This is a genomic window from Hyalangium versicolor (assembly GCF_020103695.1).
GTDB lineage: Bacteria > Myxococcota > Myxococcia > Myxococcales > Myxococcaceae > Hyalangium > Hyalangium versicolor.
Window position 1 is genome coordinate 172,509 of record NZ_JAHXBF010000020.1, and the last position, 57,671, is coordinate 230,179.

Genomic DNA, 57,671 nt, shown 5'->3' on the forward strand with positions numbered 1-57,671 from the left:
GGCCTCGGAGCGGAAGTCGCCCGCGTGGCTCAGCGCCCGGGCGAACACGTCATGCATCGCGTCCTCCGCCTTCGCCGCGTCCTTCAACAGGTAGCGGCAGCGCCCCAACACGCTGCCGCCATACGTCGTGTACAGCTCTCGCAGAAAGGCTCGCCGGTCCTCGGTAGGACCTCCCTGGATGACGCTCAGGACCGGCTGGCTCTTTCCCATCGCGCGCCGCAGTCTAGTGCTTCTGGACTACAGCGAGGAGTAGACGGCCGTGCTGAAGCTGCCGCACGCGGACACCCCACCGTAGACAGGGAGCGGCACCCAGCTGGCCTCCAGGAACTGGCTGTTGAAGTTCGCGTCCCAGCACTCGCTCAGTGTGGCCGAGGCGCTCAGGTAGTCACCCTGGGTGATCTCCACGTCCGCGCGGCCCGCCCCCTGCTGCGTCCAGCGGCTCTTGATGGTGAGGTGCTCGATGGCCGAGCGGCCCGGATCGCTGTCGAAGTTCTTGTTGAGGCCGAAGTCGAACTCGCCGCCCGCGCCCGGCGTCTCCTTGTAGCGGTAGTCGGCGTTGATCTTCGTGCCGGGACGCTCGTCGTCCTTCACGTTGCGGAAGTCCGCCTCCACCGTGGCCACGGCCTCGGCGGTGGGGCGCGAGTAGCGGATGACTGCGGTGCCAATGTCATCGTCGTGCTCGGGCAGCGTCTGCGCCGCGTCCCAGTCCAGCTTCATCTCGCCCGAGCCGTAGTTGCGCAGCCGGTTGCCCTGCGCGTCCACGGCGATGTTGTGCGTGCCGGACAGGACGATCTTGAACTCCGAGTCCGCCGCCGTCTTCGCCTTGCCCTCCAGTTGGTAGCTGTAGCTGTTCTCCGCCGTCTTCGTCAGCGTGAGCTTCCACGTGGTGGGGCTCAGCTCGTCCGTGTACGGGCCCCACACCGCCACGTCCCCGCTGAGCGAGGTGGGCGGGTTCTTCGTCACCTCGTCCACCAGATTGAGCGCGAACGCGGTGCCGCCATTGACGCTCACCGTCGCCCCGCGCGTCAGCACATAGAAGTCGCTCCGGGAGCCCAGCTTCAGCTCGTAGGCGCTGACCTCGCCCTCCTCCAGGCTCTTGCCCGAGGTGGTGCCGCCCGGCTCCTTGACCGCGACCATCTCCTTGGTGGGCAGGCCCTCGCGGAAGTCGTCCTCCGCCGTCTGGCCACAACCAGCGAACAGCAGCGAGGCGGCGCACAGCATCAGGCTCTTGCGGAACATGGGGTGTTTCCTTTCAGGGATCGGCCCCCCGGCGGGGCCGTGCAGCGTGTTTGCGTCCCCATGGACACGGCACCCCCGCAAAAGAGAAAACCCGATTTCCCATCCCATTTTTCGAGGCCCAAAAGTCCAGCAATCCCAAGGGGTTGGAGGCTGCTCGCTCGCTCAGCGGGCACTCATCGGAGGGGGGCCGACCGGCGAATTCCCCCGTCCCTAGGTTATGCCCCATGGAAAAGCGACACCCGAACCATCCTGGGGAGATGGGCCTCGATGCCTCGCTAGCCGAGCGCTCTCGAGCTCCCGATGAGATCAACGCTCGGGCCCGCGCCATCGGGCTCCTGCTCGACGCGGGGGTGCCCTTCGTCGTGGGCGGGGCCTACGCCTACGCCACGTACACCGGCATCTACCGGGACACGAAGGATCTGGACCTCTTCCCTCGAAAACGGGACGCGGGCCGGGCGCTCGAGGTGCTGGAGCTGGATGGCTGGCGCACCGAACGCACCGACGAGGTGTGGCTCTACAAGGCCTTCAAGGGCGACTACTTCGTCGACTTCATCTTCTCGTCCGGCAACGGCGTGGCCGTGGTGGACGACCTGTGGTTCGACAACGCTCGGACGGCCACGGTGTTCGGCCACCGCTGCCTGGTGGCTCCCGCCGAGGAGATGATCTGGTCCAAGGCCTTCGTCAACGAGCGCGAGCGGTATGACGGCGCGGACGTGAACCACCTGCTCCTCAAGGCCGGGCGGGAGATGGATTGGGAGCGCCTGATGTGGCGCTTCGACCGGTACTGGGAGGTGCTGTTCAGCCACCTGATGATGTTCCGGTACGCCTACCCGTCCCAACGGGACATCGTTCCGGACTGGGTGATGGCGGAACTGTTGTCGCGCACGCTGGACACGGTGCGCGAGGGGAATTGGGAGGAGCCGCTGTGCCGCGGCAACCTCATCTCGCGGGTGAACTACCACGTGGACATCCACCACTGGGGTTTCCGCGATGGCCGGCAGTGGGACGAGAACGAGAGGAAGCACGGAGGAGAGCGTGGCGCGCGACCCGAGCTCGAAGATTCGACTGGCAGCAGTCGGTGATCTCCATTGTCGTGAGGATCACCATGGCCGCTTCCGGTTGCTCGTGAAGCAGGTCAACAGCTCGGCGGACCTCCTGGTGCTGTGCGGCGATCTCACGGATCGCGGCATGGTGGAGGAGGGCAAGGTGTTGGCCGAGGAGCTGTCGGCCCTGCGAGTGCCGTGTGCCGCCGTGCTGGGCAACCACGACTACGAGCACGGCCAGGTGAAGGAGATCTGCGCCGAGCTGTCGAAGGTGGGAATCCACATCCTGGATGGGGATCACTTCATCTTCGAAAAGTTGCTGGGAGTGGCTGGCGTGAAGGGCTTCGGCGGAGGCTTTGGCAACGCCACCCTGCAGGCCTTCGGTGAGGGGCAGACCAAGTCCTTCGTGCAGGAGGCCGTGTCCGAGTCCCTCAAGCTGGAGGCCGCGCTCAGCCACCTCGACACACCGAAGAAGGTGGTGATCATGCACTACTCGCCCATCCCGGAGACGCTGGAGGGGGAGAACATCGAGATTCGCCCCTTCCTCGGGACGAGCCGCCTGGCGATGCCCATCGATCATTACCGCGCGGAGGCGGTGTTCCACGGCCATGCCCACCATGGCACCCGAGAGGGAAAGACCCGGGCCGGCATCCCGGTCTACAACGTGGCGATGCCGCTCATGGCCAAGCACACGCCGGATCAGCGCTTCGCGCTGCTGGAGATCTGAAGCCGGGGAGCGGTAGGGTGCCCGCGTGCTGAGGCTCTATAAGAAGGAAGGCGACACGCTTCGCTACTGGGAGGCGTGGGTGGACGAGGCCGGGCTGTCCGTGCACTCGGGCGTCGTCGGCGAGATGGGGGAGCACCGGACGAGTCCGGTGCCTCCTGACGAGGATCCGGACATGGCCCTCGCCCAGGCGGCCGAGCCGCTCGTGGACCAGGGGTATGACGAGCCCGAGCCGGACTCCCTGCTTCCGCTCGTCGTCCAGTACCCGATCGCGGGCAAGGGATCCGGGCACGACTTCGAGAAGCGCAACGCCGTGGAGGAACTGCTCACGGACATCCTCGGCTGGACGGGCAACGGCGAGGTCGAGGGCGGCGAGAACCAGGTGGGGCGGATGAACATCTTCTGCCGCGTCATGGATTCTCAGGTCGCCGTGCGTACCCTGCTCGAAGCGCTCGAGGAAGAAGGCTACCTGGAGGGCGCCATCATCGCCCTCGTGCACGAGGGGGCGGAGCCGGAGGTTCTCTGGCCCCAGGAGGGAAGCGCGGCCTTCCGCGTCTGATAGCCTTCTCCGCACATGACGCTCCTGCTGCCGCTCACTCTCGCGACGGTGTTGGCGACCACCCCCTCGGTCGAAGGGCTCTGGGAGGGCTCGGTGTCATGCCCAGCCCCGGAAGTGCCTCCTGGACAACCTCCAGGGCAACCTCCAGAGCCGTTCGCCCTGAGTGTGCTGATCGCTCCAGGCCCCCAAGGGCTTCAAGGGTTCATGAGCTCGTCGAAAGAGGGGCTCTCCGCGGAGCTCAAATCGATCACGGTGGAGGAACAGCAGCTCCGCGTCACCGCGAATGTGCCTCGCTCCTATCAGGCCGTCCTCGCTGGCGCTGTGGACGGCTCCTCATGGACGGCGACCCTGACCCAGGGCCCACTCTCCTGTCCCGTGACGTTCCAGCGCAGCTCGGACCTGGAGCGGAAGACCTTGCCGATTGCTCCCGTGGCGCAAACCCGGCCGATCTGGTCCTGGATCACCGTCGGAGAGATGATCTTCCGCCACTATGGTGTCCTCGGGCCGAAGGACACTCCGGGCTTTTCGACCCAGTGCAACATCGTCCGCGCGCTGTTCAAGGGGAGCGAGTCGTTCCAGTGCAGCACCCAGTGTGTCCTCTGTGAGTCCATGCGCGCTGGCACTGTCCACGATGTGGCGGGGATGCTCACGGACTTCCCCAGGCGCCTCGCCGCCAGCGGGCGGCAGACTCCGAGAATCTTCGCCGCTGCCACACCGGCCCTCGAGGCACGGGAGGTGATGCGTGAGATCGACCAGGGAAATCCCATCGTCGTCGGACTCAGTTCCGGCGCTCCGGATGCTCCCTCAGAGGGACTGGAGCGCTTCTTCCCTCCGATGCATGCCGCGCTCGTCGTCGGCTATCTGAAGACGGCGAAAGCCACGTGGTACCTCGTCTTTGATCCCTTCCCGTTTTCCGATCCAGTCACGAATCCCTATATGCAGCAGGCGGCGGCTCCCGTCTTCGGGCTGCGGCAGGGAGCGTCCGTCCCCGTCGGATATTGGATTCGCGAGAGCGCATTGAAGTCGGGCATGAAGTGGACGGAGTCCTTCCTCCTTCGCTCGGAGCCGGTGCCTCCGCCGCCTGGGTCGCTCATCCAGTGATGGGAGAGACCGCGCACACTCCTCCGCCATTGAGGTGCGCCTGATCCACGATGCTCTGCGTGACGAATTCCCAGAGCGTCCGCACGTTGTAGGCCCCCGGCTCGTAGACGACGGGCTTGCCCTCGTTGTCGAGCAGCTCGCCCCCATCCATTCCCCGCAGATCCAGGAGCTGTTGGGTGGCCAGATCCTCGGAGCTGATGACCTTGTCGGCCCCCGCGACGGCGGCGAAGGGCTCGAAGCGCAGCTTCACCCCGCGGTGGGTTCCCAGCCGATCGTAGAACATGTGCTCGACGTGGATGGTGACCTCCGCCTCGGCGGTGGAGTTCTCGGGGACGATGATGCCCTGGGTTCCATCCACGCCGTTCACGCAGTCCACCATGCGCGCGTTGACCGGGAAGCCGAAGGCGAACTGGAGAACGCCTTCTCCGACCTTCACGGCTTCGCCCTCGACCCAGTAGCTGTACCCGCGCGTGCGCATGAGGGTGAGATCCTCGGGGGAGACGTTTCCGTCGGGCAGCTCGGTGTCCTCGGTGGGCGGGCGCACCGCGAAGCCCGCGTTCCACCTCCCCGCGGGCAGGTCCGCCAGCCGCGTGAGTTCCACGTCTCCCTTCTGTAGATCCACCAGCACGTGCCGCGAGGAGGCGTGCGCCTCCCCGGTGCTGGAGGTGAGGGTGAAGTCCCCCACGGCCACCAGGTACTTCGTGAAGCGGACGGACCAGTCATCCTGGAACAGGTGGCTGGGGTAGCCGTCCTGCGCGCCCTTCTCGCCGCTCATCTGTACCCGGGTCTCTCCCGTGGCCACCGGTGAACAGGCCGTGCCGGACACCAAGACGGTCCCCGCCAGCAATGCGTGCAGCGCCCCGACAACGACGTTTCTGAAGTTCATGTAGCTGTGAGGTAGATGCAACAAAGTTGCAAGTCAAGTCGAGGGTGCGGTATCTGCGTCCCGTGTGGACTTCAATCGTGTTGCTGTGGGCGCTGAGCGCGGCGCCCGTCGAGCCTCAGCCCCCTGCGGAGGCTCCTGCTCAGCCGCCGCCCCCTGCGGAGGCCCCTGTCCAGTCTCAGCCCCCTCCGGATCCTCGCGCCTTCACCACCCTGGTGCGAGGGCAGGGGGCGCGGCCTCCCCCCGTGGCGGCGGGAGACTTCCAGATCCAGGTGGGGCAGCTCGCGGACGTGCCTCGGAAGTCCGCCACGGAGCTCCTGCTGCTGGCTCCCGGCGTGATGCTGGCCAACCATGGCGGCGAGGGCCACGCGGAGACTGTCTTCCTTCGCGGCTTCGACGCGGGCGAGGGCAAGGACGTGGAGTTCCGCCTCAACGGCGTGCCTCTCAACGAGGTGTCCCATGCGCATGGCCATGGCTACGCGGACACCTACTTCATCATCCCCGAGCTGGTGGACACGCTGCGCGTCACTGAAGGGCCCTACGATCCGGCCCAGGGCGACTTCGGCGTGGCGGGCACGGTGGAATATCAGCTCGCGCTCAAGCGCCGGGGGCTCATGGTGTCCGCCAGCTACGGCAGCTTCACCTCGAGGCGGCTGGCGCTGGTGTGGGGGCCTCACGAGACGAGCGAGGCCACCTTCGTGGGGCTGCTGCTGCGTGAGGGGCACGGCTTCGGCCCCAATCGGGCCTACGCCAATGCCGGTGTCATGGCTCAGGGAGAGTTTCGCGTGGGCGACGAGGCTCGCGTCCGGGTGCTCGGCGCCAGCTATGGAGCCCGTTACTCCTCCGCGGGCGTCATCCGCGAGACGGATCAGGTGGCGGGGCGGCTGGACTGCGGCCCGAGTGAGGACGAGCAGTTCTTCTGCCTCCACGATCCGAACCAGGGAGGCGCGGGACAGCGGCACCTCGGCTCGGTGGAGCTGATGACCCGGCTCAAGAGCGGAGGGCGCTTCATCCAGCAGGGCTTCGCCGTGCTCCGACAGATGCGCAGCCGGGAGAACTTCACCGGCTTCCTCAAGGACGTGCCTCCGGAAGGCGAGTCCCAGCGCGGTGACAACACCGAGCAGTACTACACAGGTTCCACCCTGGGCCTGCGGGGGCGGTACACGCCGGGCTTCTCCGCGTGGGGACAGCCACAACCCCTCGAGCTGGGGTACGTCGGACGCTTTGATGATGTGCGCACGCGCTCTCGTCGGCTGAGGGACCGGGGCGGGGCGCCCTACCTCACGCTCTTCGACAACCAGGTGAAGGTGACGAACCTGGGCGCCTATGTATCCCTCAAGGCAGCACCCTTCTCGGGGCTGGTGCTTCGCGGGGGCGTGCGGTTGGACAGCTTCCTGTTCGCCGTGGAGGACGAGAACCGGCCCGCGCAGGACCGGCAGGGGGCGCGCATCCCCTCGGAGGCCATCGAGGCCTACGGACTCACGCTCAGCCCGCGAGTCACGGCGGAGGCTCGGTTGACGCCGCGGCTGTCCTGGCTCACCAGCGTGGGCCTGGGGGCGCGCTCCAGCGATGCCGCCGCGCTGTCGGACTCCGAGTTCGCGCCGTTCGCCCGCGTCTTCTCCGCGGAGACGGGGCTGGGCTATGCCGGCGGAGGCGAGGCACTCACGGTGGAGGCCCGGGGCTCGGTCTTCGCCACCCGCGTCTCTCAGGACTTCGTGTTCAACGAGGAGGCGGGACGCAACCAGCCGGTGGGGGCCTCGCAGCGGGTGGGGGCCTTCGCGATGGCGCGGGTCCTTCTGCTCGAACGGCTGGATGTGCAGGCGAGCGTGGCGTGGGCTCGCGCCTCGCTGCCCGCGTCAGGCGCGTCACCTTGGAAGCTCTTCGAGGGCGAGGTGCTCCCTTACATCCCTCAGCTTTTGGGCCGGCTGGATGCGTCCGTGCGCGGCGAGGTGACGTTGCTGGGAGAGCGGCTGGGCTGGAACGTGGCGTTGGGGCACAGCAGCATCGGACCCAAGCCGCTGCCCCTGGGCCGCTTCAGCGAGCCCATCTTCCTCTTCGATGCGGCGGTCCGAGGCCGGTGGAAGGCCGTGGAGCTGGGGCTCACGGTGGAGAACCTCCTGGACGCGCGGTGGCGCGAGTCCGAGTTCAATTACGTCTCCAACTTCCGGGGACCAGATGCGCCCGCCTCGCTGCTGGCCACCCGCCATTTCTCGGCCGGCGCACCGCGCACGGTGCTCGGCACGCTGACGGTGTACCTGGACTTCGAGGAGGCTCATCCATGAGGACGACGCGCAGGGCCCTCACACGGCTCTTGGGAGTGGGGCTGCTGGGCAGCCTCGCGGAGTTGCGGTGCGGGTTGGCCACGGGGGGACGCTCGGTGACGTTCCAGATGGGACTTCGCACGGGCCTGGCTCCGGGAGAGACCCGGGTTGGGTCCTTCACCACGGATACGGGCTGGCGCGTGGAGTTGACGGCCGCGCGGGTGTTGCTCGGGCCCATCTATCTCTTCGAGAACCCCTCGCCCTTGGCGGGCACGACCGCTCGCCGGCTGTGGCGCGGGCTGGGGGAGATGCTGCTCCCCACCGCTCATGCGCACGACACGTTCTTCTCGGGTGGGAGGGTGCTCGGAGAGTGGGACCGCGAGGCCGTGTTCGATCTGCTGGAGAGCGGTGAGGCCCCGCAGGTGCTCGGCTTGTCTCCAGGCATTGCCGGGGTGGTGCGCTCGTTCTCGCTGCTGCTTCAGCCGGCCAGTGGAGCTGGAGGCGAGGCGGCATCCCTGGGCGGGCACTCCGTGGTGTTGGAGGGCACGGCCTCGCAGGAGCAGCGCCAGGTGGCGTTCCGGGCGGAGTTGGACTTCCCACCCCCGGTGGAGCTGCAGCGGGTCGAGTTCGTGCCCACCGAGGTGGCGCTGGACGACGGTGGGCTGTTCATCGTGGAGCCTCGGCCTCACGCATGGTTCTCCGGGACGCTCTTCGAGCGGCTCGAGCTCCCGGAAGGCGGCGGGCGCGCCACGATGCCTCCCGAGAGCCAGGTGTACCGCGCGCTCTCCATCAACATGCGGCGGCACACCGCCTTCACGAGCGCCTGGGAGCCCGCCGCTCCCTGAGCTCAGAAGGATTCCTCGAGGATGGCCCGGAGCTTCGCGCCCGGCGGGATGAAGTGGACGCGAAGCTCGGGGCTGTCCGGCGTGGTGAAGCGCACTCGGTGCGTGATGCCCTGGCACGCTGGAGGCACGGCTTCCGAGGAGGACTCGACGGGCTCGTTGTCCGCGAAGGTGCTCAGCGACACGGGGACTTCATGGTCGAGATAGAGGATGTAGGAGGTCTCGGGCGGCAGGCGCATGCGCGTGTAGCCGGAGTAGGCCCCGCTCTCCATGGGCGCCGTCACCTCATAGTACTTGTGCGTCTGATCCATGCGCGGCACCGTGCCCGTGGGTGTCGCTGAGGCACTCACGGGCAGGATCGTATCGACGAGCGTGTGTCCGCAGGCGTGGTTGAGCAGCAGATCGTTCGGCCCCGTCGTGAAGTCGAGCCGCCCATCCCCCAGCACCGGATGCACCGCGTCGAGCCGGTTGCCGGCCACGTCTCGGAAGCCCTTCAGGTCCACGGCGTAGGAGGTGTTCTCCTCGAGCGCCGGACCGCCTTCCTCGGGTTGGAGGATCGGGAGCGTCAATTGCTGGCCGTCCGTGGACCAGGTGCCTTCCACGGTGCGGGGCTCGGCGGACGTATCCGTCAGGTTCAGGAGCGGGGCCTGGGTGAGGACCGTGTCCATCGGCTCGCTGAACTGGAGGGTGAGCACCTTGCGCTCGGACAGGCCCGCCTGCCCGCTGGTGCGGTAGTACACCTCGACGGGGTAGAGCCCCGTGGTGCCCTCGGCAGGAGTGGAGGAGAGCACCGCAGGGGCAACAGTGTCTCCCGGCCCGGCATCGGGTGCCCCTCCATCCGGGATTCCCGCGTCGGGCAGCGGATCGGTGCCGACAGGCGGCTTGGAGGGGCTCTCGTCGTCACCGCACCCCGAGGCGAGCGGCAGGGCACAGGACACGATGAGAAGGACAGCCAGGGGAAGACGGCGCATTCCGGGACCTCGATAAGGTGGGAGTCTGGGAGAAAGAGCGGGGCGCCCCCGTTTCGAGGACGCCCCGCGGACAGCACGAGGCCTGAAGGCCTCGAGTGGGCTAGCAGCCCGTGTGGATGGACGCGTTGGCGTCGTTGCAGTCGGTGTCATCCAGCACGTAGCCCGAGGGCTGTGTGCACGCGGTCAGCTGGTAGACGTTGGTGTTGCCGTACCCGTCACCATCGGCGTCCTGGAAGTAATAGACGCGGTTGTCCTCCACGCGCTCCGGGATGATCTGCACGGTGCTCGAGGCCGAGGGACCCACGGTGAGGGTGTAGGCGGCGCTCTGGGTGAGGTTGTTGTAGACGACCACCCGCGTCAGGCTGCAGCCCGCCACGCTGATGCTCTGCGGCGCGAAGGCAGGCGACACCGTTGCGCCGGAGGAGTCCTTCAGCACCAGGCTGGTGCTCGAGTTGACGAAGAAGGCCCAGGCCGAGCTGGCCCGGTTGGGCACGAACTTCACCGTCCCCGAGTAGGAGCCACTCGAGCCCGGCAGCGTCACGGTGTAGGCCGTGTGCGTGGTGCTGATGTTCTGCATGCTGGGGTCCGTGGCAGACGCGCTCGCCGTCACCGACGCGTAGGGCCCGCTGGTGATGTGCCCGCACGCGTGGGTGATGATCGTCGGGCCCAGGGCCGTGCAGCTGGCCTCCAGCACCCCTTGCTCCTGCTGTGACGGAGCCTGCGTCTCGTCCATCGACTCGGTGGGGCCACAGGCAGCCAGGACGAGTCCCAGCACGGCACCCACGAGGTTCCGCATCTTCATCTTCATGTCATGTCCCTTTTGGTGAACCGCGGGAGCACGGCGCCCGCAACGAGCGCCGCGACCCTCCGCGGGGTACTGCGGTGAGGCATCTGCGAGTGAGGCGCGAGAGCCAGGCCCTCGAGCGCGTCACGGGAAGTATTCGGTGACCATCCGCAACTGATCGAGCGAGGTGGGCCCGAGCGTGAAGGTGTAGATGACGCCCTCGGTCAGCTCCAGGCCCAGCATGTGCTGCAACCCGGTGCAGGCCGTGGTGGGCTTCTCGGCGATGATGTCGATGACGCGATCGCCCTCGCGCACGGCGAAAGGCACGTTCTGGCTCAGGTAGACGATGAAGTCTCCCGTGCCAAAGGCCTTGAACTGGAAGGTGCCGGTGTACTGGCCATCCACCGGGCGCAGATTCACGGTGTAGAGCGTGTGGAAGGCATCCACTCGCGGCGTGCGGCTCTCCGACGCGCTCACCGTGGCGTAGGGGCCGTTGTCCACGTGCCAGCAGGCGTGGACTCCGTCATCTCCGAAGTCGAAGCCGTCTCGCGGGACGTAGTCGGGATCCGTCACGCAGGCCAGTTGCTCCTCGGGAGCCATGTAGCCGCGATCACAGTGACACCAGTCCCCCGTGGGCTCACGGTGGATGTGGCCATGGGGCGCGCAGGGATCCTCCTGCTGCTGGGGAGGCTCTTCGGAGGGCGGGGGCTCGGAACCACCGCACGCCATGAGGGCGGCGCAGCACGCGGACAGCACGAGGGCATTTCGGAAAGATCGCATGGGTATGGCTCGGGGACAGCGAGGCGAGCCGCCGCCGGTGGGCCCACGTGCCTTGGAGGAACGCGTGGGCCCACCTGGCGGCGCTCAGTGAGCGCTACTCGGCCTCGTGGTCGTGCTCTCCCGCCTCCTCGACGACGAGCGTGAAGGTGGCGTTGCTCTGGCGCACGGCCTCGAACTCGAGGCGGTAGACCTTGCCCTCCTCCAGATCGGCCGTAACCATCCTCCGGAGGCTGCCGCAGGCCGCCTCGTCGATGAGGTACGAGCACTCCTTCGAGACGAGCGTCGTCCCGTCGTAGATCTTCAGGCCCCGCTTGCGGGACAGGAAGAACGCAAACTCACCCGACTCGGCGGGCCGGTACGTCACGGAGCCGGCGTAGGAGTGGCAGGGGCTGGTTGCCGGCAGGGTGATGTTGAAGGCCGTGTGCGGCAGGTTGACGTTGGGGATGGTGGTGCTTCCGGGCGCAGCGGCCGTCACGGCGGTGTAGGGGCCGTTATCGCCGTGGAAGCATGCGTGCTCGACGAGCTCCTCGTCCGGGCCCTCGCAAGTGGCCATTGTCGAGACGAGCAACTCCTCTTGCTCCGCGGGGGCCGACAGCTCCTCGGGAGCCTCCAGGGCCTGGCCGCACCCCACGAGCAGGAACGGCAGGCTGGCGGAGAGCAGGATCTTCTTGAACAGCGACTCCTTCTTCATTGTGACACTCCTTGGGTACTACGGGGGAAGGGTGAGCAGGCCGGTGGTGGGTGCTCAGAGGGGCTCGGGACGCAGCACTGCCCAGGACACGATCACTTCGCCCGAGGGCAGGTACTCGGGGGGCAGCTGCATGTGCGGCCCCACGTCTCCGAGCTGGAGCTGTGGCACGCGCCGATGGGCCTCCGCGTAGGACTCGGGATCCGGGAACGTCACCCGCTCCAAGCAGCCCGCCGCGAAGCAGACCGAGGGCTCCGCGCGCACGGGCAGGACGTCGGCGCCGATCAGCTCGCGCCAGCGATCCAGGCCCGCTCGGGCCTGCAGGGTCCAGGGTTCCTGGCTCTCTCCCGAGGCGAGGAACTCAGCGAGGATCGCGTCCCGGCGCTCCAGCGGTGTCGGGTACTGGCCTCGCAGGGCCAGGACGATGCGGTGGCGCAGTTGGGTCGCCAGCGTGGGCGCGTCCGAGGTGGATGGCTCCTCCCGTGGCGCGGAAGAGGGCGGGGCCGTGCCGGTGGACGGGCTCGGAGCCAAGGGCGCTTCGGAAGAGGGGAGGGCGGGCGGTGCCCTGCGCGCGGGTACAGCGCTGGCCGCGTCGCGTGGGGGCGTCTCTTGGTGTTGGGGAGCGGCGAGGAGGGGCTCGGCAAGAACCTCCACCGGCTCCGGTTGCACGGGCTGATGCAGCCAGACCGCCAGGACACTGGCCGCGAGCACACTGATGCCTCCTGCACTCCAGACGATTCTGTTCATGAGGACCTCGACCCTCTGGGCGCACTTCGGGCGTGAGGTGGCCGAGCCCAGGCGCGGAGGGTGGTCCCGCAAATGCCATAGTGATACACATGCAATCAAGTTGCATTTGAGCGATATGGATCTTCCGGGAGGTGAGCCCTCTCTCTGGCTGCGCACTCGAGGGGGCCCTCTTTGGGCGCGGTCCTGAAGGGGAGTAGACTCTCGGGCTGTGAGCCTCCCGTTCATCCGATTGCGGAATTCGGTCCTTCTGGCGCTCCTGTTGGCTGGGGGCGCGATGCCTGCTGCCGCGGCAGAGCCCATCCCGAAGAGTTCTTCTGCCTCCGATGCTGGAGTGGCCCCTGGCGAGAAGCCGGCCGCGGCGGAGACCGGACGGCCAAACTCGCCTCCCGACTGGTCCGGGGCTCACGCGGGGGACTTCATCGAGTACTCCTTCTCCGCTTCCGACATGAACATCCCCTCGGGATCAGCGCACTTCAGGGTGCGCCTCCAGGTCCTCTCGGCCGATGCCAAGGAGGTTCGCGTGGCCGTGGACGTGGCCCCGTCTCTTCCCATGTTCGAACGGGGGCTCCTGGTCGTCATGAAGCGTGCCCCGGCCGGTACGGAGGAGGACGAGGCCCTGGCCACCTTCTATGGTCAGGCGCTCCAGGAGGAGCGCGAGCGGGTCGTCATTGGCGACACCTCCATCGTCTGTCAGGCCATGGGGGAGGGCATCACCTCGCCCCACGGGCCCAGCTTCTCGGGATGCACGGCGCTCAAGGAGCCCTCGCTCTACCTGGGCGGTGGCCTCGTGAGCTTCTCCATGGGCCTGATGACCATCCAGGGGAGCGGTTATACGTACCAACTCGAGCTCCAGGCCATGGGGCGCGAGCCCGTGCCTCCCCGAGAGGTTCCGCCGCTCGCGTTCCGAGAAGGCAGCGGTTACGAGCGTGTCTCACAAGGGCCCTTGGATCTCTCGCTGGAGAAGCACACCTTCCACACCCGCAGCGGTCTGGTGCTGGAGGATGAGATCCTCTGGACCTACGAGGAGGGAGCCAAGCCGCAACGCGGCGATCGCGTGTACCAGGGCAAGCGCCTGACGCGCATGGAGCTTCCTCGGGAGAAGTTACTGCTCGAGTACGTGTGGGATCTGATCTGGCTCTCCCTGCACGCTCCCTATCCCGACAAGGGCCGCCCCGCCGCGTCCAAGGCCATGAGCGTGGCAGGCCACCGGGTCCAGACGTGGAAGTTTCAGGAGAAGTGGGATGAGCCCCAGAGCGCGGGAGAACGCGAGGCCGTCTATCTCTGGGATCCATGGGCCCCGGCGGATGCTCCGGTCGAGGTGCGCTTCCAGCCTTTGAGCTCCAAGGTCACTTCCTGGGACCCGGGCCGCCGCAAGGAGGCCGACACGGAGGCGGAGCGCACGCTGAGCTGGCACTGATGGAGTGCCGTACCCGGGCGCTCAAGGCTGAGACAGCGGGGCTCCTCCATCCGTGGCGCCGGTGCCGCCATCCGCGGCTGCGGTGGGGGCGGCTTCCAGGAGATCCTCGGGGCGCTCGGGCAGCGTGGACAGGCGCACCTGCTCCACCTCGGCCACCTCGGCGGCGGAGCCTCGCGCGTAGACGATGCCCTCCTTGCCGGGGACCGCACTGCCGAGCCACAGCCGCGCCAGCTCCTTGCCGCTTGCGTCTTGCAGCGAGACGCCTCGCGACATGTCGGTGATGCCGTACTTGTCCCACTTCTTGGGATTGGCTTCGCCGAGGGCTGTGGCCTTGAGGCTGACCAGCAGGTTGATCAGCGAGGCCACCTTCACCGACTGGGCCTTGCCTGCCTTGGGCGACTCCACCTGCCAGCCTTCCAGTGAGTTGGATTCCGGCTTCGTGTTGGCCAGCGTGATGGGGGCGGCTCCCGCTCCGGGGTGGAACACGAGCCGCTTCACGTCCTCGCGCTTGAAGGACAGCAGCACCTTGGTCCGCAGCTCCGGCAGGCCCACGTCCAGCGCCGTCAGCGTGGGCTCCGGCACCTCTCCGAGCGTGGCTTCCGAGCCCTGCTCGCGCAGCGCGTACACCTTCGTGGCTGCTCCCTCCTTCACCTGGGAGATGCGCACGCGCACCGGTTCGCCCTCCTTGAGCGTGAAGCGCGCGTCCACCACCGGCTTGTCCAGGCCCAGCTTCGTGCGCTCTTCGGCCGAGTCCGTGGGGAAGGAGAGCGCCCGCTGTGCCTTCAGCAACTGGAGCACCTGCTTCAGGCGATCCCCATCCGCTCGCACCGCCGAGGGCTTTGTCAGCCGCCAGGAACCGTCCGTGTCGCGCTCCAGCGCGTAGCTGTTCGCCTTCGCCGTCACCTCGATGGCATTGAGCGAGGCCTCGTCGAGGTTGAGGAACTCCTTGTCACGCAGTGCGTACAGGTCCTTCTCCAGCGCGTAGCGCACCGAGCCGTCCGCCGAGTACACCTTCGGATCCTCATCCCGGCGCACGTATACAGAGCCGTCGAACGTGTTCTCGACGCCTCCGTAGAGCGTCACCGTGCGCTGTCGAGAAGGATCGTCCTTCCCACCTCCGGAGGTATCCGGCACATAGGCCTTCGCCGTCACCGAGAAGACGGGCGGCTTCAGGCCGTACTTCTCCAGGTCCGAGTCAGTGGGGGACTCATCCACGGTGGATTTGAACTTCGCGGACTGGAGCTGGCTCGTGATGTTGTCCACCGTCCATTTGTCCGCACGGCCCGATACGGGCGAGGTGAGGCGCCATGTGTCCCCCTGGCGCTCCAGCGTCGCCGTGACGCCCTTGGCCTGTACCGTGAGCTGCGTGAACACCGGTGCCGCGGGCGTGCCGGCGTTCTTCGGCTGCTCGCCCGGCTCGCTCGTGGCGAAGATCTTCTCGGTCTGCTCCTTGCGCTGGACCTCCTTCTCCTCAGGCTCCTTCACCCCGAACCAGGCGTAGAGGCCCAGCCCGCCCGCGGCCACGGCCACGGCGATCAGCGTGAACAGAGTCTTCTCTGTCTGCCTCACTTGTTTCGCCTCGACAGCCAGATGGCCAGCCCCACGCCCATCAACGACAGGGGCAGCAGGTCCGTGGACACGAAGCGGATGTGCTCCAGCATCCCGCGATCCATCTCCAGCGTGGACACCTCGCGGTCCGGTGGGCGGATGGTGATCTTCTCCACCTGGTTCGTCGCCCAGCCCAGCGCGTTCAACACCAGGTTGCGGTTGGCCTCGTATCCCCAGTTGGGATCCAGCAGGAGCTCCGAGTCACCCACCACCACCACCCGCGCCTCGTCGAAGCGCTTGTCCTGGGCGTTCTTCGTGTCTCGCGTGGCGGCCGCCACCAGCGTGAGCTGGCCGGACTTCTCGCCGTCCGAGGGCGTGGCGTCCGCGGCTGGCGTCGTCTCCACCCACGCGAAGGGCGAGGTGAGCACCACGGACTCCACCTTCACGCCCGCGGCCATGCCCTGGCGCAGCACCGTGAGACTGCGCGCCGTGGGGAACTGGAGGTTGAGCTTGCGCTGGCGCAGCGGCTGCGTCAGCTCGTGCTCTCCGTAGAACAACGAGACGATCATGTAGGGGTTGCCCGCGTTGAACTGCGGGTCCGCCGCGATGCCCTTGTCCACCTCCACGCCGTACTCGCCCAGAAGCTCGTCCAGCTTCGGCTCCGAGTTGGCCTCCGCGAAGTAGAGCATCCGCCCGCCCGCAGCCAGGTACTGGCGCAGCGTCTCTTGCTCCGGCGCCGTGTAGGGCGTCTTTGCTCCGGCGATGATCACCAGCGCCGCGTCCCTCGGCACTTCCTTCTGGCCCACCAGGTTCAGCTCGTCCGCGGTGTAGCCCTCCTGGAGGAGCTGCTTGGCCAACTCGGAGAGGCTGTCGCTCGGCTGGCCCGGGGCAGGGGGCTCGGCCTCCAGCGGCCACTCGCCGTGGCCGGTGATGAAGTACACCTTCTGCGTCCCCACCGCGTTGAGCTTGATCAGCGCGTTGGTCAGCTCCTGCTCGGAGATGGTGCCCAGGGTGGTGTGGGTCGCGTTGGGGCCCTCTCCGCGCACCAGCACGATCGTCGTCTGGCCCTCCTTGAGCTGGTACTTCGCCGCCAGGTCCGGGTTGCGCTGCGGATCCTTGAAGGCGTAGTCGAACTTGTCAGGCGCCTCGGCCTGGTAGAGCTGGAAGAGCTGCTCCACCGTGTCGTAGTAGGGGTTGTTGGGCGGCAGGAAGGCCAGCACGTGCACCTTCTCCTTCAACCCCTTGACCGTGCTGCTCGTCTGCGGCGCCACGGTGAAGATCTTCGCCTTCGTGAGATCCCAGCTCTTGTTCTTCTTGAAGGCGATGTAGTTGACCGCTACCAGCCCGCCCAGCGTCACCAGCCCCAGCAGCACCGAGGTGCTGAAGAAGAAGCTGGAGCGCCGCGTGGCGAACTGGCCGAACTGCTGGAAGTTCGTGGCGAAGTACACGCCCAGCAGCACCAGGCCCGACACCGCCTTGGCCGCCGTCAGCGCCACCGAGCCCGACGTGAAGAACAGGGTGAACGGGCTGGACAGCAGGAACATCAGCCCGAACGCGCCGAGGATCTTTCCGACTGCGGAGGGTCTCATGAGGTCCTCGCGGAGGGGCTACGCCCAGCGCTGCGCCTCCACCGTGCGGTGGGTCAGCAGCAGCGCGAAGATGATGACGGAGAAGAAGAACACCAGCGCCTTCAAGTCGAGTATGCCCTTGAGCAGGTTCGATAGCTGCGCGTCGAAGGCCAGGTAGGTGATGAACGAGCGCACCGGCTCCTCGGTGCCCTGCGCCAGCCCGCGCAGCAGCATCCACGGCAGCATCACCGCGAAGGTCAGCAGAGCGGCCACCATCTGGCTCTCGGTGAGCGACGAGATGAACATTCCCACCGCCATGCACGTGGCCCCCCACAGCAGCACCGCGCCGTAGCCCAGCAGCACCGTGGGCCACTCCAACACCGTGCCCGAGGCGCTCGCTCCGAACGCCGAGAGCATGAGCGGGAAGACGATGGTCAGCCCCAGCGTCGTGCCGATGATGCCCAGCCCGCCCAGGTACTTGCCCAGCACGAGCTCCAGCGGGCTCACCGGGGTCGTCATCAGCAGCTCGAACGTCTTGTTGCGCTTCTCCTCGGCGAACAGCCGCATCGAGAGGAACGGCGCCACGAAGAGCGTGATGATGAGGATGACGCCCCACAGCTGGACGATGACGCCGTCCGTGAGGTTCCGGTACGAGGCGGACTCGGGCGGCATCTGGTTCCAGCCCAGCGTCCGCGCCATGTCCTGCACGTCCTGGAACGCCTGCAGCAGCCCCATGAAGAAAAAGGAGGAGATGCCCACCATCGCCGTGAACACCGCATAGGCCCACGGGGTGGTGAAGTAGATGGACAGCTCCTTGCGAGCGATCGCCAGCGCGGTGCGCATGTGGAGTCCTCTCGGGAAGTCGGGGGGAAAGGCCGCTCAGGCGGCCGTGAGCTTGATGAAGATCTCCTCGAGCGAGACGTTCTCGGACTGGCCATGCACCGAGGCCAGCTTCCGGATCTCGTCGTAGGCGACCATCTTCCCCTGGTTGATGATGAGCACCTTCTCGCACGTCATCGTCACTTCCGGGAGGATGTGCGTGGAGAGGATGAGGGTGTGCTTGCCGGCCAGCCCCTTGATGAGGCTGCGCACGTCCGCACGCTGCGAAGGATCGAGCCCCTCGGTGGGCTCGTCGAGGATGAGCACCGGCGGCGAGCCCAGCAGGGCCTGCGCGATGCCCACGCGCTGCTTGTAGCCCTTGGACAGGTTCTGGATGACGCGGTCCATCACCTCCGCCACCCCCGTGAGTCCGGCCACCCGGTCCACCTCGGCCTTCAATCCGCGGCCCGGCAGCCGCTTCAGCGCGGCCACGAACTTCAGGTAGCCGCGCACCGTCATCTCCGGGTACAGCGGCGGCGTCTCCGGCAGGTAGCCGATGCGCTTCTTCACCTCCAGCGGTTGCTCGAAGACGTCGAAGCCGGCCACCTTTGCCGAGCCCGAGGAGGGCGGCAGAAAGCCGGTGAGGATCTTCATCGTCGTGGACTTGCCCGCGCCGTTGGGGCCCAGGAAACCCAGGATGTCTCCTTCATTCACTGTGAAGGAGAGGCCCTCGATGGCGCTCCGGTCTCGGTACCGCTTGGTGAGGTTCTGGACCTCGATCATCGCCATGGGAACACCCGACGGTCCAGGGATCGGCGCGCGAATATAGAGGGGGGGATCGGGCTGTCAAGCAGACGGCCGATTGTCTGGCGGACAGAATCCTTGGGTTGGCCAGTGTCCTGCATGAAAACCTCTCGGCGTGGTTTTCCAGCCGCACCCAACAGGGTATCGAGGTGTTTATGCCCATCGTGGTCCAGAAGTACGGTGGCTCGTCGGTCGCCGATGTGGAGAAGATTCGCAAGGTCGCCCAGCGCGTGAAGGCCAAGCGCGAGGCCGGCTACCAGGTCGTCGTCGTGGTCTCCGCCATGGGAGACACCACCGATGAATTGCTCTCGCTGGCCAAACAGGTGTCCGAGGATCCTCCTCGGCGCGAGCTGGACATGTTGCTGACCTGCGGCGAGCGCATCTCCATGGCGCTGCTCTCCATGGCGCTCCAGGAGGCCGGGGTGCCCGCCATCAGCTTCACCGGCAGCCAGACGGGCATCATCACCAACGACACGCACTCGCAGGCCCGCATCGTCGAGGTGCGCCCCTTCCGCGTCTTCGAGGAGCTGGACCGGGGCAAGGTCGTCATCGTCGCCGGGTACCAGGGCGTCTCCTACAAGAAGGAGGTGACGACGCTGGGGCGGGGCGGCTCGGACACGACGGCGGTGGCGCTGGCCGCGGCGCTCGAGGCGGAGGCGTGTGAGATCTACTCCGACGTGGACGGCATCTTCTCCGCGGACCCGCGCGTCGTGCCGGATGCTCGCAAGCTGGAGGCGCTCTCGTATGACGAGATGCAGGAATTGGCCAGCGCGGGCGCCAAGGTGCTCAACGCCCAGGCCGTGGAGTTCGCCAAGGCCAAGGGCATCGTGATTCTCGCCCGCACGGCGCATGCGCAGGGCTCGGGCACGGCCGTCCAGGAGCTGACGGTCCCCTCCGACACGCGCGTGAAGGGTGTCACGGCCGAGCAGGAGATGGCGGTGCTGTCCGCGTCCTCGGAGCGGGTGCGGCTGCCGGAGCTGCTGGAGTTCCTGGACGCCCGCGGCGTGCGCGGCCGGGCGCTGAGCTTCGATGGGCTGCTCGGGCGCGAGTCGAGGAGCTACCTCGCGGTGCCGCTCCAGGACATCCACGGGTTGGAGGCCGTGCGCCGGGATCTCTCCGTGCGCTTCGGGGAGGATGTGTCGCTCCAGGAACAGGTTGGCACCGTCACCTGTGTGGGCGCAGGCATCAACGCAGACTGGTCCTACCTGCGCCGGGCCCTGCTCGCCGCCGAGGAATTGGGCGCGCGGGTGCATGCCGTCCACACCTCGCCGCTGCAGCTCTCGCTGCTGGTGGACAAGGCGTACCTGAAGCCACTCACGGCTCGCCTGCATACCGAGTTCCTCGGGAAGTGAACGCGGAGTGTGTCTCCCAGAGGCGCCGCGTCCCCATTCCCAGGCGGAACAAGGGCGTGGAGTGTTGAGCTCCTGGAGTTATTGCCTGCCCGGGCGCTTCCGATCCTGAGGCGCGTGCTTACCGTCGGGACTCGTTGACCGGCGGAGGATCGGAATGGGGCAGGCAAGGCGTTGCTGGGGGCTGGGTGTCATCCTTCTGACCCTGTGGGGACTGGCGGCGTGCCAGAGCCGCGGGAACCAGCCTCCTCCCCCCTCCAATGAAGGCAAGAGCGACACGCCTCCCCTCGAGGGCGACCCGGATGCGGGCGTGCCCCCGGATGCGGGCCCGGTGACGGAGAACCCTCCTGGTGGCAAGGATGGAGGCACCCCGGAGCCGCCGCTCCCCGAGCCCGATCCCGATGCCGTGCGCAAGGAGAACCAGCGCGCGGGGACGGAGGACTGGCGCCTCAAGCGCACCGCCAACCAGCGGGAGATCGAGGGCTATGCGCTCGTGGCCACGGTGACGCCGGGGCAGCGCCTGCCCGTGGCCGTGAATGTTCCCGAGGCGCGCAACTTCCGTTGGTACGTGTACCGGCTCGGCTACTACGGAGGGAAGGGCGGGCGGGAACTGGCTCGGGGCGGCCCGGTGCGCGCGGTGCGCCAGTCGGATTGTCCCATCGACGAGAGCACCGGCGTGGTGGCCTGCCAGTGGACGCCGACGGTCGAGATCGAGACGACGGGCGACTGGGTGCGCGGCGTGTACGTGGTGAAGCTGGTCCGTGATGACGGCTACGAGCGGTACGTGTCCTTCTTCATGCGGGACGCGAAGCCGCGCTCGGAGGTAGTGGCGGTCATCCCCACGGCCACCTGGCAGGCGTACAACGTCTGGGGCAACACCAGCCTCTATGACGACAAGCTGGGCGTGATGAAGCGCAAGTACGGGGTGAGCCGCGCGTTCCAGGCTTCGTATGACCGGCCCTACTACCGCGGGCAGGGGGCTGGCCACCTGATGACCGATGATCTCAGCCTGGTCCAGTGGCTGGAGGCGCAGGGGCTGGACGTGGGCTACGCCACCGATGAGGACATGGACGAGCGGGACTTCGTCAGCGGCGCGAAGGTCGTCTTCCTTTCGGGCCATGACGAGTATTGGACGGGCACCATCCGCGACCGCATGGACCGGGCCCTGGCGGAGGGCCGCTCGCTGATCAACCTGGGCGCGAATCAGGGCTATTGGCAGGTGCGGCTGGAGCCCTCGAAGGACGGCCGGGCCCGGCGCATCATCACCGGGTACAAGGGGGACTCGCGCGATCCGGTGGGCAACAAGAGCCCTCAGTTCACGACGAAGTTCCGCGATGCGCCGGTGTCTCGCCCGGAGAACAAGCTCTTCGGCGTCATGTTCAACAGCCGCTGGCACCAGTTCTCGTTCCCGCTGGTCATCACTGATCCCAATCACTGGGCGCTGGCGGGCACCGGCTTCCGGGCCGGTGACACCATCTGGATGGCCAACGGCTACGAGATGGACGAGATCGTCAACAACGGCCAGTCGCCCCAGGGGCTGCAAGTCCTGGCCGAGTCTCCCGCGCTGTCGCTCCAGGGCGCGTTCGGCATCGGGCAGATGGTGCTGCGCAAGCAGGGAGATGCGTGGGTCTTCTCCGCCGGCGGCATCGACTTCGTGCACACTCTGGCGGGCGAGCAGGCCGCGGATCCGCGCGCCGCGCGCATCGTGGCCAACATCCTCTACAAGGCGCTGGGCCGCTCCGTGCCCTCCAGCCTGGTGCAGTTCCCCGCGCCGCAGCTCCCTGCGCCTCACGGGCCCTTCGCCAACCGTGTGTCCACCGTGGCCGGGCAGGCGGGGATGCGCGGTGGCATCGACGGGCCCGCGAGCATGGGGCAGCTCGGGGCTCCCGTGGCCGTGGCCGTGACTCCCGATGGCGGGTGGGTGGTGGCGGATGCGCTCGTGGATGGAGTCAAGCGCGTGTCCGCCATGGGCGATATCCAGACGATCCTCACGGGGCTCGATGGTCCGATGGGGATCGCCGTCGATGCTGCGGGCACCATCTATGTCTCCGACACGGACCACCACTGCATCCGCCGCATCGCGACCGATGGCTCGGCGTCCGTGTTCGCCGGAGCGATGAACCAGGCGGGCTCGGCGGATGGGCCCTCCGCGAGCGCTCGCTTCAACCAGCCCGCGGGTCTCACCATCGCTCCGGACGGGGCGCTGCTGGTGGCCGACCTGACCAACGGCATCATCCGCAGGATCGATCTGGTGGCTCCGGGAAATCCGGTGACGACGCTGCAGGCGGACAAGTGGCTCTATCGGCCCTCGGCGCTGACCGTGAAGCCGGATGGCACGATCTTCATCGTGGAGACGGGCATGGCTCGCGTGGTCGAGCTGAAGAACGGGATCGTCACCACGGTGGCGGGCTCCACTCCGGGCTACGCGGATGGCGAGCCTGGCCCCTCTCAGATGCTGCCCTACCTGGGCATTGCCGTGCTGGGGGATGGCTCGCTGGCGGTGGCCGACCCGGGCAACTACCGCATCCGGCGCATCGTCTTCCATGAGGGCAAGGCTCGCGAGGTGACGACGCTGGCGGGCTCGGGGCGCTTCGGTGCTCGGGACGGGGATGGCCGGAACGCGGACTTCGTCCTGCCTGCGGGCCTCGCGGTGGGGCCGGACGGCACGCTCTATGTGGCGGATGCGGGCAACTCGATCCTGCGCTCCGTGACGCCCTGAGGCGGCTCGGCGCACCGGGTGCCCCTGTCGGGCGGGACCAGGCCAAACCTGTCCACCAGTCAGACAGGTTGGGAAAGAGTCCGCCGACAGGGGGGGCCCTGTCCACGGGTGCCCAGGCGCGCGGGTGCTTGTCGGGGACGCGTCGGAGCTACTGAGAGGGAGTGCGCCGCCGCTTGCGCTGCTCGTAGCTCGCCACGCTCTTGCGGATCTGGGGGGCCAGCTCGTGATCGGGGGCGAGCTCCAGGAACCTGCGGTAGTACCCCACCGCCTTGTCGAACTGGCCCCTTCCTGAGCTGGCTTCGGCCGCTACCCGGTGGCACTCCGCGTTCTCCGGGGTCAGCTGGATGCACCTCTGGGCCCGCTGCTCTGCCGGGGCGAACTGCTTCTTCTCGAGGAGCTGTATCGCGCTGTCGTAGGCCGCCTGGGCTTCCTGCTCCTCCGCGGAGAGGCTGGGCGCGGGCTCGTTCGTGGGCGCCGCCGACGTTGGCGGAGGCTCTTGCGCCGGAGCGGTGGCAGGCTCGGGAGTCTCCTCGGTGGCAGGGGCCTCTTCCTCCGGAGGCGGCGTGGCTTCCGCGAGCCTTTCGGCAGGAGGGGAGGGGGGCGGCGCAAGAGGCGCCTCGGTGAGCTGGAGCGGCTGGGGATTCGAGGGATCCCCCACCACCTTCGGCCTCATTCCCTTCCAGACGAGGAAGCCACCGCCGAGTATGGCTCCTACCAGGAGCACGAGGCCCACCACGGCTCCCACGGACATTCCCTTCCGAGGAGGCATGATCCGGGTCTCGACATCCTTCGCCGGCGAGCGCTCCGGGTCCGGGTCCGTGGGCGGCTGGGGCTGCGGCCTCCCGGGAGGAGCCAGGATCGCCGTGGGTGACTGGCCTCTCCATTGGGCAAGCTGTTCCGGGAACGTGGGCGGCACCTGCACCTGCCGCCCCGTGCTGGTGATGTCCTCTCGAAACAGCTCCTGGACGAAGTGCGAGAGCGACACCGCCGAGAATCGAGGCGCGGTAGCCGCCAGGAACCCCGCCAGCGCATCCCCGAAGGCATGGCAGGACGCGTAGCGCTCCTCCTTGTTCAGTGCCAACGCCTCCATCACGATGGCATCCAGCTCCGCGGGCACGCTTGGGTTCCGCTCTCGCAGGCGCGGAAAGCTCCCCGAGATGAGCCGATCCATGGCCACCTCGGGAGCATCGTCCTCGACGGGCAGCTTCCCGCACAGCATCTCGTAGAGGACGATCCCCGTGGCCCACACATCCGTGCGTGCATCGACCTCCTCGCCCTGTGCCTGCTCCGGCGAGAAGAAGAGGTACTTGCCCTTCACGATCCCCGGCTCGGTGCTGAACCCGCGCAGCTCGCGGGCCTTGGCGATGCCGAAGTCGACGATCTTCACCTGCCCCTCGTAGCTGATGAGCACGTTGTCCGGAGAGATGTCCCGGTGAACGATACCCAGCGGCTGTCCCTTCTCATCCGTTCGCGTGTGCGCGTAGTGCAGGCCCCGGCACATCTCCATCGCGATGAAGGCCGCCAGGGGGATCGGGATCGTGGACATGCCCGACTTGTGCGCCCGCTTCAGGATGCGGTGCAGCGGCTGCCCCTCCACGAACTCCATGGCCAGGAAGTAGTCCCCCTCCACTCGGCCGAAGTCGTAGACCTGCGCGATGTTGCCGTGGGAGAGCGTGGCCGAGATGCGCGCCTCGCTGATGAACATCGCGATGAAGGCCTCATCGTTGATGAACTCGGGCAGGACCTTCTTGATGAGGACCGGCTTGGTCACTCCCGCTTCCGCGACCAGCCGGGCGCGGTAGGTCTCGGCCATGCCGCCCCGGCCCAGCCACGACACCAGCTCGTAGCGGCCGAACTGCTCTCCAGGTTGAAGGGACATTCGGCGGCGCATCCTAGCCCAGGCCGGACAGGTCCTGGGAGGGCTCGGTCCTGGCATGGCCTCCAGTCGCTGGTCCACCGGGTGGTCCACCAGCGCCAGCCCAGGTGGGCGGTACCTCTCGTGTGGTACAGCTCACTCGGGTTGCACTCCATACCGTGCCTCCTCACTGAGCGTGCCCAATGTTCGGGCGCCAGGGGGTTCGAATGGCACGAACGCAGATGCCCGCCTTTTCCGTCCACGTGGGAGAACACGCAGCAGAGTTCCTCGTCGTCACCCGCTTCTCCGGCATGGAGGCCCTGTCGAGCCTGTATGACTTTCACGTCGAGTTCTTCTCGAGAGAGGGTCAGCCGCTGGACCTGGCGGAGCTCGCGAACGTCCCGGTGCTGCTGACGATCCGGATCGACAAAGCCCCGGTGCGATACGTACACGGGCGGGTGCGGCGAGCAGAAGCGCTTGGGAGACTCGGGGGGCGGTGGGTCTACCGCGTGCGGGTGATGCCCGATCTTGGGCGCCTCCGCCAGCGAAGGAACAGCCGCATCTTCCAGGAGCTGGCGGTCCCCGACATCGTCAAGGCGGTGTTGGGAGAATGGGGAGTGGAACACCGCCTGCTCCTGAGCCGCTCCTATGAGGCGCGCGAGTATTGCGTGCAGTACCGCGAGTCGGACTTCACCTTCATCTCCCGGCTGCTCGAGGAAGAGGGCATCTTCTACTTCTTCGAGCACACCGAGCAGGGCCACGTGCTGGTGCTGGGGGATGGCGCAAACGCTCATGTGGCGCTCCCAGGTGGCTCGCGCCTCTCCCTGAGAGCCGAGGACAAGCGGGCCTACGACGAGGAATTCATCTTCCGCCTGGAGCGGGTGCACCGGCTGCGGCCTGGCAAGGTGATGCTGCGCGACTTCGACTTCAAGAAGCCGGCGCTGGACCTCTCAGCGAGACACAGCGGCGCGGAGGGCGCACCGGAGCTGGAGCTGTATGACTATCCAGGCGAGTACGTGACACCGGACGTCGGCAAGGCGTTGGCCAGGACGCGTATGGAGGAGAAGGAACAAGGGGCGTGCACGTGCACGGGAAGCAGCGTGTGCCCGCGGTTGTCCCCAGGCTACCTCTTCGAGGCGGAGAGCCCGGGAGACGCAACGTTCGCCGGGAACTTCCTCGTGGAGCAGGTGGTGCACTCAGGTCATCAACCCGACACGCTGGGAAACGCGGAGACGCTGGGAGGCGTGTATCGCAACGACTTCCAAGGCCTGCCCGAGGGAGTGCCCTTCCGGCCCCCTCGGGTGACGCCTCGGCCGCGCATCCCGGGAATCCAGACGGCAGCGGTGGTGGGGCCTGGAGGGGAAGAGATCCACACTGATCTCCATGGGCGGATCAAGGTGCAGTTCCACTGGGATCGGCAAGGACAGCGGAATGAGCGCTCCTCTTGCTGGATGCGGGTGGGACAGCCCTGGGGAGGACTCGCCTGGGGCTCATTGAACCTGCCGCGCATCGGGCAGGAGGTGGTGATTCGTTTCCTGGAGGGGGATCCCGACCGGCCGTTGGTGGCGGGCACCCTCTACAACGGAGGCAACCCCACGCCCTACGGGCTGCCGGGGGACAAGACGAAGACCCTGCTCAAGAGTGCCTCCAGCCTGGGGGGCGCAGGCTCCAACGAGTTCAGGATCGAGGACTCAGCGGGGAAGGAAGAGATCTTCGTCCACGCCCAGAAGGATGAGGACGCTGTCACGGAGAACGACAAGACCCAGGAGGTGCGAGGGTACGAAGATCTCCTGGTGAAGAAGGACCGCGGCCTCTGCGTGGAGTGGAACCAGGATCTCACGGTCGAGATGAACGACGCGTCCCTCGTCGAGGGAAACCAGACGCTGCAGGTGACGTGCAACCGCACCACGACGACGCACCAGAACCATTCGGAGTCCGTGAGCGCCAACCAGCGAATCTCCATTGGCAACAACCAGCAGGTGACGATTGATCAGGCCTCCATGGAAACGGTGGGCGCAGCCAGGGCTCTGACGATCGGAGTGGGCTACGCCATCAACGTGGGCCTGGCGATGGCCGAGACCACGGGAGGCCTCAAGGCCGTCGAGGTAGGCGCCGCCATGATCGAGCTCGTGGGCGTCCATCGCGAGGAGAGCGTGGGAAAGGACAAGCAGACCCAGGTCGGCTTGCTCTACGCCTCGACGGTTGGCGGTGGCGTGTCGCTGGCAACGAGCCAGGATCTCCAGGAGAGCGTCAAGGGCAAGACGACCCAAGAGGCCAAGGAGCTGGCTTCCTGGATGGCCAAAGCCTTCTCCCTGAGCGCGGAAGACACCTTCTCACTCATCGTGGGCGGCAACCTGATCTTGAAGCTGGAGAAGTCCGGCGAGGTGCTCTTCAAGGGGAAGACGATATCCATCGATAGCTCGGAGACGCAGATCCGGGGCGGTACGGTGCATTCGCGGCCCTGAGCCCATTCCTCCCGGGTGGTACAGCCAGTGGACTGTCTGTCGCCTTACTTTGTTCTCAGCCAGACATTGCCTGGTGATTTCAAAGGCACGACTTCATGGTTGCCACGGCGGCCCTCCGCGCCAATCAAGCCGAGTTCGAGTTCGAAGCGGGTCCTCACGCAGCGGGGGAGCTGGCCGTGGTGGAGTTCCAGGCAGAGGAAGGCCTCTCCCGGCTCTACTCCGTCGAGCTCGTTCTCGCGGCCGCCGCGCACGTGGGAATGGAGGAGAAGGCGCTGATTGGCCAGAGCGCGCTCCTGAAGGTGCATCTGGGCGGTGGGGAGACTCGCTTCTTCCACGGGATGATCTCACGCATTGCTCGCTGGGACGCCGGAGGAGGACCCGAGCGCCAGCGTTACCGCATCACGGTGGTTCCCCGGCTGTGGGCGCTGCGCCACACCCTTCGCAGCCGCATCTTCCAGGAGCTGTCCGTGCCGCAGATCGTCACCCAGGTCCTCACCGAGGGGGGCGTGGAGCACAGGGCCGAGCTGAAGAGCTCCTACCGCAAGCGCGAGTACTGCGTGCAGTACCACGAGTCAGACTTCAACTTCGTCTCCCGGCTGCTCGAGGAGGAAGGCATCTTCTATTCCTTCGAGCACTCCGAGGGCACCCATGTCCTGGTACTCAATGATGCGTCCATCACCTGCCAGGCCATGCCCGGCGACTCTCGCCTTGTCTTCCGTGATCCGGCCCGGATGGTGGCCGGGAGCGAGTCCGTGCATGAACTCGCCGCGTGCTTGGAGGTCTACCCCGGCGCCGTCGTCCTGCGGGACTACAACTTCGTCCAGCCACGGATGGATCTGACCTCCAGCTCCACCGCCGATGAGGGAGAGCAGGCCCTCGAAATCTACGACTACCCGGCTCGCTACGAGGACCCCGGCACGGGCAGGACGCTGGCGAAGATCCGCCTGGAGGAACTCCGGGCGAACGTGGAGCAGATGACGGGGGCCAGCAACTGCCGGCGTTTGCTCTCGGGGACCACCTTCTCGGTGGACGAGCACCCGCTGCTCGCCTTCAACCAGAACTACCTGCTGCTCTGGGTGCGGCACACGGGGCGCCAGCCCGAGGTGCTCACCGTCGAGCAGTCGGCGTCTGGCGTCAAGGAGGGCTATCGCAACGAGTTCCGCTGCATGCCGGCTCAGGTGCCCTACCGCCCTCCGCGTGACACGCCCTGTCCCATCATCCCGGGCGCGCAGACAGCCATGGTCGTGGGGCCTGGAGGCGAGGAGGTCCACACGGATCCGCACGGCCGCATCAAGGTCCAGTTCCACTGGGACCGGGAGGGCCAGAACAACGAGCGGAGCTCGTGCTGGATCCGCGTGAGCCAGGCCTGGGCGGGCCAGAGCTGGGGCGCGCTCTACCTGCCTCGGATGGGGCATGAGGTGGTGGTGGAGTTCCTCGAGGGAGATCCCGACAGGCCTCTGGTGACGGGCAGCGTCTACAACGGCCAGAACCCTCCCCCCATCGCGCTCCCGGACGACAAGACGCGGAGCACGCTGCGCTCCAGCTCAAGCCTGGGCGGCTCCGGCTCCAACGAGCTGCGCATCGAGGACAAGGCGGGCCGGGAAGAGGTCTACCTGCACGCTCAGAAGGACTTCAACATCGTCGTCGAGAACGACAAGACGCAGCAGGTGCGCGGAAACGAGAAGCTGCTCGTCAAGAAGGACCGAAGCCGCACCATCGAGGGCAACCAGTCGTTGGAGGTGAAGAAGAACGACGACACCCTGGTTGGCGGCAATCAGAGTCTGGAGGTTGCTCAGAACCGCTCAACGACGGTGAAGGGCAACCACACCGAGGACGTGGCGGGAAACCAGTCCATCCAGGTGGGCGGCAACGAGAACCTGCAGGTCGCCATGGTCTCCACGGAGACAGTGGGGCTTGGAAAGATGCTCACCATCGGGGGGGCCTACGCCATCACCGTGGGTGCGGCGCTCAACCAACTGGTGGGCGGACTCATGTCCGAGCAGGTCGGCATGAGCAAGATGGAGACGGTGGGTGCTTCCAAGTCCGAGACCGTCATGGGTTCGCGCACCATGACCGTGGGAGGCGAGCTGTCCGAGCAGGTTGGAATGAACCGCTCCCTCCAGGTGGGGAAGGATCTCCAGGTCAGCGTCGGGGGCAATCTCGGCCATACCGTCAAGGAGCAATACAAGCTCTCCGCGAAGGAGATCACCGTGGAAGCCGAAGAGGAGTTCCTCCTCAAGGTGGGCGCGGCGACGCTCCAGGTGAAGAAGAGCGGAGACGTGATCCTCAAGGGCACCAAGGTCCAGATCAAGGGCGATGAGGAAGTCGTCGTCGAGGGTTCCAAGATCTCGGAGAACTGACAGGCATCCGCAAAAAGGAGCAGCACCATGACCGCACGCCGTTCATCGCTTGGACTCTCTCCCGTGAGTCCGGCGCCCGCTCTTCCGGCTGCCATCCTCGGCTGGATCACGGACTACGATTCCAAGCAGGGGGCGATCGTCGACTTCCCTGGCAATCCAGCGGGGCCGGTACCCGCCCGGTTGCTCATCGACACGGGAGCCCGGGCGTTGCGCTCCGCGGCTGCGTCTCGCTGCCCCGTGGCGCTCCTCTTCGAGAATGGAGATCCCTCGCTGCCCCTCCTTGTCGGCCTGGTGTGGCCGCAAGGTGAGCGGGAGGCCCAGGTGGATGGTGAGCGGATCATTCTCACGGGCGAGAAGGAGATCGAGCTGCGCTGTGGCGACGCCTCCATCTCGCTGAGCAGGAACGGAAAGATCGTCATCCGTGGGGCCTATGTCGAGACGCGGGCCAAGGGGACGAACCGGATCAAGGGCGGGGCGGTTCAGATCAACTGAGAGAGACCGGATTCCCCATGCTCTTCTGGGATGTCATTGAGCGGCACTTCGATGAAGCAGACTTCCTGTGGGGAGTCTGGGAGCGCAGCCTCCTGTCGCCCACTCACACACTCGATCGGGTCGCACGAGGCCCTGAGGAGCGGTTGTGGGCTCACATCGACGGGCTCGTGGCCAATGGCCCGGAGGTGGCGCGCCGGCTGCTCTTCCCTGCGCTTGAAGAGGATGATCCATCCCGGGTGAGAGTGGCGGCGAGCGCGCTCCTGCAGACCCCGGGCGAGGCCGGAATCGAGGCCGTGATCGTGGCTCTGCGTGCGCGGCCCGGACAACGGGGACCGATGGTGCGAGCCCTGGCGTGCTCGGATCGGCCAGAGGTGTCAGGCCGTATGCGCGAACTGCTCGAATCCTCCGAGCAGGGCCTCGTCACCGCGGCGGCCGAGGTGCTGGCCTTCCACCACACGCCGTTGGAGGCCGTGCTCCCCAGACTGCTGGAGAGCGACAGTCCATCAGCGCGGGCTTTGGGGCTGCGGGCGCTGCTGAACGTGCCGGCCTCGGCTCGGCAACGCGCCGCGGCGCAGGAGGGGTTGAGGGACAAGGACTCCGGCGTTGTCGCGGCGGCCATGGAGGTGGGTTGCCGGCTGGGGTTGAGAGAGGCCTGGCGGTGCGTGCGCGAGCGCGCCCTGAGAGGAGACCCGGAGGCGCTGCTGCTGCTCGCTCTGGGGGGCGGGCCTGCCGAATACAAGGAGCTGAGTGCGGCACTCGCGGAGCCCGCGCACCGGCCCGCGGCGCTGTGGGCGCTCGGCTTCGTCGGTACGCCGGAGATCCTGGACGCGAGCCTCGAGTGGCTGGAAGACAAGCGGTCCGGGCCCCTCTCGGGGGAGGTGTTCACGGCAGTGACGGGCGTCACCCTCATGGAGGCGAACCTGACAGCACCCCCGAAGGAGCGCCGACGGCTCGTCCATACACCGGAAGACGACCTGCCGCTCCCGGATCCGGCGAAGGTGAGGGACTGGTGGACCCGGAACCGAGGGAGGTTCGCGGATGGTCAACGGTACCTCCTGGGCGAGCCACGCTCGGTGGCGGGGATGCTGGCTGCGCTGAAGCATGGCCCCATGCGCCGCCGACTTGGCATTCTCGTGGACCTTCAGCTCCGCGCCTCCGCGCGGCACAGCTTGCGCCTTCAGCCACGCGCTCCCACGCGCCAGCAGTACGCCGAGCTCTCCGCCATCGCCGCCCACGGGGAGTCCGGATTCAACCTGAGCCGCCTGATGCTCTGAGCGTCGCTGCTCGAAACGAGCCTGCTCGCCATGGAACTCATCAACAAGTCCCGTCTCCCCTTGGAAGTGACGACGTCCCTCGACAAGAGCGGCCGGGAGCACCTCCTCCTGGTCGCGAAGGAGACCTATCGCTTCAGCAGCGACAGCGCGCCTGTGCGCGTGGAGCAGTCACGGCCCATCGCCTACACCGATATCTTCGTGGGTGAGCCGGGCGTGTCAGCGCCGCTCTACGAGTCGGACTTCGCGACGACCAAGCGGCGGTGCGACGTCATCGTGGACGCGACAGCCCACGCGCCCGATGGCCGCCCCGTCAAGCAACTGGACGTCTCCGTCCGGGTCGGCTCGTTCGAGAAGCAGCTCCTCGTGGTGGGAGATCGGGTGTGGCAACAGGGGATCTTCCGCGTCACGTCCAGCGAGCCCCAGCCGTTCACCTCCATGCCGATCCACTATGGCCATGCGTTTGGGGGTAGCCCCCAGCACGGTGAGACGGGACAAAAGGAGACCTACCTCGCCAACCCTGTGGGGAGAGGTTACTGCTCGGATCCGCGCGCGGACATCGTCGGGCAGATGCCGCTGCCCAACACGGAGGATCCCGAGCGCCGCCTCACCTCGCCGAACTCACGTGCACGGCCCTTCGCGTTGGGCCCCATTGGCCGTCATTGGCATCCGCGGAGCGTCTGCGCGGGCACCTACGATGCGAGGTGGCGTGAATTCGCCTTTCCCCTCCTGCCCGAAGACTTCCATGAAGCCTTCTTCCAGGTCGCGCCTCCGGATCAACAGATCGACTTCATCCAGGGAGGCGAACCCGTGGTGCTGCGCCACCTGGTGCCCGGAGAGCCTCTCGTTACCTTCCAACTGCCGCGGCCCCAGCTCACGCTCAGGCTTCTCTACACCTCGCACCGCGCCATTGAGCTGTCCCCCGTCGTCGATACCGTGTTCATCGAGCCTGAGGCAAAGCTCTTCACCCTGGTCTATCGCGCGACCCTTCCGCTGGCTCGCCGTGGCCTCTTCGATGTGGGCATGGTGGTGGCGGGCCCGGTGTGTAAGCGCTGGTGGCAGTCGAAGGTCTTCGGGACGGAGGACTGTGGCTGCGACGGCGACAACGACAAGGACGAGGAGACCGAGCCTCAGCCTGGGGCACCCGCCTTCCTGACGGCCGGCCAGGGGCTCGAGCCATGAGAACTCCGCTTCGCATCGTCTCCTCTGGGATGTGCTGTGCGGTCGGCGGCTCGGCCCGTGCCGCGCGTGCGGCGATCCGCGCCGGGCTCAACCGCTTCGTCGAATCGGAGTTCATCGACGCGCTGGCCGAGCCGCTCATCGTCTCACGCATGCCGCTCGATCGAATCTGGGGCCCTCGCCGCATCGCGATGATGTTCGAGGCCGCCCTGACTGACTGCATCGCGGGCACACCCGATTTCAACCCCAGGGCTACGGCACTCCTGGTGCTGGTCGCGGAGTCGGGGCGGCCTGGCTATTACGGGACATGGGAGAGGGCCTGCCTGGCCTCCTACGAGAAGCTCGCGGGGGCGAGTCCTCCGGCTGAAGCCCAGGTTCTGGCTCTGGGCCGGGCGGGAATCGTGAGTGCCTTGCGCCAGGCCCATGAGCTGCTCTCGCGGCGGCGGGCCCGCCAGGTCCTGATCGCGGGCGTGGACAGCTACCTCAATGCCGAGACCATCACGCACCTCCTCCGGAGGGAGCGGCTCATGACCGAGGAGGTCAGCGAAGGCTTCATTCCGGGGGAAGGCGCCGGGGCCCTGCTCGTGGAACTCGGCTCACGCCGGGAGAGAGGGTTTCATGTGTTGGGAACAGGAGAGGCCGAGGAGACGGCGACCATCGACAACGATGAGCCCGTGCGCGCGCTGGGCCTCTCGCGTGCGCTGCGCGAGGCGCTCGGCGCGAGCGGGTACCAACTGAACGAACTCCACTTCCGCATGACGGACATCAGCGGTGAGCCCCTCTCCTTCCAGGAGGCGGCCATGGCTGACACACGCCTGCTCGATCACCGCAAGGGGCGCTTTCCTCTCCTGCACCTGGCGGACTGTATTGGAGAGACGGGTGCGGCGATTGGTCCCCTGTCCCTCGCATACCTCGCCGATGCCATGGCGCGTGGCTACGTGCCAGGCACCCGGGCCGTCCTCCACTGCGCCAATGACAGTGGGAAGCGCGCTGCAGTGGTCGTGGAACACCTGGATTGATGACGAAGGCCCTGTCGTGCACCTCGGAGAGCCATGCAAACCCACGTATATGCCAATGGTCGAGAGATCTGCAGCAAGGCCGCTGACGGCAAGTCTACCGCGGCCTTCCCTGACGTGTGCTGGAGCCCGCCAGCACCGCCCGCGGGCCCCATCCAGCTGCCGTACCCGAACACGGCCTTCGCGAGTGATCTCGAGAACGGGACGAGCACTGTCTTCATCTGTGGTGCCATCGTCGCGCGCAAGGACGAGAGCTATCTCTCCACCAGCACGGGAGACGAGCCCGCCACGGATCAGTTTCCCATGGGCATCAGCACAGGCGTCCTCCAGGGCAAGGCCTACTTCACGAGCTGGTCGATGAACGTGATGGTGGAGGGCGTGAACGTCGCGCGCCACCAGGACTTGATGACGCACAACCATGCCAGCCCCGGCGGCAATACCCCCGCCAAGGTCTACTTCGATGATGCCGCCAAGAGCGTGACGCAGAAATGCAAGTCGGAGTTGGACAAGATCGACAAGGAATGCGGCGAAGAGCCCAAACACAACGAGCCGACGGTAGGCAAGACCAAGAAGAGCGCGCTCAAGAAACTGGCCGAGCGCCTCAAAAGCATCAAAGGCAAGGGCGAGCGCAAGGCGGCCGATGACAACAATTGGATGGATCACTGTGACGGGCTCTGGGTCAAGCCGGCCACCCTCTACAGCAAGCAGATCTCGGAGTTCGCGCAGCAGATCGAGAAGATCCAGGGAGATCTGCTGTCCGAGGTCAGCAAAGTCGTCAAGCCGCTCGTCGAGCAGCTGGAGCAATCCGTGCTCGATGGGATCAAGGAAGCAGCCAAGGATCGGGCTACCAAGCTCGGCCTGCGCTCCGCCGCCCGCTGGGGCGCGGGACTTGGAGGTGCGGCCGTCGGAGGTGTCGGTGCCATCGTGACCGAAGCGGTCGCGACGGCCTGGAATGTCTACGACATGGCATCGACAGGCTACGAGGGATACAAACTGGGAAAAGACGCCCTGGCCAAGCTCGATACCATCAAGGAGACGATGGGTGACTTCGACAACGCGCTCGGCGATCTGAAGGGGGCTCTGGACAAGGCCAAGAGCAACCCCCAGGCGGCCATGGCGCAGGCCATGAGCGCATTGGCGCGTCTCAATCCTTGCACACGCGCTCGCAGGTGCATCCTCGTTCCTTACAAGAATACCTTCACGCTCACGAGCCTGGGAGGCCATGGTTGTTGTCCAGGGCAGACAGGCCATCACGTGCTGCCCCATGAGATGACCAAGGATGGCAACTGCCCCGGGTACAGCAAGCGCGAGGCCCCGACGCTCTGCGTGGAAGGCGTGAACAATAGCCATGGCAGCCATGGCAAGATTCACGACGTGCTGGTCGACAAGGTCAAGGATCACCGCAAGGCATTTCTCGGGGGCGGTGACACCATGACGTATACCCAGGCCAGAAACATGGGAGTCGAGAGCATCAGCAAGACCTTTGGCCTCCCTGGCGAGAAATGCGACGAGAACTGCCTGAAGGCTCAGCTTGATGCCTATTACGAGAAGAAGTGTACAAAGCCGCTTCCCGCGGTGGCGGGCAAGGCCATACCCGCCGAGGAGGAGGCCGCGGACGATGCCTCCATGATCTAGGGGCGGGAGTGCTCGCTCGTGAGACGGAAGTCTCGCTTGCCTGGCCCAGGCATCTTGAGGAGAATGCAGCCATGCTGATCAGCAAAGATGATTACGAGCGATGCCTCCGTGGCTTCACCGTGACCGACTGTGCCGTCCGCAGCCGAAGCATCTTCTATCTCGTGGCTGTGTCGGAAGACCCCTCGGGAGATGAGCCGATCGCGGATGCCGAGCGCAGCACCCGCGTGCTCACCTGCGCCCTGGAGAGTGCTCCTGAGAAGCGCTGGGGGCTCATGTCGTACAAAGGAATGGACCGTCTGCGGGCGGGGGTCGCGCTGACGCCGAAAGAGCAATTCGTCGGTGTCGACAAAGATGCCCAAGTGGTGGTCTTTGGCAGCGGTGCCAAGGAAATCGAGAAAGAGGTCCCTGGCGGGCGGCAAGGGCCGGTGCGCGGCGGAGTTCGCAAGACACGGACTCTCAATGGGCTTCTCCATGTCTCCACGGGGTACCGCGGACTCGGCCGCCGTGACGGGCGCAATCAGTGGACATCCCTCTGTTCCTCGCTCACGTTTGAACCCGATCCCAATGAGGGCTCGGGGCCATACGGTTTCGAGGACTTTGACGCTTTCAATGCCCATGACTACTACTGCGTCGGTGGCAAGGGGGACGTCTGGCACTTCGATGGGGAGAAGTGGGATCAGATCGAATTCCCGAGCAACATGGTGCTGGAGACGGTCTGCTGCGCGGGAGATGGATGGGTCTACATCAGCGGAATTGGCGGGTATGTGTGGAAGGGCCGCCGGGACGAGTGGCAACTCATCCATGAAGACCGGATGGTGCTGCCCTTCAAGGACATGGTCTGGTTCAAGGACCGGGTCTACTGCACTTCCGATTATGGCCTCTGGGAGATCGCCGGGGACAAGGTGCGGGAGAGCCCGATTCCGCCGGAGATCAAGATCTGCTCTGGCAACCTGTCGACCGCGGATGGGGTGATGCTGCTCGCGGGTGTGTTTGGAGCTTCGTACTACGACGGCAGTGACTGGAAGAACATCTTCAACACGGCGGCGTTCTCACCTACGACGCTGTAGACGCGAGTCCCTGTCAGGGTTCGGTCCTCGTTTCTCGCAGCACGGTGAGCACCGGTCGCGAGTGCTCCAGCGTCGGCGCGAAGAGCGAGGGCTGGCCGGGATCTGCGAACACCGTGGCGAAGTCCTCGGGCGTCAACGCACGGACCAGCCGTGCAGCGAATGTGTCTCGCAGCAGGCGGACGTAGTACTCGACGTCGTAGTCCCGGGGATCGCTCGCCGGATCGACGTTGGCCTCAGTCTCCGGATCGGGCAGCAGCCCCGAGCGTCCTCCTGTCGCTCGATAGACGCGCACGTGCTCTCCGGGAGCCCACTTCGTCCGGCCGCTCGCCAGTGCCGCCTCGTAGGGCAGCTCGCGACGGCGCCCTCGTGCGGCCAGGTACTGCTCCGGCGGCTTCGTCAGCCGGACCTGGGAGGACACCTCCGCGGTCGGCAGCGCGCGCCGACGCAGCGCCATCACCGTGTCCACATAGGTCTTCTGCACGCCCGGGATGTCTCCCGCCAGGAGGCAGCGCAGCGCCCGACGCAGGAAGTTCTCGCCGAAGGGCTCGGCCCGGCTGGAGCGGAACGCCACCCCGCGCAGCACGAGTGGCCCCTCGTAAGGCTGGAGCGCGTAGTTCTTCGGTTCGTGCGAGAGCATCGCCGCGTAGCGCCCGTCGAACTCCAGGTGCACTCGCGGGGGCAGCAGGGCCGCAACTTCGGAGACCACCCGGCGCTCATCGGCCTCGGGCCAGTCGTCCGGCACGGAGAAGTACACGCCATCCGTGTCGGCCTCCAGCAGCGTCACGCCTCGCTGGGCCAGCTCGCGGCACATCAGCCCCAGCACCTCGCGCCCACGCCGCGTCACCTCGTTGGCGGCGTGCACATCCGCGAAGCGCGTCAGCCCCACCGCTCCCAGGTAGCCATAGGCCGAGTTGATGACGATCTTCATCGCTGCGGAGAGCGCCTCGTTCGTGTAGCGCTCCGGCGAGCCCGGCGGAGCGCTCTTGGCACGAGCCTTGGCCTCCAGCCGCTGGTCCACTAGGCGATCCACCAGCGCCAACATCGCGCCGAGCCGATCGCGCTTCGGCCCGATCCGGTACTGGCGCATCAGCGAGGGATACAGGCTCGCGACGTCCGCCTTCACGATGTGCCGGGCCACTCCGGTGGCGAACAGGTGCAGCGCCGCGCCGCTGTGGGACGTGCCATCCCCGGGCTCGTGGGCGGGTAGGGCGGCTCCCGAGCGCAGGTAGGCCCGGACCAGGAGGGGATCGAGCACTCCCGTGGCAGGCCCCGCATCCGCCAGACGCTCGTACCGGCGGGGCGCCATCCTCGCGAGTGCGAAGGCAGCTCCCCCCAGCAGCCGCGCCAGTCCACCAGCCTCTGTCACGTCCTCGCTGGCGTAGCGCCGGACTCGCTCGGGATCCCGGAGGAAGACCTCGTGGACTCGCGCGCCGGGGATGAGCTCGCGCGCCGGGCCCGAGAGTCCGAAGTGCCGCGCCACCACCTTGAGCCCGTGGCCCGGCAAGTCCCGCGACGAGAAGTCGTGCCGCAGCACCGCGTCCAGCGTGTCGATCAGCTCTCGCCCGGGCATCGTGTATCGAGCGCGGCGGGAGGCGTCGGGCTTGCGCCCCGGCGAGCCTCGGTCGAGCGCAGCACCTCGGGCGGCAGGGCGCTCCCGCAGGCCGGGGGCTCCGGCGCGTCCCAGCGCCAGCGGCACCTGGAGTTCCCGTGCACGGCGGGCGAGGAACGGAAGGTCGAAGCCGTGCAGGTTGTGGTTCTCGATCACATCCGGGTCGAAGGCTCGCACCCGCTCGACCAGCCGGCGCAGCAGGTCCGCCTCGGCCGCGTCACCGTCGCCGGAGGCCTCGAGGGTCTCGGTCCTGCCCTGGGGATCTCTCAGCGCCACGAGGAAGATCCGATCCCGGGCCGGATCGAGCCCGGTGGTCTCCAGATCGAACTGCATGCGGTGCAGATGGTCGAAGCCCAGCTCGCGGAAGTACGTGCGTCCGGTGGCAATCAGGTACTGCTCCTCCGGGGGCAGGGTGAGCACCGAGTCGTTCCCCAGATCCCGCAAGTGCCCAAGCGGACGGCCCAGGCGCCGCGATGCTCCCTGGAGCACCGCCGAGGCCAGTGCCCGCCCATCGTCCGCGCGGACCAGGTACCGCAGGGCACCAGGGCCCTCGAGCTCCTGATAGCTCACGCGCTGCGGCGCTGGCCCCTCGCTCTCGGGCTGGAGCCTCTCGCCCAGGTGCGCCAGGTCCTCCAGCGAGGACAGCAGCACCCAGGGGCGGAAGCGCACGTCCTCGCGCACCAACTCGCCACTACCGGGGAGCCGCCGCCAGACGAATGCACGGCCATCGGGCTCTGCCCACACCGAGACGATGCCCGGCGTGGGGTCCCAGCCCCAGAGCCACTCGTCTTCCCGCGTGTGGGTCATCGCGTCTCCCCACGGCCTGCCTATCACCGACGCGTCCGCCATGAGGGCGATCTTGCCGTCCACCCCTGTCAGCACTATGTCAGGTATTGACACCATGCAGCGGACCGAGCGCCTCTTTGCACTGGCGGAGTACCTCCGAGGGCGCCGCACTGGCGTCACCGCCGAGGCCCTCGCCGAGCGCTTCGGGGTGACGGTGCGGACCATCTACCGCGACCTGGACGCCCTGCGAGCCGCCGCGCTCCCCCTGGGCGCCGAGCGCGGGCCCGGCGGCGGCTATGCGCTGGATCGCAGCTACAGCCTGCCGCCCGTGAACTTCACGGCCCGTGAGGCGGCGCTCCTGGTGGCCCTCGGGCGCTTCGCCAGCGACATGCGCCTGCTGCCCTTCACGGACACCCTGGAGTCCGCTCTGGACAAGGTGCGCGCCGCGCTCTCCACCTCCGCCCAGCGTGAGCTGCTCTCGCGCTTGAAGGAGCTGACCTTCCTGGGAGTGCCCTCCCTGCCGTGCAAGAAGCCTGTCCGCGAGGCGCTCGAGCGCGCCTGGTTCGAACAGCAACCGTTGCGCATCACCTACGTGGACGGCAACTTCATCGAGACGACCCGGGATGTGCGCATCCTGTCCGTGATCATGGACCGGCATGAGACTCGGATCGATGCCCTGGACATCGCCAAGGGCGAGCGCCGCCAGTTCCGGCTGGACCGCATCGAGCGCGCCGAGGTGTTGCGCGCCGACAGTCCCTGACCGCTCTGTCGCCCAGAGGGCGGACGGGGGCGGAAAACCCGGCTGTCCCCGTGCAGGCCGCACGGAAGTTCATTCACTTCAGAGCCCAGCCAGGGCTATAGAGGGCGCAATGCGTAAGCCGCCAGCTGACCTGATTCCCAAGCCTGAGGCACGTCGCGTCCCGCCGAACTTCATCACGGACGTGATTGACGAGGACCTGCGAACCGCACGGCACAGCCAAGTCGTCACGCGCTTCCCTCCCGAGCCCAATGGCTATGCGCACCTGGGCCACGCGTTCGCCAGCTACCTGGACTTCATGACAGCGCAGGACTACGGCGGCGTCTGCCACCTGCGCATGGATGACACCAATCCCGAGGGCGAGACGCAGGAGTACGCCGACAGCATCATCCGCGACATGCAGTGGGTGGGGTGGGACACCTCGCGCCTGTTCTACGCCTCGGACTACTACGAGCAGCTCTACCAGTACGCCGAGCAGCTCATCCGCAAGGGTCTGGCCTACGTGGAGAGCGTCAGCGGCGACGAGATGGCGCGCCTGCGTGGTACCAAGGAGAAGGCCGGCACGCCCAGCCCGTACCGCAACCGCTCCGTCGACGAGAACCTGGAGCTGTTTCGTCGCATGCGCGCCGGTGAGTTCAAGAACGGCGAGCACGCGCTCCGCGCGAAGATCGACCTGAGCCACCCGAACTTCAAGCTGCGCGACCCGGTGCTCTACCGCATCCTCCACGCGTCGCACTACCGGACCGGGAACAAGTGGTGCATCTACCCGATGTACGACTTCGCCCATCCCATCAGCGACGCCATCGAGGGCATCACGCACAGCATGTGCAGCCTCGAGTTCGTGGACAACCGCGCCATCTATGACTGGCTCATGGACAACCTCTTCCCCGACAAGGAGACGGGGAAGACGGCGCCGCGCCAGTACGAGTTCGGCCGGCGCAGCATGGAGTACACGGTCGTCAGCAAGCGCAAGCTGCGGCGCCTGGTGGCCGAGGGCGTCGTCCGGGGTTGGGACGATCCGCGCATGCCCACCCTCAGCGCCATGCGCCGGCGGGGCGTGACTCCCGAGGCGGTGCGCGCGTTCGCGTCGAAGATCAGCGTGAGCCGCACCAACCGCACCGTGGACATCGCGATGTTCGAGAACGCCGTCCGCGAGGATCTGAGCGCCCGCGCTCCCCGCGTGATGGCCGTGACGCAGCCGCTGAAGATCGTCATCCAGAACCTGGACCAGGAGCGCTCGCTGAGCCTCCCGTACTGGCCGCAGGAGGCGTCCGGAGAGAGCTCCGGTGGCCGGGTGCCGCTGCCCAATGGAGAGCTGGTGACGCCCGAGCAGGCCGTGCGGGACGTGCCCTTCACCCGCGAGCTCGTCATCGAGCGCGAGGACTTCAGCGCCAACCCTCCGAAGGGCTTCAAGCGCCTCACTCCCGGCGGTGCGGTGCGGCTCCGCGGCGCGGGCATCATTCGCTGCGATGAAGTCATCACCGGCAAGGATGGCGAGCCGGTCGAGTTGCGCGTCTCGCTCGTCAGCGAGGACACGAAGGCCAGCGGTGTCATCCACTGGGTGAGCGCCACCCGGGGCGTGAAGGCCGAGTTCCGGCTGGTCGACCGGTTGTTCTCGGTGCCGCATCCCGACAGTGAGGCCCAGCATGCCGACCCGGAGCAGCCCGGCCACGAGGACGAGACGCAGCCGCTCAACACGGACTTCATGCAGTTCGTGAACCCGCACAGCCTGGTGGTGACGCACGGGCTGGTCGAGCCGAGCGTCGCGCGCGAGCCAGCCAACACCCGCTACCAGTTCGAGCGCACCGGGTACTTCTGGCGCGATCCCGTGGACAGCCGCGACGACGCGTTGGTGTTCAACCGCACCATCACTCTCAAGGACACCTGGGGCAACAAGGCGGAGGCCGCCGAGGCCAGGCCCGCGTCCAAGCCCCGGCCCGAGAAGCCTGACAGGAAGCCCGAGCCCGCGCAGCCCGTTCGCCCGCCGCTCGACGGCGCCCAGGAGGCCGAGTTCACGCGCCTGCGCCAGCTCGGCGTCACGGAGAACGACGCGCACCTGATCGCCCGTGAGCCGCAGTTCTCCGCCTACCTGCGCGGCGTGGAGGACAAGCAGCTCGCGGAGCTGGCGCCCTGGGTCGTGAACGATCTCGCTGGCTCCATCCGCGACGGTTCGAACCGCGTGGGCGTGAAGGAGCTCGGGGCGCTGGTGAAGCTCGTTTCGGAGGGCAGCATCAGCCTGCGCATCGCCAAGGACGTGCTCACGGAGTCCCAGGGGTCCGGAGAAGCTCCCGCGATCATCGTCGAGCGCAAGGGCCTGCGCGTCGTCAGCGATGAGGGACAGCTGCGCACCGCCATCCAGGGCGTCATGGACGCCAACCCCGGCAAGGTCACCGAGTACCGCGGCGGGAAGAAGGGCTTGATCGGTTTCTTCACCGGCCAGGTCATGCGCGCCACCAACAACCAGGCCGATCCGAAGGCCGTCGGGCGGCTGCTGAGCGAGATGCTCGGCTGAGCCGGAGGCCGCCCTGTCGGGCGCGGTTCGCGCCAACTGGTATGACAAGCATACCAGTCCGCGCCAGCTCCGCCGCCCGAGGGGCTGCCCGTGCCTCGTGGTCCTACGGGTGATCCGAGATCACGATCGAGAAGGGGTACCGGGCCTCATCTCGCAGGTCCGGATCGTACGAGCCCGTGGGCAGGGCGGTCACGATGAGCGTCCGCTTCTGGTCTGCCGCGAACTTCAGCACCTGGGGACCTGAGGAGAGATCCAGCGTCTCTCCATCCGAGTCCGGCGTGAGTCCGGGCACGGCCTGCACGACGAAGCGGATCTTCAGGTTGGGCGGAGCCTCCAGGTTCACGTAGACGTTCTGCGGGGTGGACGATCCAGACGACAGCTCGATGTAGCTCGTGCCCAGCATCATCGGCGCCTTCTCGGTGATGCTGATCGTGCTGGGCTTCGCCTCCTGCTGGGCCGCCAGCGCCAGCTTCGCCGCCTTCAGGTTGTCCAGCCCGTCCTTGAAGTGGTGGAAGTGGCGATCATCCACGTGGTCGCCCGTGTACCAGCGCCAGCGGGAGAACTCGGGCACCGTCTGCACGTAGCTCGAGCCCTTGTCCGCCAGCATCGTGTCCAGCGCGTCCGCGAAGTCCGGCTCGTTGAGCGTCTGGTCGTTCTCCGCTCCGGGTGGGTTGCGCGACAGCAGCCACATCTGCGACAGGAACTGCGGCTGGCCCCCGAAGAAGCGATCCTTCAGGAAGAGCAGGTACATGGACGAGCCGTACATGTACCAGGTGTCGTACTTGTCATCCCGGTCGATGGCCCAGTCCGGGTTGGCCTGGAAGTCGTCGAAGTACGTCTTGATGTACCGGTTCGCGTACACCTGATCCGTGAAGACCGCGGACATCTCGAAGGTGTGCGGAGCCTCGTACCAGTCGTCCGCGGCCTGTGAGGCGTGCGCCATCTCGTGGACCACCGTCTCCTCGAGCTCGGGGCCGCCGTAGGGTCCCCACGGATCCACGATCATGTAGCCGCGCCGGTCATCCCACGGGGTGGAGTCATCCCCGGACAGCACGTCCACCAGGCAGCTGCGGTGCCCCTTCCACACGAACACGTCGAAGGCGTCATCCGGTCCGCACTCGCCCTTGTCGGTGATGGCCGGGCGCATGCCGAGCTGGTTCACGTGGTAGTCCCAGCCCTTCTCCACGTACGCGAGCACCTCCTGGGCCGTCTCCTTCTCGACCTCCTTGTAGTAGTGCACGAGCACCGGATGCGTGGTGGAGCGGATCGAGTACGGGAACATCTCGTTGAAGTCCGAGCGCCCGCAGATCGTCTCGCCCTCCGCCAGCGGGTGCTTGTAGTCGAGCGGATCAACCTTCTCGTCATCGTCCGAGCAGCCCGCGGCGGCGAGGCTCAGCCCGAGGCAGGTCAGCCAGGACAGGAGCGAGGACGCTCGCTTGCGGGGAGCCGGGCGCGAGGGGGGCTGCGGTGATGCGAGGGGGGAGAGAGCCAAAGACATTTTCTCTTTTCCTTTGAATCCGGCGCGTGGGGGAAGCGCTTTGCGCCAGCAGGCCATGCCTTGAGCAAGGCGTGTGCCTCTTATTCTCAGGAGGGAGCTTCGTGGGATCGGCCGTCTCGGGCTGCCGGTTGACGTGTCAGCGCGGCAGGGCGACGTGTCAGCGCGTGTCACCCGCGCCTGGAAGCGCGTCCGGAGTTGTCTTCAGGAAGACAACCACCTGCACCCAGCCGCCGTTCTGCGAGAGGGACACGCGGAGCTCCTGCTCCCTCCGGCGGAAGGTGAGGGGAGACTCTTCCTTGTACCCGGCGCGGGTAAGCTGCTCGCGGTACCAGTCCTGGATCTGGGCCTGCTTGCCGACCACCTGGTAGGCCAGGGTCTTCGCGCCCTCGAAGTCCCCCATGAGCGGTTTGCTGGCGCCGGGGTACACAGGCATCGATGAGGCGGCGGCTGGAGCCGGGGCGGTGGACTCGTTGAGCTTCGCCTCGCCGATCACCACCGTCGTCAGCCCTCCCGGCTCAGGCTCGAGAATGACGGTGTAGGCGATGAGGGTTTTCGTATCCAACGCGGTGAGGTGGGGCTGGGCGGCGAACTGCCGCTGCTGGCGCTGGATGTAGAAGCCGGCCTCGTCGAAGACGGTGGCGAAGTGCTGGAGCAACTGCTGCACCGACTTCCGGGAGGTATAGGCCTCGAGCCGGATGGGCATGCCGGCCACGCTCATGCGGCCGGGCACTTCCACCTTGGCCACCATGTCGGGCACTTCCCAGCGGAACGGCTGCGGGCCCTGTCCGGGCGTGCCGGCCAGCAGCAGTTGCACCGCGAGCACTGCGCTCAGCATTCCTGCTTGCCCAGGAAGCAGATGTTGGACGGGCGCCGGAACGGCTCGGGCTTGTGATCGGGGCCGCCCGTGTTGCGAGGCCGATCCATCTCGTCCAGGGCCTCGCCTTCGGGCGTGCTCTTCTCGACGTAGTCGTCCTCTTCTCCGCGGTAGCTCATGAAGAAGCCGTTCTCGTCGATGGGGCTGTATCCGGCGAAGAACTTCGCGAAGTCCGAGGCCGCATGGCCCGCGGCGCGCCCGTTGTTGTCGAAGACCTTCATGGCCGCGTAGTAGTAGGCCCGGTTCTGGCGGCAGGGCTGATCGGGCCGTTCGGGCTGCAGCGGGCAGTGATCGCTCACGTCGCGATCAGTGAAGCCGAAGTCTCCCAGGAGGATACCGTAGCGGCCCTGGCAGACACCGCCCGCCGCCCGGCCCACCGAGCACGCAGTCATGCTCAGCGGCAGCGAGTGCTTCTCCTTGAAGAAGCCCTGATTGCCCTCGAGGAAGCTGGTGGGCAGCGTGGGCAGTCCGTCGATGTGGGCGGTCGCGGAGCAGCTCACGCCACCTCGGTTCTCGTACACCCCATCCAGGGCGCTGTCCGTCGCCTCGCCCACGTCCTGTCCGCCGGGGGCCGCAGGCCAGTCTCCACCCCTTGGCTCCATCAGGGCCGGGCGCTGGGACCGAGGCAGATCGAACTCCACATCTGGATCCTCGTTGCACAGCGTCTCCAGGCGATCCATCCGGGTGAAGACCTGGGTGAAGTTGTCGATGGTGCTCCCGGAGGTGGAGGTGCGCCCGTCGAAGTCCTTGAAACGCGCGCGCGCGTTGGCCTGCGCCATGGGGGCGATGGCGGGAAACGCGGAGAAGTCGCCGATCTGATCCTCCTGGTGCTGCATCCGGTGCACCCGGAGCGCCGTGCTGTCCCAGAGTGGCGCCACGGCGGCCTCGGGGATCTTCAGCGCCAGGTAGCCCACCTCGGCGAAGTGGATGCCGTACATGACGACGGTGACGAACACCATCAGGCACAGCGCCAGCTCCACCACGGACTGGCCTCTCGCGCCTCGTCGGGAGAGTCGCATCAGTGCACCCCCTTGTAGCCCGCCTGGATCAGCGCCTGAAGGGCTCCGGCCCCCGGCTCGCCCACCGTGGTCACCATGTCCGTGCCTCCGCGAGCCAGGTCTCCACCGTTGTCGGTGTCCGCGGACACGAGCGTGGCGCGCCAGAACGGGTTCCAGAGGTTGGGCGCCTCGTTCCAGTGTCCGGGGCGGTGGTAGTAGGCCAGCCCCGTGCCCAGCGCGGACTGCACGCTGATGTCCGTTCCATTCCCCAGCACCCAGCCGCGGTTGTCGAACCCGCTGTTGCTGGTGGGCGTGAAGCGGAAGGTGAAGGTCAGCTCCCACGGATCGGTGTTCGTCCCGCGCTGCTTGTAGTCGCGCTGGGCGAGCGCGTAGATCTTCGGCTCGGCCCAGTTGTTGTCGGCCGAGTGGTCATCCGTGTTGTACGCCATGCCGCCAATGAAGGTGCTCGGGCAGTACTCGCGGGGCCAGCACGAGAGCAGCGTGTGCCGGTACTGCTTCTCCATGCCGACATCCTGATCTCCCAGCCGGGGAGTGGCGGGCGTCCACCAGTGGTTGTCGGTGTCGTCCTCCTTGTCGGTGGCCTTCACTCCCGCGGTGGCCATCACGGTGAAGGGGGCGCAGCCGGGGAACGTCACCTCCACCAGGGCGTGATCCTCGGCCCAGGTGAACCAGGGCGCATCAGCCCGGCCGCCGTGCCCCAGCGACTTGCCCCAGTACGCGCTGCCTCCGCCCTGCATCACGCGCAGGCGGCCTCCCGCCGCGCCCAGCGTCCCGAGGATGCCTCCCGTCGCGACCGCGGCGAGATCGGTCTGCCGGTGGGTGATGAACTCGTAGCCCCGGGTGGCCATGGCGTTGTCGATGGCGTAGCCGCCGCCCGTGGTGGCGTAGATGAGCTCGCTCACGGACACGGGCGTGGGCCCCGCGCGCAGCTCATTGGGGAAGCGGCTGCCCTTGCTGGCCATGGTCGCGAACTGCGCCACGAAGGATTTGGGGCCTCCGGAGACGGACTCCTGCAGGCGCTGGAACATCATGCCCTGCATGCTGCCCAGGTGGTTGCCCAGCAATTGGATGTTGTACGCCTGCACGCCCGCCTTCGCGTCCAGCTCGTGCCACTTCTCCTCGATCTGGTCGTTCGCCTCGTCCAGATCCTTCAGGGCGAAGGCGGCGGCGGGGCACCCGCTGGCGGCCATGCGCGCGGCGTTGACGTTGGCGCGCAGCATGCTCGTCCAACTGATGAGGCTCATCACCGAGGACATGGCCACCAGGCTGCCCGTCTGGGCCCGGCGCATGAGGGCAATGCTGTTGAAGGTGCGCGCGGTGGCCACCGCTCCGCTGTAGGCGGCCAGATCGGCGATGTTCTGGGCCTCCATCTTCTCGCGCGTCTTCATCGAGAACGACAGCGTGAGGCACACCATCAGCGTCACCAACAGCATGGTGAGGCAGAAGAGCACCATGGCTTGTCCGGAAGGGCGTCGGGGGCTCATAGTCCTTGAGGAGTGGGAGGGCAGTTCTGCTCCGTGAACTCCAGGGCTCGGGCAGGAGTCATCATTCTCATGGTGTAGGTGGCCTGGAGCGGGAAGACGTATTCCTTGCGGCCCGTGCGCGCGAGCAGCTCATCGCGGATGGCGCCTTCCCAGGTGACGGGGGCCGTTCCGGGCCTCCAGCGCGCACGGTGGACGGGCATGAGCGGATCCGCGTCCGAGTAGTCCATCATCCCCAGGTGGGCCAGGAACATCCGGGTCAGCACCCAGTTCGCGAAGGGGATGCGCATCGGGTACCAGAACACCATCCGCACCTCGAGCCGCATGACGTCGTCCAGGCCGGCGTAGCGGGCGGGATCGTCGAAGCTCTCCTCCTCGTCCGCGCGGATCTCCGCGCTCGTGGGGCGCTCGCGCACCAGCCACACGATGCTGCCGCTGTGGCCCGAGTCCCATCCCGGATTGAAGACGTTGTCACGGTGGACGCGGAACGCGCTCCCCAGCGCCCCCGCCGAGTCCGTGCGGGCGAACGAGGGCAGCAGCGTGGCAATGGCTGCGTGGGTCATCGCCTCGCAGTTGCCGTGCTTGACGCTGCCGGTGCGCACCGCGTGGAAGACGGCGTACTGCGTCAGGGAGCGGGCTTGCAGAAGGAGGAAGAGCTGCAGTGTCCCAAGGATGACGAAGACCGTCAGTGGAAGCGTTAACGCCGCTTCCACCGCTGCCTGACCCATCTCTGAATGGGAGCTGCGGGCCTTCTTTCCCGGCATGGCGGTCTAATAGCGCTTTTCTTGAGAAAACGACTCTCAGAGTCTCACGAACTGTACTGGATGTCCTCAGTTTTGTTGCCTGGAGTGCACTTTTCCAATGACCGAGTGTCGGCCAACCCCGCCATCTCTTTGGAGTGTTCCTCAGGGTAGCAGGCCCGGAACGGTTCCTCCTGGGGCCGCCTGGATGTGGTAGCGCACTGCAGGTGGGTAGGAGCCCCACACGGGCCCCGGAATGATGAAGGGGGCGCCGTAGCCCCAGCTTGGGGACTCGGGCCAGCCGAGGGAGTTCCCGCGCTCGGGCGGGTGGGCTCCCTCTTCGGGCTCGGCGGGAGCGAGCGGGGGCGCGTCGTCTCCCAGGACGATGCCTTCGGGGATCCGCTCCGGGTGGGCTTCGGGCCGCATGGCCTCCTCGATGCGCTCGCTTCCTTCGTCGCGCACCGGCCGAGGGCCCACGGCACAGGCCGCGAGCAGACTCGCGGTCAGCACTCCTGCGCGCTGGAGCCTGTGCCTCATGAGGCTCTTCATACCCGCATCAGGCCGTGACTTCACGGGGCGGGGCGGCATCGGGTCCCTTGGGCCCTTGCTTTTCGCGGCGCTGCCGGGCCCGTGCGCGGAGACTCGCGATCACCGCGGCGCCGATGCACACGATGATGACGCCGACCGAGACGAGCGGCGGCACATGCACCCAGGAGTCGGGGATGACCATCTTCAGTCCGGCGAAGGCCAGGACTCCGGCGAGCCCGTAGTGCAGGTAGCGCAGCTCCGAGATGATGTGGGCCAGCGCGATGTAGAGGGCCCGCAGGCCCAGGATGGCGAAGACGTTGGACGAGTAGACGATGAACGGCTGCTGGCTGACGGAGAGCGCTGCGGGCACTGAGTCCACGGCGAAGGCGATGTCGGTGAGTTCGATGGCCATGAGCGCCACGAGCAGGGGCGAGGCCAGGAGCCGTCCGTTGCGCCGGACGATGAAGTGCGAGCCATCCACCTCGGGGTGGACGGGGAGCCGGCGGGAGAACCACTCCACGAGGGTGCTCTTGCGCTCCTTCGTGGGACTCTCGAACGCCACGCGGATGGCGGTGACGAGCAGGACGGCACCAAAGACGTAGACCACGGGGTGCCAGTGCGAGATGGCCTCCACGCCGAGGAAGATGAAGATGCCGCGGAACACCAGCGCGCCGAAGATGCCCCAGAAGAGGACGCGCCGCTGCTCGTCCTCGGGGATGTTCAGGCTGCGGAAGATGACGAGGAAGATGAAGAGGTTGTCCAGGCTGAGGCTCTTCTCGATGAGCCACGCGCCCAGGTACTCGTGGGCGGCCTGGGAGCCATAGGAGCGCCAGACGAACACGCTGAAGCCCAGCCCCAGGGCGACCCAGCCGAGGCTCCACGCGATGGCGCTGCGCTTGGACTCGCCATGCTTGTGCCGGTGCACCAGCAGGTCGACCGCGAGCAGACCCAGGACGAGCACCCCGAAGGCGATCCACCCCGAGACTGGAACCTGGATCGTGTTCATCTCCCACCCATCCGCGTCCTGCGAGCCAGGACGATGGAGGGAAGGTATGCATGGGGGCACGCGCGCCTGTCTGCCTGCTCGCTCCTCGGAGGAGCAGCCAGCGCCCGGGTGCCCGGTGGGCTCAGCCGGTCATGTGCTCGGCGGAGAGCGTCTTGTTGACGCGGCGGACGATCTCCGCGCCCAGGCTCTTGAGGGGAACCACCTGGTGGGCGATCCCCGCCTGGAGGACGGACTGGGGCATGCTGCCCACCACGCACGTCAGTGGATCCTGGACCATGATCCGGCCACCGGCCTGGCTCACCACCTGGCAACCCTTGAGCCCGTCCTGCCCCATGCCTGTCATCACCACGGCCAGCACGCCGGCGCCGTAGGCGGCGGCAGCGGAGCGGAAGAGCACATCAGCTGCAGGGCGGCAGGAGTTCTCCATGGGGCCGCGGTGGGTGACGAGCTTCACCACGGGACCTTCTCGGGTGACGGCCAGATGGTAGTCGCCGGGAGCGACCCACACCTGTCCGGCCTTCAACTGCTCGCCGGCCAGAGCCTCGCGCACCTGAAGCGGAGAGAGCGAGTCCAGGCGCTCGGCAAAGAGCTTCGTGAAGACCGGGGGCATATGCTGGGCGATCAGCACGGGCACGGGGAAGTCGGCGGGTAGCGTGGCGATGACTTCGCTCAGCATGTTGGGCCCGCCGGTGGATGCGCCGATCACCACCACGCTGAGGCGGGGCTGCCGCTCGGGGGCCTTGGCCAACTCGTACCGCTTGCGCGGAGGAGGGAACTTCGGAGGCTCGGGCTGGATGCGCGAGTGCAGCTCCTTGATCTTGGTGACGAGCTGCTCGCGGGCCTGATCGAGGTGGGGGACTCCACCCGCGGCGGTGGGCTTGGTGATGTAGTCACTGGCGCCGTGGGCCAGCGCATCAAGGGTGAGGGTTCCGGTGCTCGCCGCGAGCGCGCTGAAGATGAGCACGGGCAGGCGAGGGAACTGCCGGCGCAGCGCCTTGAGCACGTCCAGTCCGCTCATGTCCTGGAGGGACAACTCGAGGACGACGATCTCCGGGCGCAGGTGCTCCACCTGCTCCAGCGCCTGTTTACCGGTGGGAGCCGTGGCCACCACCTCGAGCGTGGGATCGGATCCCAGCATGTGAGAGAGCTCCCTCCGGGCGACTGCGGAGCTGTCCGCCACGAGGATTCGGATGGGAGGCATGAAAAGGGGGCGACAGGCGGAGGAGGTTAGGCGGCAAATTCCAGCCTAGCGCGACTCCGCACCCTCAGAGAACCCAGGAGGAGTGTATGAGTGGCTTCCATCAACGGTCTGCGGCGCAGACCAACCTCGCGAGTCACCCATGACCCGGCCTGTCCTGTGGGTTCAGGGGACTTCGGGAGGGGTTCGGCCCTAACTGGTTAGGGTCGAACCCCCCTTTTTAACTGAGCGAGGGTCATCTGAGTCAGGGGGAGGGCCGGACGTTGTCGCGGATCCACTCGAGATAGGGCAGATGGCCGGCAGCCACGTCGAGCCTCAGCACCTCGGGGACCTGATACGGGTGCAGGGCGACGATGCGCTCGCGAAGCGCCTCGAAGAGAGGGGCGCGCGTCTTGAGGATGAGCAGCGCCTCGGGCTCATCGTGGATCTTCCCCTCCCAGCGGTAGATGGAGCGCAGGGCGGGCAGCACGTTGCCGCAAGCGGCCAGTTGCTCCTCGACGAGCGTCCGAGCCAGCTCCGCGGCCTTCTCGGCCGACGGGGTGGTGACGAGGACGACGATGGCATCGGTCATGTTCAAGCCTCGGGGCAGGGGAGCGAAGCTCCCGCCATACCGGGCCTGCCGTGGACTGGGAAGAGGACAGCAGCCTCAGCGGTGCGCGCGCATCTTCGCGGGGGCGTGGTGCCCTCGGGGCTCCAACTCGTGCCGCGTGCGCCGGTGATCCGGTGTGTCCTTGGGCAGCTCCACGAAGGTGCACATCTCGCAGAGCCGGCTGTAGATGCGCTCTCCCACGCGCTCGCGCAGCAACTCCTCGGCGCGCAGCGCGCTCTTCGCGTCCTCGGTGGAGTGGTAGCCGCTCACCGCGCGGGTCGCCTTGCGCTCCGGCTCCAGCGAGTAGTTCGTCGCGAACAGGGTGGTGCGGTTGGCGTTGTAGCGCCGGGCGATCAGCTCATCGAGCGTCTCCATCTCGAACTGGCTGCCGCGCCCCTTGCCCAACTCGTCGATGGCCAGCACCTCCACCTCGGACAGCGGACCGATGATCTCCCCGCCGCTCTTGCCCTCCTGGAAGCCGCGCCGGATGGTGGCGTAGAGCAGAGAGATCTCCACGTAGCGGGTCGCCACGCCCACCTCGAGCACCAGGTGCGCGAGCGTGGCGCCCAGCAGGTGCGTCTTGCCCGTGCCCACCGGTCCGCTCAGCACGAAGCCCTTGTTGGGACCCTTCTTGTCGTAGTGGTGGGCGAAGTGCAGCGCCGCGTTGCGCGCCTTGTCCTGCTGCGTCTTCGCGGGGACATAGTTGTCGAACGTGGCATGGGCCACCACGCCGGGCAGGCCCACCTCATTGAACCGGGCCACCCGCTTCACCCTCAGCGTGCACGCGCACGGAGCCAGCACCTCGTACTTGCGCGGGCCCACCTTCGTACTGAAGGTCGCCTCCTGCTCGACGAGGAGGTGCCCTCGTCCGCCACACACCTTGCACTCCACCGAGCACTCACAGATGCGCGCATGCGCGCGATCTCCCTGCCGCTCGATGAGGTACGTCCGACCCCCGCACACGCCACACGCTCCGCCACTGCCCTTGGTCCCCATGTCGGCGCGATCCATAGCAGTCCCCCCGCCAGACGACTTGCTGAGCAGACGTTCAGGTGTCCCCATCGGGCTAAACCTCTTTCATCTCGAGCGCGCGGCGCAGGAGCGCCAGCAACCGGAAGCGCCGCCCCACCATGCGTGATCGCGAGGACATCCCCTGGCTCTCGGAGGCACCCCGGGCCGAGCGCCACAGCGACAGCCGCTCGGAGAAGGGCAGGGCGCGCAGCAGCGCCAGGAACACGAACCCCTCCTGATCGTCCAACTGCGCCGGCTCAGCGGGCGGGGTGCCGAGCACTGCCTCCAGCAGCCGCCCTACCCGAGGCATCAACTCCGGACGGCGCTCGCCCAGCCGCTCCAGGGCAGTCCGCAGCTTCGCGTGACGGCTCTCCTCCCACGTCATCGCACGCCGCTTCCGGGGCTGCTCGCCCTCGCCCGCGCTGCGCTCGCGGTACTTCTTGATCTCGGACTCCACCTGCCGCTGGCAGGCCCGAAGGCTGCGCAGCACCGGCTCTCCGGGCCGGGCGTCCCACAGCGCCTTCTCCGCCGAGCGCTGGATCCCCCGGGCCACCACCTCGAAGGGAACGCCCTCTCGGGCCCAGGACGTCAGAAGCTCGGTGTCCAATGCGGAGAGCATCAGCCCCGCTCCGCGCACGGCAAGAAAGTAGTCCTGCACCAGTTCCTCGAAACTGGCGCCTTCGGGCAAGAGACTCATGATCGGGTTCGCATCGCAGGGTAGAGCAGGCAGACGGACAAGCGCTACCCCACCCATAACCTCCCAGGCCGACATGGCAGCCAACCCAACGCGTTCCAAACAGCGTTTCTGGAAGTTTTCCGGCCAGCTTTCCCCCACCCCGGCGGCCGAGCAGGTTCAGTTGACCGCCCTTGCAGCCTCTGGGCATAGTGACGGCCCTCGAATGGAAATTCCTAAAGAGTCCCGGCCACTTGCCCGGCAAGCAAGCGTCCGGGACTACACGTTCCGGGATAGGAGAGACATGCGTCGCTCGCTCCTCGTAGGCCTGCTCCTGCTGGCCTCGGTCGCGTCTGCCCAGGGGAAGAAGAACCCGCGTGAGGCCGACCTGGGCAAGAAGTCGGCCACCACCATTGACAAGTCACTCGCCGGCGACATCTCCCGTAAAAAGGAGAAAGAGGCGGATGCGCCCGCCTTGCAGTACGACCAGTTCCGACTGGGCGTGGAGCTGCAGGTGGCCTCCAAGCGGCGCGAGCAGATCGAGTCGCTGAAGAAGATCATTGATCTGTCGCCCGACCAGACCGAGGCGCCCAGCCTGTTGTTCCGCCTGGGCGAGCTCTACTGGGAAGAGTCCAAGTTCTACGAGTTCGAGGCGAACCGGAAGGACGACGATCTCATCAAGGCCATGAACCGCAACGACGCTGCGGCCCAGCAGCGGGCCAAGGCGGAGAAGGCGGAGCTGCTCGGCAAGGCCAAGGAGTACGGCAAGCTGGCCATGGCGCAGTACACGAAGATCGTCCAGGAGTACCCGAACTTCGATCGCAGCGACGAGGTGCTCTTCTTCCTCGGCCAGTTCCTCATGGAGGACGGCCAGGACAAGAAGGCCCTCGTTGTCTACGAGCGCCTGGTGAAGAAGTTCTCGAAGTCCAAGTTCGTTCCGGACGCGTGGCTGGCCTTCGGCGAGTACTACTTCAACAACTCCAAGGGGAAGCGCCCCGAGCTGGAGCGCGCCCTCGAGGCCTATAAGCGCGCCGCCGAGTACACCGACAGCCAGGTGTACGCGTACGCCCTGTACAAGCAGGGTTGGTGCTACTTCAACATGGCGGACTACCCGGCCGCCAAGGACAAGTTCAAGACGGTGGTGCTCTACGGCGAGCTGGCCGGCGCCGCGGCGGACAAGGACGGCGGCAAGAGCGCCAAGGGTGGCAAGAGCGGCCTGGCCAAGGAGGCCCGCACCGACTACGTGCGCACCTACGCGCGCGACGGTGACGTGATGCAGGCCCGGGACGACTTCAGCAAGGTCGCCACCAAGCCCGAGGACCGCTTCGCGATGATGAAGCAGCTGGCCAACCTCTACTACGGCGACGGTAAGGACCGTGAGGCGGCCATCACCTTCAACTCGCTCATCAAGGAGAAGCCGCTGTCGCCCGAGTCTCCGGGCTTCCAGGCGAAGATCGTCGACTGCGTGCTGCGCATGGGCAACAAGGAGCGCACCGTGGCCCAGGTGCGCCGCCTGGTGAAGATCACCAAGGAAGTGGAGGCCTCCGGCATCGTCAAGGAGGACAAGGACAAGAAGCTGCTCGAGGAGGCCAACGAGCTGGCCGAGCGCACCCTGTCCAACCTCGCCGTCACCTGGCACAACGAGGCGCGCAAGACGCGTGACGAGGAGACGTTCAAGTACGCCGACAGCATCTACGGCGACTACCTCACGCTCTTCCCGGAGAACCCGAAGGCGTACGACATGCGCTTCTTCTGGGCGGAGCTCCTCAACGACAACCTGAACAACTACGAGAAGGCCGCCGTCAACTACACCCTGGTCGTCCTCCAGGACGCCAAGGTGCTGGACGCCAAGGATGAGAAGGGCAACCCCAAGCCCGGCAAGCCCGGCAAGTGGCTGACCAACGCCTCCTACAACGCGGTGCTGGCCTATGACGAAGTCGTCAAGGCCGCCGAGGAGAAGGGCACCCTCAAGGCGCCGGACAGCACGGACATCAAGAAGAAGGCGACCATCGTCGAGCCGAAGAAGGGCCTGCTCGAGGCGTGCGAGCGCTACCTGAAGTACCTGCCCAAGGGCGAGAAGCGGGTGGAGATCGCCTTCAAGGCCGCCAACATCTACTACCGCTACAACCACTTCGACGAGGCGGTGAAGCGCTTCAGCGAGATCGCCCTCAACTACCCGGACTTCAAGTTCGAGAACGGCGATCGCGCCGGCGAGGTGTCCGCCAACCTGGTGCTCGACTCGTACAACCTCCTCAAGGACTACGAGAAGGTGAACGAGTGGGCGCGCAAGTTCTACGCGAATGACAAGCTGGCGGTGGGCAAATTCCGCGAGGACCTGTCCAAGCTCATCGAGCAGTCCTCGTTCGCCCTGGTGGCACAGCTCGAGGAGAAGAAGCAGTTCAGCAAGGCCGCCGAGGCCTACCTGAACTTCGTGAAGGACTTCCCGCAGACGAACATCGCGGACCAGGCGCTCTACAACGCGTCGGTGGACTACTTCAAAGGCAAGCAGCTGGACAAGGCCATCGAGGTCCGCCAGAGCTTGATCTCCAAGTACCCGCGCTCGCGCTTCGTGCCGGACTCCATCTACGCCAACGCCGAGGCGCAGGAGGCCATTGGTGACTTCGAGCAGGCCTCCAGCACCTTCGAGCTGTACGTGAAGGGCTACGAGCGCAGCCTGAACGAGAAGGGCGCGCCCAAGCCCGGCAAGTCCAAATCCAAGCAGGCGAAGAAGGGCAAGGACGACGGCGGCGACGAGAAGAAGGAAGAGAAGCAGAAGTGGGAGGAGCCCAAGGCCCAGATCGCGCTCTTCAACGCCGCCACCTACCGCGAGGGTCTCGGCCAGTACAAGCAGGCCCTGAAGAACCGCGAGCACTACCTGGAGCTGTGGCCCAAGACGAAGGACGCCGAGCAGATCTACCTGTCCATCGTCTCGCTCTACGAGAAGAGCGGCGCGTACGGCAAGGCGATGAAGATGCTGGAGGAGTACGAGAAGGACAACCTCCGCTCGCCCAGCAAGGTGCTCACCGCCGAGGGCCGCATCGTCGACATCTTCGAGAACAAGCTGAAGAAGCCTCGCGACACCGCCCGCCTCTACAACCGCATCTACGAGTACTTCGACAAGCTGCCCAAGCGCACGCAGAAGGACCTGGAGAAGACGGCCATTGCGCCGGCGGCCCAGGCGCAGTTCCTCAGCGTGGACCCGGACTGGCGCGAGTATCTGCGCGTCAAGCTGACGTGGGGCCGCCCCGCGGACCCGAAGAAGCTCAAGGACTCCATCCTCGAGAAGAAGCGCGCGCTGGACGTGGTGCAGAAGAAGTACATCCAGACGGTGTCCTACGGTGCCCCGCAGCCCGCCATCTGCGCGCTGCACCGCATCGGCATGGCCTACCACGAGTTCAGCGACAAGCTGATCAACGTGCCCATGCCGCCCGGCGTGGACGCGGAGACGGAGCAGGCCATCCGCGACGAGTTCAGCAAGCAGGCCGAGCCCCTCAAGCAGCAGGCCACCGAGGCCTTCGCCAGCGCCGTGACGAAGAGCCGCGAGCTGGACTTCTTCAGCGACTGCACCAAGGAGAGCCTGAAGATGCTGCGCACCACGTACGCCCCGGAGCAGTTCCCGGAGGTGCACGAGGAGAAGGTCGCGCTCAAGAAGGGCGCGGACGTGGCGCTCGGCCTGGATGTGCTCGTGGCCATCCAGGATGTGCCGCCGCCCGCGGTGCAGGAAGAGGGCACCGCGCAGGCCAAGGCGGAGGAGGTCCAGGAGGACATCGCCGACCTGGCCAAGAAGCTGCGTGAACAGACTGCCACCGACGTGAGCGCTCGCCCGGCGACGGCTCAGGACGGTACCAATCCCAAGAAGGCGTCCAACGACGATCAGGAGCCGGAGGACTTCCTCTAATGATGAACCCCACTCGACTGCTCCGGGGTGCCTTGGGGCTGGTGGCCGCTGGGCTGCTGGCTTCCGGCTGCACCTCGTCCACCGCCGCGGGCCCCACCGGCCCGAAGACGGTCCAGCCTGCCCCGCAGAAGAAGCCCGACGAGCCGGTATCCATCTCCAACCGCGCCAAGCTCCTCTTCGAGGACGCGGTGAAGGCGATGGACGCCCAGAAGAAGAGCAAGGCTGTCGACTTCCCGTCTCTGGAGCGCAAGTTCAAGGCCGCCCTCGAGGCGGACCCGAACCTCGCCGAGGCCGACTACAACCTGGGGGTGCTCGCCGAGCGCCAGGGCAAGAAGGACGAGGCCAAGGGCTGGTACCAGTCCGCGCTGAAGAAGAAGCCCTCGCTGCGCCAGGCCTCCGAGAATCTGGCCGTCATGTCGCAGAACGGCGGAGACATTCCCGCCGCCGTGGCGCTGTACCAGGACGTGCTCAAGCGCTACCCGGACGACGCGGCCAGCCGCGCGCGCCTGGCGGAGATCTACCGGCAGACTGGAGACCACGACAAGGCGATGGGTTTCGCCCGCGCGGCGCTCATGCGCGATCCACAGTCCACCACGGCCCTCAAGGTGATGATGAGGAGCTACCTGGATCGCAAGCAGCTCGCCATGGCGAAGCTGGTGGCCCTGCGCGCCATGAAGATCGACGACAACGATCCCGAGCTGCACCACACCGTCGGCCTGCTGCTCCAGCAGGAGGGCGATGCGGACGGAGCGATGCTCGAGTTCAAGCGCGCGCTCGAGGTTCGCAGTGACTACCTGCCCGCGCACATCCTCCTGGCGCAGATGTCGCTGGAGGCCGAGGACTACCCCGGTGCCGAGGATCACCTGCGGAAGATCCTCCAGGCCGGCAGCAACAACGCCGCGGCTCACCTGAACCTGGGTGTGGCCTACAAGGGCCAGGGGCAGATGGACAAGGCCATGCAGGAGTACGACGAGGCGGAGAAGCTCGATCCGAACATGGCCGCCATCTACCTGAATCGCGCCATCATCCTGCACCGGGCCAAGGACGCTCCCGAGCGCGCCATCGAGCTGTACAAGAAGTACATCGGCATGGCGGGCGGAGATGTGGCGCTCAGCGCCGAGGCCCCCGTCTTCGGGCTGATGCGTGAGGCCGAGGCCGTCGTCCAGGCCAAATCGGACGCCAAGCGCGCCGAGGATCAGGCCAAGCAGATGGAGGCGCTCCAGAAGCAGCAGCAGGAGGAGCTCAAGAAGAACGAGGGCTCGAAGCCGGCGGGTGGAGCAGCGGCTCCCGCGGGCAATGGTGCCGC

Annotated in this window: 46 protein-coding genes (2 of these 46 cut by a window edge); 21 read left to right on the forward strand and 25 right to left on the reverse strand. The window is 66.9% G+C overall.

Annotated features, from left to right (window positions below):
* Both KY501_RS36015 and KY501_RS36020 read right to left on the reverse strand, forming a co-directional pair.
* Positions 1-210: the start of an RNA polymerase sigma factor gene (locus KY501_RS36015; protein WP_224368381.1), read on the reverse strand. The gene continues 330 nt to the left of window position 1, outside the view; only the first 210 of its 540 coding nucleotides appear in the window; it begins with the start codon at positions 208-210; its stop codon lies off the left edge, out of view.
* 27 nt (positions 211-237) lie between these two features.
* Complete coding sequence (locus KY501_RS36020) at positions 238-1,239, reverse strand: hypothetical protein (RefSeq protein ID WP_224368383.1); 1,002 nt, start codon at positions 1,237-1,239, stop codon at positions 238-240.
* Between the two features lie 224 nt (positions 1,240-1,463).
* Between KY501_RS36020 and KY501_RS36025 the strand changes: the two genes are divergently transcribed.
* The 4 genes from KY501_RS36025 (at position 1,464) to KY501_RS36040 (ending at position 4,666) form a co-directional block, all read left to right on the forward strand.
* Positions 1,464-2,321: a nucleotidyltransferase family protein gene (locus KY501_RS36025; RefSeq protein ID WP_373691677.1), complete on the forward strand. Its 858-nt coding sequence runs from the start codon at positions 1,464-1,466 to the stop codon at positions 2,319-2,321.
* Positions 2,305-3,009: a metallophosphoesterase family protein gene (locus tag KY501_RS36030; RefSeq protein WP_224368474.1), complete on the forward strand. Its 705-nt coding sequence runs from the start codon at positions 2,305-2,307 to the stop codon at positions 3,007-3,009. Before KY501_RS36025 ends, KY501_RS36030 begins: the two co-directional genes overlap by 17 nt.
* Positions 3,010-3,034: 25 nt before the next feature.
* Entirely contained in the window at positions 3,035-3,565 is a 531-nt protein-coding gene (locus KY501_RS36035) for a hypothetical protein (protein WP_224368385.1), read from the forward strand.
* A 204-nt stretch (positions 3,566-3,769) separates the two neighbouring features.
* A complete protein-coding gene (locus KY501_RS36040; RefSeq protein ID WP_224368394.1) occupies positions 3,770-4,666 on the forward strand; it encodes a cysteine peptidase family C39 domain-containing protein in 897 nt (298 codons plus the stop codon).
* Here KY501_RS36040 and KY501_RS36045 read toward each other — a convergent pair.
* On the reverse strand, positions 4,656-5,552 hold the full coding sequence (locus tag KY501_RS36045) for a hypothetical protein (RefSeq protein WP_224368397.1): 897 nt from the start codon (positions 5,550-5,552) through the stop codon (positions 4,656-4,658). The genes KY501_RS36040 and KY501_RS36045 overlap by 11 nt on opposite strands.
* A 212-nt stretch (positions 5,553-5,764) precedes the next feature.
* Here KY501_RS36045 and KY501_RS36050 point away from each other — a divergent pair, with 212 nt between their 5' ends.
* Positions 5,765-7,831: a TonB-dependent receptor gene (locus tag KY501_RS36050; RefSeq protein WP_373691681.1), complete on the forward strand. Its 2,067-nt coding sequence runs from the start codon at positions 5,765-5,767 to the stop codon at positions 7,829-7,831.
* Positions 7,828-8,655, forward strand: coding sequence for a hypothetical protein (locus KY501_RS36055; RefSeq protein WP_224368399.1), 828 nt, complete (start codon positions 7,828-7,830; stop codon positions 8,653-8,655). The genes KY501_RS36050 and KY501_RS36055 overlap by 4 nt, the downstream gene beginning before the upstream one ends.
* Positions 8,656-8,657: 2 nt before the next feature.
* On the opposite strand, the gene KY501_RS36060 is transcribed toward KY501_RS36055, so the two are convergent.
* From KY501_RS36060 to KY501_RS36080, 5 genes are all read right to left on the reverse strand, one after another.
* On the reverse strand, positions 8,658-9,623 hold the full coding sequence (locus KY501_RS36060) for an Ig-like domain-containing domain (RefSeq protein WP_224368400.1): 966 nt from the start codon (positions 9,621-9,623) through the stop codon (positions 8,658-8,660).
* Between the two features lie 100 nt (positions 9,624-9,723).
* Complete coding sequence (locus KY501_RS36065) at positions 9,724-10,431, reverse strand: hypothetical protein (RefSeq protein WP_224368401.1); 708 nt, start codon at positions 10,429-10,431, stop codon at positions 9,724-9,726.
* Positions 10,432-10,551: 120 nt separating this feature from the next.
* Positions 10,552-11,187, reverse strand: coding sequence for a hypothetical protein (locus KY501_RS36070; RefSeq protein WP_224368402.1), 636 nt, complete (start codon positions 11,185-11,187; stop codon positions 10,552-10,554).
* Between the two features lie 94 nt (positions 11,188-11,281).
* A complete protein-coding gene (locus KY501_RS36075; protein WP_224368403.1) occupies positions 11,282-11,878 on the reverse strand; it encodes a hypothetical protein in 597 nt (198 codons plus the stop codon).
* A 54-nt stretch (positions 11,879-11,932) separates the two neighbouring features.
* A complete protein-coding gene (locus KY501_RS36080; protein WP_224368404.1) occupies positions 11,933-12,622 on the reverse strand; it encodes a hypothetical protein in 690 nt (229 codons plus the stop codon).
* A 331-nt stretch (positions 12,623-12,953) separates the two neighbouring features.
* Between KY501_RS36080 and KY501_RS36085 the strand changes: the two genes are divergently transcribed.
* Entirely contained in the window at positions 12,954-14,039 is a 1,086-nt protein-coding gene (locus tag KY501_RS36085) for a DUF6068 family protein (RefSeq protein WP_373691678.1), read from the forward strand.
* Between the two features lie 21 nt (positions 14,040-14,060).
* On the opposite strand, the gene KY501_RS36090 is transcribed toward KY501_RS36085, so the two are convergent.
* From KY501_RS36090 to KY501_RS36105, 4 genes are read right to left on the reverse strand one after another with little or no spacing between them, the layout of a single operon-like run.
* Positions 14,061-15,608, reverse strand: coding sequence for a DUF4340 domain-containing protein (locus KY501_RS36090; RefSeq protein ID WP_224368411.1), 1,548 nt, complete (start codon positions 15,606-15,608; stop codon positions 14,061-14,063).
* Positions 15,605-17,176 carry a GldG family protein gene (locus KY501_RS36095; protein WP_224368412.1) on the reverse strand — a complete coding sequence of 524 codons (1,572 nt, stop codon included), beginning with the start codon at positions 17,174-17,176 and terminating at the stop codon, positions 15,605-15,607. The genes KY501_RS36090 and KY501_RS36095 overlap by 4 nt, the downstream gene beginning before the upstream one ends.
* An 18-nt stretch (positions 17,177-17,194) precedes the next feature.
* Positions 17,195-17,998 carry an ABC transporter permease gene (locus KY501_RS36100; protein ID WP_224368413.1) on the reverse strand — a complete coding sequence of 268 codons (804 nt, stop codon included), beginning with the start codon at positions 17,996-17,998 and terminating at the stop codon, positions 17,195-17,197.
* A 36-nt stretch (positions 17,999-18,034) separates the two neighbouring features.
* The gene (locus tag KY501_RS36105; protein WP_224368414.1) at positions 18,035-18,763 is read right to left on the reverse strand and encodes an ABC transporter ATP-binding protein; all 729 of its coding nucleotides are present in this window, start codon (positions 18,761-18,763) and stop codon (positions 18,035-18,037) included.
* 170 nt (positions 18,764-18,933) lie between these two features.
* On the opposite strand from KY501_RS36105, the gene KY501_RS36110 reads away from it, so the two are divergent.
* Both KY501_RS36110 and KY501_RS36115 read left to right on the forward strand, forming a co-directional pair.
* Positions 18,934-20,130: an aspartate kinase gene (locus tag KY501_RS36110; RefSeq protein ID WP_224368415.1), complete on the forward strand. Its 1,197-nt coding sequence runs from the start codon at positions 18,934-18,936 to the stop codon at positions 20,128-20,130.
* Between the two features lie 154 nt (positions 20,131-20,284).
* The gene (locus KY501_RS36115; RefSeq protein WP_224368416.1) at positions 20,285-22,846 is read left to right on the forward strand and encodes a N,N-dimethylformamidase beta subunit family domain-containing protein; all 2,562 of its coding nucleotides are present in this window, start codon (positions 20,285-20,287) and stop codon (positions 22,844-22,846) included.
* 148 nt (positions 22,847-22,994) lie between these two features.
* Here KY501_RS36115 and KY501_RS36120 read toward each other — a convergent pair whose 3' ends face one another.
* Positions 22,995-24,725 carry a serine/threonine-protein kinase gene (locus KY501_RS36120; RefSeq protein WP_224368417.1) on the reverse strand — a complete coding sequence of 577 codons (1,731 nt, stop codon included), beginning with the start codon at positions 24,723-24,725 and terminating at the stop codon, positions 22,995-22,997.
* 203 nt (positions 24,726-24,928) lie between these two features.
* Here KY501_RS36120 and tssI point away from each other — a divergent pair, with 203 nt between their 5' ends.
* From tssI to KY501_RS36160, 8 genes are all read left to right on the forward strand, one after another.
* Positions 24,929-27,166, forward strand: coding sequence for a type VI secretion system tip protein TssI/VgrG (tssI, locus tag KY501_RS36125; RefSeq protein ID WP_224368418.1), 2,238 nt, complete (start codon positions 24,929-24,931; stop codon positions 27,164-27,166).
* A gap of 95 nt (positions 27,167-27,261) precedes the next feature.
* The gene (locus KY501_RS36130) at positions 27,262-29,526 is read left to right on the forward strand and encodes a type VI secretion system Vgr family protein (RefSeq protein WP_224368419.1); all 2,265 of its coding nucleotides are present in this window, start codon (positions 27,262-27,264) and stop codon (positions 29,524-29,526) included.
* 27 nt (positions 29,527-29,553) lie between these two features.
* Positions 29,554-30,018, forward strand: coding sequence for a DUF6484 domain-containing protein (locus KY501_RS36135; RefSeq protein ID WP_224368420.1), 465 nt, complete (start codon positions 29,554-29,556; stop codon positions 30,016-30,018).
* 17 nt (positions 30,019-30,035) lie between these two features.
* A complete protein-coding gene (locus KY501_RS36140) occupies positions 30,036-31,292 on the forward strand; it encodes a TIGR02270 family protein (protein ID WP_224368421.1) in 1,257 nt (418 codons plus the stop codon).
* A gap of 30 nt (positions 31,293-31,322) precedes the next feature.
* Positions 31,323-32,471, forward strand: coding sequence for a DUF2169 family type VI secretion system accessory protein (locus tag KY501_RS36145; protein ID WP_224368422.1), 1,149 nt, complete (start codon positions 31,323-31,325; stop codon positions 32,469-32,471).
* Positions 32,468-33,487, forward strand: a complete 1,020-nt coding sequence (locus KY501_RS36150) for a hypothetical protein (protein ID WP_224368423.1) — start codon at positions 32,468-32,470, stop codon at positions 33,485-33,487. The genes KY501_RS36145 and KY501_RS36150 overlap by 4 nt, the downstream gene beginning before the upstream one ends.
* A 33-nt stretch (positions 33,488-33,520) precedes the next feature.
* A complete protein-coding gene (locus KY501_RS36155; RefSeq protein WP_224368424.1) occupies positions 33,521-35,119 on the forward strand; it encodes a PAAR-like domain-containing protein in 1,599 nt (532 codons plus the stop codon).
* 71 nt (positions 35,120-35,190) lie between these two features.
* On the forward strand, positions 35,191-36,186 hold the full coding sequence (locus tag KY501_RS36160; protein WP_224368425.1) for a hypothetical protein: 996 nt from the start codon (positions 35,191-35,193) through the stop codon (positions 36,184-36,186).
* A gap of 13 nt (positions 36,187-36,199) precedes the next feature.
* Here the strand turns inward: KY501_RS36160 and KY501_RS36165 are convergent, their stop codons facing one another.
* The gene (locus KY501_RS36165; protein WP_224368475.1) at positions 36,200-38,602 is read right to left on the reverse strand and encodes a ribonuclease H-like domain-containing protein; all 2,403 of its coding nucleotides are present in this window, start codon (positions 38,600-38,602) and stop codon (positions 36,200-36,202) included.
* Positions 38,603-38,696: 94 nt separating this feature from the next.
* Here KY501_RS36165 and KY501_RS36170 point away from each other — a divergent pair, with 94 nt between their 5' ends.
* Together KY501_RS36170 and KY501_RS36175 are read left to right on the forward strand one after the other, a co-directional pair.
* Positions 38,697-39,341, forward strand: coding sequence for a helix-turn-helix transcriptional regulator (locus KY501_RS36170; RefSeq protein WP_224368426.1), 645 nt, complete (start codon positions 38,697-38,699; stop codon positions 39,339-39,341).
* A 109-nt stretch (positions 39,342-39,450) separates the two neighbouring features.
* Positions 39,451-41,850, forward strand: coding sequence for a glutamine--tRNA ligase/YqeY domain fusion protein (locus KY501_RS36175; RefSeq protein ID WP_224368427.1), 2,400 nt, complete (start codon positions 39,451-39,453; stop codon positions 41,848-41,850).
* A 103-nt stretch (positions 41,851-41,953) separates the two neighbouring features.
* Here KY501_RS36175 and KY501_RS36180 read toward each other — a convergent pair whose 3' ends face one another.
* The 11 genes from KY501_RS36180 to KY501_RS36230 all read right to left on the reverse strand — a co-directional run bounded on the left by KY501_RS36180 (position 41,954) and on the right by KY501_RS36230 (position 52,491).
* Positions 41,954-43,342 carry a hypothetical protein gene (locus tag KY501_RS36180; protein ID WP_224368428.1) on the reverse strand — a complete coding sequence of 463 codons (1,389 nt, stop codon included), beginning with the start codon at positions 43,340-43,342 and terminating at the stop codon, positions 41,954-41,956.
* A gap of 163 nt (positions 43,343-43,505) precedes the next feature.
* Positions 43,506-44,183 carry a hypothetical protein gene (locus tag KY501_RS36185; protein ID WP_224368429.1) on the reverse strand — a complete coding sequence of 226 codons (678 nt, stop codon included), beginning with the start codon at positions 44,181-44,183 and terminating at the stop codon, positions 43,506-43,508.
* Entirely contained in the window at positions 44,177-45,241 is a 1,065-nt protein-coding gene (locus KY501_RS36190) for a pilus assembly protein (RefSeq protein WP_224368430.1), read from the reverse strand. The genes KY501_RS36185 and KY501_RS36190 overlap by 7 nt, the downstream gene beginning before the upstream one ends.
* The gene (locus KY501_RS36195; RefSeq protein WP_255637103.1) at positions 45,241-46,695 is read right to left on the reverse strand and encodes a Tad domain-containing protein; all 1,455 of its coding nucleotides are present in this window, start codon (positions 46,693-46,695) and stop codon (positions 45,241-45,243) included. Before KY501_RS36195 ends, KY501_RS36190 begins: the two co-directional genes overlap by 1 nt.
* A gap of 26 nt (positions 46,696-46,721) precedes the next feature.
* Entirely contained in the window at positions 46,722-47,435 is a 714-nt protein-coding gene (locus KY501_RS36200; protein WP_309243025.1) for a pilus assembly protein, read from the reverse strand.
* 192 nt (positions 47,436-47,627) lie between these two features.
* Positions 47,628-47,999: a hypothetical protein gene (locus KY501_RS36205; RefSeq protein ID WP_224368432.1), complete on the reverse strand. Its 372-nt coding sequence runs from the start codon at positions 47,997-47,999 to the stop codon at positions 47,628-47,630.
* Positions 48,000-48,018: 19 nt separating this feature from the next.
* Positions 48,019-48,996, reverse strand: a complete 978-nt coding sequence (locus KY501_RS36210; RefSeq protein ID WP_224368433.1) for a TerC/Alx family metal homeostasis membrane protein — start codon at positions 48,994-48,996, stop codon at positions 48,019-48,021.
* Positions 48,997-49,117: 121 nt separating this feature from the next.
* Entirely contained in the window at positions 49,118-50,197 is a 1,080-nt protein-coding gene (gene cheB, locus KY501_RS36215; RefSeq protein WP_224368434.1) for a chemotaxis-specific protein-glutamate methyltransferase CheB, read from the reverse strand.
* Between the two features lie 241 nt (positions 50,198-50,438).
* Complete coding sequence (gene cutA, locus KY501_RS36220; RefSeq protein ID WP_224368435.1) at positions 50,439-50,765, reverse strand: divalent-cation tolerance protein CutA; 327 nt, start codon at positions 50,763-50,765, stop codon at positions 50,439-50,441.
* Between the two features lie 75 nt (positions 50,766-50,840).
* Complete coding sequence (locus KY501_RS36225; protein ID WP_224368436.1) at positions 50,841-51,794, reverse strand: ATP-binding protein; 954 nt, start codon at positions 51,792-51,794, stop codon at positions 50,841-50,843.
* Positions 51,795-51,849: 55 nt separating this feature from the next.
* Positions 51,850-52,491 (reverse strand): hypothetical protein, encoded by a 642-nt coding sequence (locus tag KY501_RS36230; RefSeq protein ID WP_224368437.1) that lies wholly within the window; start codon positions 52,489-52,491, stop codon positions 51,850-51,852.
* A 280-nt stretch (positions 52,492-52,771) separates the two neighbouring features.
* On the opposite strand from KY501_RS36230, the gene KY501_RS36235 reads away from it, so the two are divergent.
* Both KY501_RS36235 and gltE read left to right on the forward strand, forming a co-directional pair.
* Positions 52,772-56,365, forward strand: a complete 3,594-nt coding sequence (locus tag KY501_RS36235; protein WP_224368438.1) for a tetratricopeptide repeat protein — start codon at positions 52,772-52,774, stop codon at positions 56,363-56,365.
* Positions 56,365-57,671: the 5' portion of an adventurous gliding motility TPR repeat lipoprotein GltE gene (gene gltE / locus KY501_RS36240; RefSeq protein ID WP_373691679.1), read on the forward strand. The gene runs 124 nt beyond the window's last position; 1,307 of the gene's 1,431 nt are visible here — the first part of the coding sequence; its start codon is at positions 56,365-56,367; its stop codon lies beyond the right edge, outside the window. Before KY501_RS36235 ends, gltE begins: the two co-directional genes overlap by 1 nt.

Bases quoted from the DNA above. Each gene is read 5' to 3' on its own strand.
- KY501_RS36110 (WP_224368415.1), top strand. From the start codon at position 18,934: ATGCCCATCGTGGTCCAGAAGTACGGTGGCTCGTCGGTCGCCGATGTG.
- cutA (WP_224368435.1), bottom strand. From the start codon at position 50,765: ATGACCGATGCCATCGTCGTCCTCGTCACCACCCCGTCGGCCGAGAAG.
- KY501_RS36185 (WP_224368429.1), bottom strand. From the start codon at position 44,183: ATGCTGAGCGCAGTGCTCGCGGTGCAACTGCTGCTGGCCGGCACGCCC.
- KY501_RS36175 (WP_224368427.1), top strand. From the start codon at position 39,451: ATGCGTAAGCCGCCAGCTGACCTGATTCCCAAGCCTGAGGCACGTCGC.
- tssI (WP_224368418.1), top strand. From the start codon at position 24,929: ATGGCACGAACGCAGATGCCCGCCTTTTCCGTCCACGTGGGAGAACAC.
- KY501_RS36065 (WP_224368401.1), bottom strand. From the start codon at position 10,431: ATGAAGATGAAGATGCGGAACCTCGTGGGTGCCGTGCTGGGACTCGTC.
- KY501_RS36195 (WP_255637103.1), bottom strand. From the start codon at position 46,695: ATGGTGCTCTTCTGCCTCACCATGCTGTTGGTGACGCTGATGGTGTGC.
- KY501_RS36055 (WP_224368399.1), top strand. From the start codon at position 7,828: ATGAGGACGACGCGCAGGGCCCTCACACGGCTCTTGGGAGTGGGGCTG.
- cheB (WP_224368434.1), bottom strand. From the start codon at position 50,197: ATGCCTCCCATCCGAATCCTCGTGGCGGACAGCTCCGCAGTCGCCCGG.
- KY501_RS36120 (WP_224368417.1), bottom strand. From the start codon at position 24,725: ATGTCCCTTCAACCTGGAGAGCAGTTCGGCCGCTACGAGCTGGTGTCG.
- KY501_RS36025 (WP_373691677.1), top strand. From the start codon at position 1,464: ATGGAAAAGCGACACCCGAACCATCCTGGGGAGATGGGCCTCGATGCC.
- KY501_RS36205 (WP_224368432.1), bottom strand. From the start codon at position 47,999: ATGAGGCACAGGCTCCAGCGCGCAGGAGTGCTGACCGCGAGTCTGCTC.
- KY501_RS36100 (WP_224368413.1), bottom strand. From the start codon at position 17,998: ATGCGCACCGCGCTGGCGATCGCTCGCAAGGAGCTGTCCATCTACTTC.
- KY501_RS36170 (WP_224368426.1), top strand. From the start codon at position 38,697: ATGCAGCGGACCGAGCGCCTCTTTGCACTGGCGGAGTACCTCCGAGGG.
- KY501_RS36070 (WP_224368402.1), bottom strand. From the start codon at position 11,187: ATGCGATCTTTCCGAAATGCCCTCGTGCTGTCCGCGTGCTGCGCCGCC.
- KY501_RS36115 (WP_224368416.1), top strand. From the start codon at position 20,285: ATGGGGCAGGCAAGGCGTTGCTGGGGGCTGGGTGTCATCCTTCTGACC.
- KY501_RS36045 (WP_224368397.1), bottom strand. From the start codon at position 5,552: ATGAACTTCAGAAACGTCGTTGTCGGGGCGCTGCACGCATTGCTGGCG.
- KY501_RS36190 (WP_224368430.1), bottom strand. From the start codon at position 45,241: ATGCGACTCTCCCGACGAGGCGCGAGAGGCCAGTCCGTGGTGGAGCTG.
- KY501_RS36135 (WP_224368420.1), top strand. From the start codon at position 29,554: ATGACCGCACGCCGTTCATCGCTTGGACTCTCTCCCGTGAGTCCGGCG.
- KY501_RS36160 (WP_224368425.1), top strand. From the start codon at position 35,191: ATGCTGATCAGCAAAGATGATTACGAGCGATGCCTCCGTGGCTTCACC.
- KY501_RS36145 (WP_224368422.1), top strand. From the start codon at position 31,323: ATGGAACTCATCAACAAGTCCCGTCTCCCCTTGGAAGTGACGACGTCC.
- KY501_RS36225 (WP_224368436.1), bottom strand. From the start codon at position 51,794: ATGGATCGCGCCGACATGGGGACCAAGGGCAGTGGCGGAGCGTGTGGC.
- KY501_RS36040 (WP_224368394.1), top strand. From the start codon at position 3,770: ATGAGCTCGTCGAAAGAGGGGCTCTCCGCGGAGCTCAAATCGATCACG.
- KY501_RS36020 (WP_224368383.1), bottom strand. From the start codon at position 1,239: ATGTTCCGCAAGAGCCTGATGCTGTGCGCCGCCTCGCTGCTGTTCGCT.
- KY501_RS36230 (WP_224368437.1), bottom strand. From the start codon at position 52,491: ATGAGTCTCTTGCCCGAAGGCGCCAGTTTCGAGGAACTGGTGCAGGAC.
- KY501_RS36165 (WP_224368475.1), bottom strand. From the start codon at position 38,602: ATGACCCACACGCGGGAAGACGAGTGGCTCTGGGGCTGGGACCCCACG.
- KY501_RS36075 (WP_224368403.1), bottom strand. From the start codon at position 11,878: ATGAAGAAGGAGTCGCTGTTCAAGAAGATCCTGCTCTCCGCCAGCCTG.
- KY501_RS36095 (WP_224368412.1), bottom strand. From the start codon at position 17,176: ATGAGACCCTCCGCAGTCGGAAAGATCCTCGGCGCGTTCGGGCTGATG.
- KY501_RS36210 (WP_224368433.1), bottom strand. From the start codon at position 48,996: ATGAACACGATCCAGGTTCCAGTCTCGGGGTGGATCGCCTTCGGGGTG.
- KY501_RS36080 (WP_224368404.1), bottom strand. From the start codon at position 12,622: ATGAACAGAATCGTCTGGAGTGCAGGAGGCATCAGTGTGCTCGCGGCC.
- KY501_RS36105 (WP_224368414.1), bottom strand. From the start codon at position 18,763: ATGGCGATGATCGAGGTCCAGAACCTCACCAAGCGGTACCGAGACCGG.
- KY501_RS36235 (WP_224368438.1), top strand. From the start codon at position 52,772: ATGCGTCGCTCGCTCCTCGTAGGCCTGCTCCTGCTGGCCTCGGTCGCG.
- KY501_RS36060 (WP_224368400.1), bottom strand. From the start codon at position 9,623: ATGCGCCGTCTTCCCCTGGCTGTCCTTCTCATCGTGTCCTGTGCCCTG.
- KY501_RS36140 (WP_224368421.1), top strand. From the start codon at position 30,036: ATGCTCTTCTGGGATGTCATTGAGCGGCACTTCGATGAAGCAGACTTC.
- KY501_RS36150 (WP_224368423.1), top strand. From the start codon at position 32,468: ATGAGAACTCCGCTTCGCATCGTCTCCTCTGGGATGTGCTGTGCGGTC.
- KY501_RS36130 (WP_224368419.1), top strand. From the start codon at position 27,262: ATGGTTGCCACGGCGGCCCTCCGCGCCAATCAAGCCGAGTTCGAGTTC.
- KY501_RS36155 (WP_224368424.1), top strand. From the start codon at position 33,521: ATGCAAACCCACGTATATGCCAATGGTCGAGAGATCTGCAGCAAGGCC.